The sequence below is a fragment of the Massilia sp. DJPM01 genome, assembly GCF_030348125.1.
In the GTDB taxonomy this organism is placed as follows: Bacteria; Pseudomonadota; Gammaproteobacteria; order Burkholderiales; family Burkholderiaceae_D; genus Telluria_A; species Telluria_A frigida.
The window spans coordinates 1-57,671 of the sequence record NZ_JAQOZV010000023.1; the positions used below are offsets into that span (position 1 = coordinate 1).

Annotated in this window: 49 protein-coding genes and 1 pseudogene (1 of these 50 running past the window's edge); 11 read left to right on the plus strand and 39 right to left on the minus strand. The window is 64.9% G+C overall.

Annotated elements, in window-relative coordinates; all coding sequences use genetic code 11:
* From PO883_RS16170 to PO883_RS16265, 20 genes and pseudogenes are all read right to left on the minus strand, one after another.
* Positions 1-1,482, minus strand: a pseudogene (locus tag PO883_RS16170) (type IV secretion protein Rhs); the annotation flags it as partial.
* Positions 1,483-1,498: 16 nt separating this feature from the next.
* A complete protein-coding gene (locus PO883_RS16175; RefSeq protein ID WP_289310684.1) occupies positions 1,499-3,916 on the minus strand; it encodes a DUF6531 domain-containing protein in 2,418 nt (805 codons plus the stop codon).
* Positions 3,917-4,544: 628 nt separating this feature from the next.
* Positions 4,545-4,802, minus strand: coding sequence for a hypothetical protein (locus PO883_RS16180; RefSeq protein WP_289310685.1), 258 nt, complete (start codon positions 4,800-4,802; stop codon positions 4,545-4,547).
* Between the two features lie 205 nt (positions 4,803-5,007).
* Complete coding sequence (locus PO883_RS16185) at positions 5,008-5,943, minus strand: CHAD domain-containing protein (RefSeq protein ID WP_289310686.1); 936 nt, start codon at positions 5,941-5,943, stop codon at positions 5,008-5,010.
* A gap of 78 nt (positions 5,944-6,021) precedes the next feature.
* Positions 6,022-7,173 carry a mechanosensitive ion channel family protein gene (locus tag PO883_RS16190; RefSeq protein ID WP_289310687.1) on the minus strand — a complete coding sequence of 384 codons (1,152 nt, stop codon included), beginning with the start codon at positions 7,171-7,173 and terminating at the stop codon, positions 6,022-6,024.
* A gap of 326 nt (positions 7,174-7,499) precedes the next feature.
* On the minus strand, positions 7,500-7,841 hold the full coding sequence (locus PO883_RS16195) for a hypothetical protein (RefSeq protein ID WP_289310688.1): 342 nt from the start codon (positions 7,839-7,841) through the stop codon (positions 7,500-7,502).
* 306 nt (positions 7,842-8,147) lie between these two features.
* Positions 8,148-8,633: a hypothetical protein gene (locus PO883_RS16200; RefSeq protein ID WP_289310689.1), complete on the minus strand. Its 486-nt coding sequence runs from the start codon at positions 8,631-8,633 to the stop codon at positions 8,148-8,150.
* 219 nt (positions 8,634-8,852) lie between these two features.
* Entirely contained in the window at positions 8,853-9,245 is a 393-nt protein-coding gene (locus PO883_RS16205) for a RidA family protein (protein ID WP_167085409.1), read from the minus strand.
* Between the two features lies 1 nt (position 9,246).
* Complete coding sequence (locus PO883_RS16210; protein ID WP_289310690.1) at positions 9,247-10,404, minus strand: acyl-CoA dehydrogenase family protein; 1,158 nt, start codon at positions 10,402-10,404, stop codon at positions 9,247-9,249.
* A 1-nt stretch (position 10,405) separates the two neighbouring features.
* On the minus strand, positions 10,406-11,260 hold the full coding sequence (locus PO883_RS16215) for an enoyl-CoA hydratase family protein (protein WP_289310691.1): 855 nt from the start codon (positions 11,258-11,260) through the stop codon (positions 10,406-10,408).
* Positions 11,261-11,268: 8 nt separating this feature from the next.
* Positions 11,269-11,760 (minus strand): MarR family winged helix-turn-helix transcriptional regulator, encoded by a 492-nt coding sequence (locus PO883_RS16220; protein WP_289310692.1) that lies wholly within the window; start codon positions 11,758-11,760, stop codon positions 11,269-11,271.
* Positions 11,760-14,132, minus strand: a complete 2,373-nt coding sequence (locus tag PO883_RS16225) for a bifunctional salicylyl-CoA 5-hydroxylase/oxidoreductase (protein WP_289310693.1) — start codon at positions 14,130-14,132, stop codon at positions 11,760-11,762. Before PO883_RS16225 ends, PO883_RS16220 begins: the two co-directional genes overlap by 1 nt.
* A 16-nt stretch (positions 14,133-14,148) precedes the next feature.
* Positions 14,149-15,777 (minus strand): AMP-binding protein, encoded by a 1,629-nt coding sequence (locus tag PO883_RS16230; protein WP_289310694.1) that lies wholly within the window; start codon positions 15,775-15,777, stop codon positions 14,149-14,151.
* A gap of 99 nt (positions 15,778-15,876) precedes the next feature.
* Entirely contained in the window at positions 15,877-16,596 is a 720-nt protein-coding gene (locus PO883_RS16235) for a response regulator (protein WP_289310695.1), read from the minus strand.
* A 120-nt stretch (positions 16,597-16,716) separates the two neighbouring features.
* Complete coding sequence (locus PO883_RS16240) at positions 16,717-21,627, minus strand: two-component regulator propeller domain-containing protein (protein ID WP_289310696.1); 4,911 nt, start codon at positions 21,625-21,627, stop codon at positions 16,717-16,719.
* Positions 21,628-21,641: 14 nt separating this feature from the next.
* Entirely contained in the window at positions 21,642-22,367 is a 726-nt protein-coding gene (locus PO883_RS16245) for a PleD family two-component system response regulator (RefSeq protein WP_289310697.1), read from the minus strand.
* Between the two features lie 33 nt (positions 22,368-22,400).
* Positions 22,401-23,570 (minus strand): patatin-like phospholipase family protein, encoded by a 1,170-nt coding sequence (locus tag PO883_RS16250; protein ID WP_167085395.1) that lies wholly within the window; start codon positions 23,568-23,570, stop codon positions 22,401-22,403.
* An 83-nt stretch (positions 23,571-23,653) separates the two neighbouring features.
* The gene (gene ggt, locus PO883_RS16255; RefSeq protein ID WP_289310698.1) at positions 23,654-25,429 is read right to left on the minus strand and encodes a gamma-glutamyltransferase; all 1,776 of its coding nucleotides are present in this window, start codon (positions 25,427-25,429) and stop codon (positions 23,654-23,656) included.
* Between the two features lie 67 nt (positions 25,430-25,496).
* Positions 25,497-26,255 carry a 3-hydroxyacyl-CoA dehydrogenase gene (locus PO883_RS16260; protein ID WP_167085391.1) on the minus strand — a complete coding sequence of 253 codons (759 nt, stop codon included), beginning with the start codon at positions 26,253-26,255 and terminating at the stop codon, positions 25,497-25,499.
* Positions 26,256-26,353: 98 nt separating this feature from the next.
* Complete coding sequence (locus tag PO883_RS16265) at positions 26,354-26,749, minus strand: hypothetical protein (RefSeq protein ID WP_289310699.1); 396 nt, start codon at positions 26,747-26,749, stop codon at positions 26,354-26,356.
* Positions 26,750-26,938: 189 nt separating this feature from the next.
* Between PO883_RS16265 and PO883_RS16270 the strand changes: the two genes are divergently transcribed.
* The 5 genes from PO883_RS16270 (at position 26,939) to PO883_RS16290 (ending at position 33,346) form a co-directional block, all read left to right on the plus strand.
* The gene (locus PO883_RS16270; protein ID WP_289310700.1) at positions 26,939-29,197 is read left to right on the plus strand and encodes a hypothetical protein; all 2,259 of its coding nucleotides are present in this window, start codon (positions 26,939-26,941) and stop codon (positions 29,195-29,197) included.
* Positions 29,149-30,294 carry a hypothetical protein gene (locus PO883_RS16275; RefSeq protein WP_289310701.1) on the plus strand — a complete coding sequence of 382 codons (1,146 nt, stop codon included), beginning with the start codon at positions 29,149-29,151 and terminating at the stop codon, positions 30,292-30,294. The genes PO883_RS16270 and PO883_RS16275 overlap by 49 nt, the downstream gene beginning before the upstream one ends.
* Entirely contained in the window at positions 30,291-30,980 is a 690-nt protein-coding gene (locus tag PO883_RS16280) for a DUF1266 domain-containing protein (protein WP_289310702.1), read from the plus strand. The genes PO883_RS16275 and PO883_RS16280 overlap by 4 nt, the downstream gene beginning before the upstream one ends.
* Positions 30,977-31,966, plus strand: a complete 990-nt coding sequence (locus PO883_RS16285; protein ID WP_289310703.1) for a hypothetical protein — start codon at positions 30,977-30,979, stop codon at positions 31,964-31,966. Before PO883_RS16280 ends, PO883_RS16285 begins: the two co-directional genes overlap by 4 nt.
* Positions 31,967-32,047: 81 nt before the next feature.
* On the plus strand, positions 32,048-33,346 hold the full coding sequence (locus tag PO883_RS16290) for an acetyl-CoA hydrolase/transferase family protein (RefSeq protein WP_289310704.1): 1,299 nt from the start codon (positions 32,048-32,050) through the stop codon (positions 33,344-33,346).
* Between the two features lie 6 nt (positions 33,347-33,352).
* Here the strand turns inward: PO883_RS16290 and PO883_RS16295 are convergent, their stop codons facing one another.
* The 10 genes from PO883_RS16295 to PO883_RS16340 all read right to left on the minus strand — a co-directional run bounded on the left by PO883_RS16295 (position 33,353) and on the right by PO883_RS16340 (position 42,959).
* Positions 33,353-33,979 (minus strand): PEP-CTERM sorting domain-containing protein, encoded by a 627-nt coding sequence (locus tag PO883_RS16295; RefSeq protein ID WP_289310705.1) that lies wholly within the window; start codon positions 33,977-33,979, stop codon positions 33,353-33,355.
* A gap of 146 nt (positions 33,980-34,125) precedes the next feature.
* A complete protein-coding gene (locus PO883_RS16300) occupies positions 34,126-34,863 on the minus strand; it encodes a PEP-CTERM sorting domain-containing protein (protein WP_289310706.1) in 738 nt (245 codons plus the stop codon).
* A gap of 247 nt (positions 34,864-35,110) precedes the next feature.
* Positions 35,111-36,493: a hypothetical protein gene (locus tag PO883_RS16305; protein ID WP_289310707.1), complete on the minus strand. Its 1,383-nt coding sequence runs from the start codon at positions 36,491-36,493 to the stop codon at positions 35,111-35,113.
* 115 nt (positions 36,494-36,608) lie between these two features.
* Positions 36,609-38,762: a sodium-translocating pyrophosphatase gene (locus PO883_RS16310; protein ID WP_289310708.1), complete on the minus strand. Its 2,154-nt coding sequence runs from the start codon at positions 38,760-38,762 to the stop codon at positions 36,609-36,611.
* Positions 38,763-38,992: 230 nt separating this feature from the next.
* On the minus strand, positions 38,993-39,649 hold the full coding sequence (adk, locus tag PO883_RS16315; RefSeq protein WP_167085375.1) for an adenylate kinase: 657 nt from the start codon (positions 39,647-39,649) through the stop codon (positions 38,993-38,995).
* Between the two features lie 187 nt (positions 39,650-39,836).
* Entirely contained in the window at positions 39,837-40,589 is a 753-nt protein-coding gene (gene kdsB, locus PO883_RS16320) for a 3-deoxy-manno-octulosonate cytidylyltransferase (protein ID WP_289310709.1), read from the minus strand.
* 3 nt (positions 40,590-40,592) lie between these two features.
* Positions 40,593-40,763 (minus strand): Trm112 family protein, encoded by a 171-nt coding sequence (locus tag PO883_RS16325; protein WP_099881687.1) that lies wholly within the window; start codon positions 40,761-40,763, stop codon positions 40,593-40,595.
* The gene (lpxK, locus tag PO883_RS16330; protein WP_289310710.1) at positions 40,744-41,868 is read right to left on the minus strand and encodes a tetraacyldisaccharide 4'-kinase; all 1,125 of its coding nucleotides are present in this window, start codon (positions 41,866-41,868) and stop codon (positions 40,744-40,746) included. The genes PO883_RS16325 and lpxK overlap by 20 nt, the downstream gene beginning before the upstream one ends.
* 33 nt (positions 41,869-41,901) lie before the next feature.
* Positions 41,902-42,354: a biopolymer transporter ExbD gene (locus tag PO883_RS16335; RefSeq protein WP_167085675.1), complete on the minus strand. Its 453-nt coding sequence runs from the start codon at positions 42,352-42,354 to the stop codon at positions 41,902-41,904.
* A complete protein-coding gene (locus tag PO883_RS16340; RefSeq protein WP_167085369.1) occupies positions 42,354-42,959 on the minus strand; it encodes a MotA/TolQ/ExbB proton channel family protein in 606 nt (201 codons plus the stop codon). The genes PO883_RS16335 and PO883_RS16340 overlap by 1 nt, the downstream gene beginning before the upstream one ends.
* Positions 42,960-43,965: 1,006 nt before the next feature.
* Between PO883_RS16340 and xseA the strand changes: the two genes are divergently transcribed.
* Positions 43,966-45,327, plus strand: coding sequence for an exodeoxyribonuclease VII large subunit (gene xseA / locus PO883_RS16345; protein WP_289310711.1), 1,362 nt, complete (start codon positions 43,966-43,968; stop codon positions 45,325-45,327).
* 126 nt (positions 45,328-45,453) lie between these two features.
* Positions 45,454-46,032: a superoxide dismutase [Fe] gene (sodB, locus tag PO883_RS16350; RefSeq protein ID WP_289310712.1), complete on the plus strand. Its 579-nt coding sequence runs from the start codon at positions 45,454-45,456 to the stop codon at positions 46,030-46,032.
* Positions 46,033-46,123: 91 nt separating this feature from the next.
* On the opposite strand, the gene PO883_RS16355 is transcribed toward sodB, so the two are convergent.
* Positions 46,124-46,396: a hypothetical protein gene (locus PO883_RS16355; RefSeq protein ID WP_289310713.1), complete on the minus strand. Its 273-nt coding sequence runs from the start codon at positions 46,394-46,396 to the stop codon at positions 46,124-46,126.
* A 375-nt stretch (positions 46,397-46,771) separates the two neighbouring features.
* On the opposite strand from PO883_RS16355, the gene PO883_RS16360 reads away from it, so the two are divergent.
* Positions 46,772-47,287, plus strand: coding sequence for a hypothetical protein (locus tag PO883_RS16360; RefSeq protein ID WP_289310714.1), 516 nt, complete (start codon positions 46,772-46,774; stop codon positions 47,285-47,287).
* 103 nt (positions 47,288-47,390) lie between these two features.
* Complete coding sequence (locus tag PO883_RS16365) at positions 47,391-48,077, plus strand: response regulator (protein ID WP_289310715.1); 687 nt, start codon at positions 47,391-47,393, stop codon at positions 48,075-48,077.
* Between the two features lie 39 nt (positions 48,078-48,116).
* On the opposite strand, the gene PO883_RS16370 is transcribed toward PO883_RS16365, so the two are convergent.
* Positions 48,117-49,583, minus strand: a complete 1,467-nt coding sequence (locus PO883_RS16370; protein ID WP_289310716.1) for a hypothetical protein — start codon at positions 49,581-49,583, stop codon at positions 48,117-48,119.
* Positions 49,584-49,841: 258 nt separating this feature from the next.
* On the opposite strand from PO883_RS16370, the gene PO883_RS16375 reads away from it, so the two are divergent.
* Positions 49,842-50,573 (plus strand): ABC transporter substrate-binding protein, encoded by a 732-nt coding sequence (locus PO883_RS16375; RefSeq protein ID WP_289310717.1) that lies wholly within the window; start codon positions 49,842-49,844, stop codon positions 50,571-50,573.
* Between the two features lie 48 nt (positions 50,574-50,621).
* Here the strand turns inward: PO883_RS16375 and PO883_RS16380 are convergent, their stop codons facing one another.
* The 5 genes from PO883_RS16380 to PO883_RS16400 form a co-directional block, all read right to left on the minus strand.
* The gene (locus PO883_RS16380; protein ID WP_289310718.1) at positions 50,622-51,323 is read right to left on the minus strand and encodes a hypothetical protein; all 702 of its coding nucleotides are present in this window, start codon (positions 51,321-51,323) and stop codon (positions 50,622-50,624) included.
* Positions 51,324-51,325: 2 nt separating this feature from the next.
* A complete protein-coding gene (locus PO883_RS16385) occupies positions 51,326-52,228 on the minus strand; it encodes a MipA/OmpV family protein (RefSeq protein ID WP_289310719.1) in 903 nt (300 codons plus the stop codon).
* Between the two features lie 327 nt (positions 52,229-52,555).
* Positions 52,556-53,263: a hypothetical protein gene (locus PO883_RS16390; RefSeq protein WP_289310720.1), complete on the minus strand. Its 708-nt coding sequence runs from the start codon at positions 53,261-53,263 to the stop codon at positions 52,556-52,558.
* Positions 53,263-54,162 carry a MipA/OmpV family protein gene (locus PO883_RS16395; RefSeq protein ID WP_289310721.1) on the minus strand — a complete coding sequence of 300 codons (900 nt, stop codon included), beginning with the start codon at positions 54,160-54,162 and terminating at the stop codon, positions 53,263-53,265. The genes PO883_RS16390 and PO883_RS16395 overlap by 1 nt, the downstream gene beginning before the upstream one ends.
* 57 nt (positions 54,163-54,219) lie before the next feature.
* Positions 54,220-55,527, minus strand: a complete 1,308-nt coding sequence (locus PO883_RS16400; RefSeq protein WP_289310722.1) for a hypothetical protein — start codon at positions 55,525-55,527, stop codon at positions 54,220-54,222.
* A 235-nt stretch (positions 55,528-55,762) separates the two neighbouring features.
* On the opposite strand from PO883_RS16400, the gene PO883_RS16405 reads away from it, so the two are divergent.
* Entirely contained in the window at positions 55,763-57,061 is a 1,299-nt protein-coding gene (locus PO883_RS16405) for an ATP-binding protein (protein WP_289310723.1), read from the plus strand.
* 47 nt (positions 57,062-57,108) lie between these two features.
* On the opposite strand, the gene PO883_RS16410 is transcribed toward PO883_RS16405, so the two are convergent.
* Positions 57,109-57,423: a hypothetical protein gene (locus tag PO883_RS16410; protein ID WP_289310724.1), complete on the minus strand. Its 315-nt coding sequence runs from the start codon at positions 57,421-57,423 to the stop codon at positions 57,109-57,111.
* Positions 57,420-57,671: the end of a thiol:disulfide interchange protein DsbA/DsbL gene (locus tag PO883_RS16415; RefSeq protein ID WP_289310725.1), read on the minus strand. 477 nt of this gene lie beyond the right edge of the window; the window shows 252 of its 729 coding nt (coding positions 478-729); the start codon falls outside the window, past its right edge — the gene reads right to left on this strand; its stop codon occupies positions 57,420-57,422. Before PO883_RS16415 ends, PO883_RS16410 begins: the two co-directional genes overlap by 4 nt.

A 57,671-nucleotide genomic window follows, 5' to 3' on the forward strand; every position in this document is an offset into this window, starting at 1 on the left:
ATTATAGGAAAAACTTCCCAGGCGGATAGGGTTTTCATCCGGTTGATCCTCACCAAACGGATTTGCCCCATCCCAGCGCCACACCATCTTGTTGTCGCCGGCGCGCGTAATGACCCTTGGTGTCTCCAGGTGGTCCGCATAGACGTAGTATGCATTTTCTTCCGCACTACTTGCGCGCGGCTTGACCACGGCAACCGGAATCCCCTCGAGGTAAACGGTTTCCTGTATCGGCGTGCCGGCGCTGTTGTACTCACCTACCATTTGCCCGGACTCGTCGTAGACAAAGTAAGTCGATACGCCGGCCGAATCAGACTTGATGGCCCGCTGGCCGAGCCCGTTGTAGCGGTGTTGGACAGCCGCGCCACCGGGGCCCGTGGTGCTGCCCAGGCGCCCATTGTTGCCGTAGACGTAGCGTATCGTTCCGTCACTTATGAGGTTACCCGTGGCGTCATACGTATTGCGTTTGGCGGGCACGGGTCCGGACGTGGAAGTAAGCCGATTGCTGCCGGGCTCGATAGTGTTGAGGTAGCTGTTGGGGCCGACTTTCAATCTGGTGCGGTTAGCATTGGCATCGTACTCGAAACTCTGGCCCCCGACGGCACTATCAAAACCGACCAGGCGATCACGTCCATCGTAGTAATAGCGCTGGTCCAGCTTGCCCGGCGTGCCACCCTTGTGTGTGCTGGAAACGATGCGCCCGGCGGCGTCGTAACTAAGCGTGCGTAGCGCACCGCCGGCCGCCGGGTGTCCCAGCGGATAGCTGACCAGCCGGTTCTCAAGGTCGAACCGGCGCTCGTATTTGTTGGGACTGCCCGCGCTGTGATTACCCCACAACCAGGAGCGCGCAGCGCCGAAAGGCTGGTACATGATGTCGCTCAGAATCGTCGTGCGCGCAGCATTTGGGCGCGTCAGGCTCAGGGCGGACGGCTTCCCGTTGCTGTCATAGGTGACGTCGACGCGATTGCCGCTGGGGTAGGTCATCGACGTGGCGTGTCCCACGGCACTCCCTTCGCTGCCGTAGGTGTAGGAAGTCACGAAGCGTCTGAACTCCCGGCCGCTCGTCTGTTCTTTCCTGGTAAGCCTTCCCATGCCATCGTAGGCGTACACCGTTTTCCCAGCCTCATCCGTCATTGTGGTCACGCGGCCCGCGGCCGGGCTGCCGGTAACGCCATACTCGAACGTGCTGGTGCCGATGGCGGTCACGCGCCCCGCCGCGTCGTATCGATAGGCGATCTTGCGTCCAGCCGCGTCAAGGCTCGCTATCACGTTCCCGGCTCCATCGAACTGCGTGGTCGTTGTGCCGGTGTCCGGGCTGATGAGCGCCGTTTGCTGCCCCAACCCGTTGACGACGTAGCGTGTTTGCAAGCGGCGCGGATCGAGCACGGAGGCAAGCTGATCCTGCGGCGTGTAGGCATAATCGATCACTGCCGGCTTGCCCGCAGCATCGGCGGCGGGAAGTGTCTGCTGTGTTAGACGGTTCAAGGCGTCATAAGTTCCCTTAGCGGCCCATCGGATCGGCGCTCGCCGTCGGGTTTCCGACCGCATCGTATTCAAAGCGCGCACCGGGGTCGTTGGCACTGCGCTGTTCCCGTTGCAGGCGGCTGAGCGCGTCGAAGGCACGCGTGGTCTGTGCGACCAGTTTGCCGCTCGGATCTTTCACCTCCTGGCGCACGACTTTACCCATCGCATCAAGCGTGAAGCCGATGCTGTTGCCGGAACGATCGCGCAAGCCGGTCAGGCGATGCGCGTCGTCGTAGCTGTAGCTTAGCGCCGAGCCGTCGGGTGCAGTCATACGGATCAGTTGCCCGGCAACGTCGTACTCGTAGCGCGTGGTTTCAGTGCGTCCGCTGGCATCGCGAACGGTGCTGGACACCAGGCGCTGGCGCGGGCCGTATTCAATCCCGACAATCTGGCCCGTGTGACGCTGAATTTTCGTCGGCAAGCCATCCTCGCTGTATTCGAGGTAACTGGTGACCTCGCCAACACTGTTGCGCACGCTCGCCAGGTCGCCCGGAGCGTGGCTTGCGCTGGTGTCGGCAAAATAGACCCTGCTGGACGATTCGGCTTTGTCATTGGCACCGACCGGACCACTGCTCGTCAGCATCTGTCCGTTGCGATTGTAGGTGTAGCGCCGTTCCTGGACAGGACCGGTTCGGACGGCCGCAAAGCCGAGTCCACCGTTACTGTCCGTGGTCGCCTGGACGGCCCTGCGGCATGCGACGGCGATCGGCTTCCCGTTGGGCAGCACTGCGCCGCCGGCGCATTCCACGACCTTGCCGGAGGCATCGCGCTGGCCGTTGTAGACGGTCGTTTCCACGCGCCCAGGCGAGGCAGTAGTGGTGGCCAGGGGCCAGTCCGGATGCCAGCGCGTACTCGTCTTGCGCGCGCCGGCTGGAATCGCGCTATCGATACTCGCGGGGCATACGGCATCCCTGGCCAGCCCGCTCGTGCGTGCCAGCTCGGTTCCACGGACGGGGTCGCTGATGAAGCAAGTCTTGTTTCCATTGAAGTCGGTACGGCTCGCCACGTCGCCTTTGGCGCTGTAGGTGGTCGCCTTGGCACTTGCAGCGCAGCCAGCGCCAGCGGGCTGGCTTTGCGCAGTTATCCGGCTCCTGCGATGGGAGGCGTACGCAATGTCGATGTTGCGGCTGCTGCCGAGCGGATCGGTGACGATCCGCGTGGTTCGGCTGGGATAGGCAAACGTGTAGCGTTGTGCACCGTCGGCGTGCTCCGACAGTACGGCCTGTGCGTCGCCGTTGTACGCATACGTGGCAAAGCGCTTGCCATGTTCATCGGTGATGCCGGTGAGCAGGAATCGATTGTTGGCGTCTTCGTAGTGGTACGCGCGCGATGACATCTCGGTACCGGAGCGGTCGAGGAAGTGCACGCCGATCAGGCGGTCCATACCTTCGATCACCGTGTCGCCGGCGAAAGCGGGCTGGTCATATTCGTAGCGCACGCCGCCGGTGGCACTGGAGATCGACACGACGAGCTCACCCTCCCATTCGATTTTCAGCCTGCGACCACCGGCGTCGACAATCTCCCTGAGATGGTTTTTCTCATCATAGGTATAGTGCGTCGCCATGCCAGCGCGGGTATGCACGCTGCTGAGCCTGAAATCATCGTCCGTCCGGATGTAGCGTTCGACCGTGCCGTCCGGCGTTGTCATGAGCCAAACGGCGTCATCGGGGCCTTGCACATCCAGCGTCATGCTCTTGTCGTAGTCTGACTCGTTTTTGCCGTCAGCCCGCCGCGAGAACTGAAAAGCGCTGCCATCTCTCAAGGTTCCCGTCACGCTTGGTCGGATCGTGCTATTGCGTGTTCGCGGCGCGGAAAAGACGCGCTCGAAAGAAAACGACCAGGCCATGCCAGCTGACTGACCGAATGCGTTTTCACGCGCGCTGCGGTAAGTGCGCTGAACCCGCAGCGCAGCGTTAGCACCGCCGGCCAGGTCGGTTTCGTGCTGGACTTTAGCGCCGCTGACGAACTGCACCGGGTTTCCTGCTGCCTCCCCGCATTTCAAGGGTCCGGGAATCTCCTGTCCCTCTTTGCGGCAAACGCCCTGGCCGTAGGTCGTGTATCCCGGTGCGCAGTCCAGATGGGTGTTCCCAAGCCAAGAAACACTGCCGCCTGCAAAAAGCCTGTAATTGCATTCAAAAAAGTCGCGGCGGCCGTGGTAGGGCTTCATCGAGACAAGCGGCTGTCCCGTGTGATTGATTGCCGTCCTTCCACATGCAGTAACCGGGTCCGCCACATACATATCCGGTTTGAAGACCCCCGCTGTGTAAGACCACCAACCGAGCGTTCCCTCTGGAAAGCCGTTCTCTGCGTGCGCACTGCCGAGCACCAGAAACAGCAATATTGGGGCGGAACGTATGAGACGAATATATGACGGAAACTGGCAGGTGTTGGGCATGGTTTTTCTGTCCTCTACGAAAGGATGCTGGCGTAATTGCCAGCGTGAAAACCACAATACTTAATTTAACAACTACGACACTGCCTCTTCACAAACCATTATTTGCGCCGGTTTATCGTAGATCATCCGTCCCAGAAAGACGTCTAGAACAGCCCCACCGGGTATTTGCTCATGCGCTCAAGGCAAAGCCGGACCCGCTCGACACCGAGGAAATCGGAACCGTGCTTGAGCACATTCGGACCAACTACGACGAGCAGTGGCACAACTATTTTGAGTTTGTATTTTTCCCCGGCGTGCGCCCCTCGGAACAGATCGCCCTCAAGCGGGCCAAGACACCGGCTCGCCTGTGCAGATCGTCTGGCGGCCGACGCTCAAGAAGCTGGGCATTCGCGACCGCGACGTTCGGCAGACCAGGCACTCGTTCGCGACCATGTGCCTTCACGCCGGCATGAACCCATGCGTATGTGTCGGCGCAAATGGGGCACGTCAACCCGAGAATGTTTTTCGAGGTCTACGCCAAGTGGATGAATGGCGCCGCAAGTGCGCGGGAAAAAGCTAACCAGCCTGTTCGGGGCGACGAGCAGTGCCCGCACCAGCGGCGCGCCCAGCCTGCCTGCGCGCCGGACCGCTACAGCATGCGCAGTACGCTTGCGGCCAGCGAGACGATGGTGCCCGCCAGCGCAGCGCTGGCAAACCAGACCAGCCCCCTCTTCGTGACGCCCCAGTACGCCTCGCATTCTTGCGGGTCGAGAAACCAGGTGCGGCTGAATGCGCCGGTATCCCGGCCGATCACGAGGAAAAGCATCGGCACAAAGAAGAACACGGCGAAGGCAAGCAGCGTTGCCAGGTTGCCGCTGAGGAGAGAATCCGGGCTCGCGTCTTGCATTGCCTCGATGCCGCCAATGCCCACAGATGACCATACCCCCCGCAAATGCAGCTGTGCGGTAAGTCGGTGTCATCGCCATATCGTCCCCTTCGAGGAATGCCAACGAATGGCATTCATGCAAAAGTTTATCCGATTGAGTGCCCAAGTGTCGAGCTTGGCGGCGCCGGCAGGCAGATGTTGGCCGCCCCCTACCCGCCCCAACATCCTACCCAGGCGCGCGCAAGGGCATAAAGCGCTTCCACAGCTTGCGCAATTTGCCGCCGCCCTGGCGCTGATGCGACGCCAGGTAGCCGCGCAGGAAGCCGGTGCCATCCTTCAATTCGTCGTTCCCATCGTTCAACTCCCGGAGCAGGCGGTCCGCCACGCTGGCGTCATTCATCAGGCCGAGTTCATCCTGCAAGCCGGCCAGCGCGTTGACGTAGGGCCGCACGGTTTTTTGCGGATACAGCGCGGCGAAAAATTCGGCGGCATAGCGCGTTTTCTTGGCGGCGATGCGCAGCCGGTGGCGCGCCTCGGGGCCGGCGCCTTTCAGCTTGCGGCCGCGCTTGAGAAGACGCTGCTGGTCCTTTTCCAGAATGCCGCTGGCGAAGTCGCCGATGCGCATCTTGAGCCGAACCTTGTCGATAGACAACTGCATCGCTCGCCAGCCGCGCTCGTCAAGCCAGCGCTCCAGGCGCCCGATCAGGTTCTGGTAGCGCTCCGACGCGACAGCCGCGCCGGCCACCGCATGCAGGGCCACGGCCTGGTCGGCGGCGGCGTGCTGCACGCGCACCAGCGCGGCGTCCGCATCGAGGCCGGTGGTGATGCGCGGCAAGGTCGAGCCGGCCAGCACATCCCAGTCGCGCGCCGGTCCCAGCTGGGAAACCAGCCAGTCCAGCTCCTGGCGCAGCGCCATGGGCAGGCTGAGCACCTCATCGAACATGCCGAGGGCCGAGCGCAGGCGGCGCAGGCCGACCCGCATCTGGTGCAGGCTCTCGACGTCATGGTACTTGATCACCCCGTTTTCGTTGGCCTCGATCTGGTCGAGGCAATTGCGCATGATCGCCTGGAAGGCTTTCTCGACGTTCATGCGGGCCGACAGCTTGAGTGCACGCGCCCTGATGGCCTTGGGCGTGGTGGGAAATCTGACCGCGGTATCCATAGTGCGCTTTCCTCCTCGGTGATATTGTGCGCGGAAACGCCGGCACAGGCCATTTCGTTACCGCTGCAACACGCCGATTCAGGCCGGTTGCTTGCGCGTCGACACAATATGATGCAGCGCCGCGGCCGGCTTGACGGGCGCCGCCGGCGTGGCGCTGGCGGCCCGCGCCACCCGCTCGATCAGCACATGGCGCGCGGCGCCCACCGTCGACACGCCCAGTTGCTCGAACGCTTCCATCGCGGCCAGCAGGATGGTTTGCTGGATATCCATATAGCGCCCGTAGGAAGGATCGAGCACATGGAACACGACATCGAATTCGAGCGCTTCCTGGGTCACGCTTTTCAGGTGCACGCGGTCGTAGCGCACGCCCTCCTGCGCTTCGATGATGGCGCGCAGCGCGGCCGGCACCTGGGCCGCCTGCGCGGTGCTGGTCGACGGATTGGCGCGCAGCGAGAACTGCACACGCCGGGTCGACATGCGCTTGAAGTTGCGCAGCGTGTTTTTCAGCAGTTCGGCGTTGGCGATGACGATCTGCTCGCCGCTGTCGGAGCGGATCCGGGTCGTCTTCAGGCCCACGTGTTCGACATTGCCCGAAAAGCCGGCGACGCTGATCGCGTCGCCCACTTCAAACGGCTTGTCGACAGCGATCGAGAGCGAGGCGAACAGGTCGCCGAGAATGTTTTGCACCGCCAGCGCGACGGCAATCCCGCCGATGCCCAGGCTGGCCACCAGAGTCGACACATCGATCCCGAGATTGGATAGCACGGCCAGCAAAAACACCACCCACAGCACGGTTTTCAGTACCCAGAGCATGAGGGTGTTGGCGACGGTGGCGGGCGCGTCCGGTGCACCGGCGCGGCTGCGGAAGTAGCGCTGCGCGCCGACGCTGAGCGCGCGGTCCAGATACAGCGCCAGCTGGGCGCCAAGGGCGATGAACCAGAGATGGCGCACCCGCTCGTCCCACGGCGCGCCGAGGTCGAGCACGGTCAGCCCGAACAGCAGCGCGGTGACCATCAGCGCCAGCTTGCTGGTGCGCGCCAGGGTGGCCTTGAGCAATTCGGCGGCCGGGCGGTCGGCCCGTCCCTGCTCGCTCAGCGTGGCGAGGTGGCGGCGGAACAGCACGACGGCGCCGTGCAGGATGACATAGCTGCCGACCGCCACGGCGGACGCGAGCAGCCAGTTGGAGGGGGCGATCCCGGCCAGTGGGGAGGTGATGTCATGGATAGTCAAATGTGGTCTCCTTCAAGTGCGGTGGACGGCTGGCGACGCTCCGTCCGAAAGCCGCAGCCTACAAGCTCGGCCTGAATGCTGTCGCACATTTCCCTCAAGAAAGGCACGCGCCCATGCTATTTCCGTGTCCCGCCGCTCAAGCGTGACAGCCCTCCCCCGTCCTGATTCCCCCCTTGAAAAGCCAGGACAGCGGCACTGTGTAAGCCAGTATCAGCGGCAGCAGGATGGCCGCTCCGATCAGGTAAGCGAGCGCTGCGAACCGGGACGGGACGCAGCCTGTTCCCGGCTAACGCCGGCGCCGCGCGTGGCAATGCAATCGGCGTTGTTTAACGGGTATCCGGTGCGGACCCCGGCTGGGGCGGCGCGTGAGGTACGGTTCGCGCGGGTGATGCCGCCGGCCGGTCCGGCCCTGGTGGCACAGGCGATACCGGAGGCAGGCGCGCAGCGAGCTTATTGATCTGGGTTCCCAGATACAGGCCTTGGCCGGCCATGCCGACGAACAGCGTGATGGCAATACCAGCGCACCATGTCACCGTGCTCATCAACGCAGTGTCGAAATCCGAACGCAACTTGTCCATTTTTTCGTTCAGGTCCAGACGCAAGCCGCTCATTTCTCCGCGCAATTCGGAACGCAGCTTGTCTACTTTTTCGTTGATATCGAGGCGCAAGTCGGCCAGGTCCGCCTAGGTAGCCAGGGTCGGCAAGATAGTATCAAAACGCGTTTCGAGCACGGTGAGGCGGCGGTCCATGCCGCCATCATACGGCGGTCCCCCGCCGCCGGCAACGGGCGCACCTATGTTGTCAGGTTCCGGCGGCCCGCTCGGCACGGCATTCATACTCATCGACATCCCCGGTTGGCACGGCACGCGCCGTGCCATCCAGTGTAGGCTTGTACGATTGCCGTCATCGGGTGTTCCACGCGCGCCTTGACGTGAGTCAGACAACGCAAGGACGAGGGGAACAAATTGAAAAGCTCAGCGCTGGGCGGGCGGCAAAGCACCAGGTACTTGCCTATCCGGAGGGGTTGCCGACGGCGCGCGGGGAACCTGCAGACGTGTGGCAAGATTGCTGATCTGGTTAGTGATCTGAGCCGTGACCTGATTGCTCAAGTAGATGCCCATGCCGGCGATGCTGAAGATCACGGTCATCGCAAGCGCGCCGAACCACATCATTGCCTTCATCAAGGTGCCATGTACCTCATTGCGCAGCTCGGATCGCATCTTTTCCATCTCAAGCCGCAATTCATTATTTGAACGCATGCACAAATCGACAAGCCCAACACGCAACTCGGCCAAGTCCGCCTTGGTCGCCAAGGTCGGCAAGATGGTGTCAAAGCGCGTTTCAAGCACGGTGAGGCGGCGGTCCATGCCGCCATCATACGGCGGTCCCCCGCCACCGGCAACGGGCGCACGTTTGTTGTCAGGTTCCGGCGGCCCGCTCGGTACGGCATTCATACTCATCGTCATCCCCTGCCTGGCACGGCACGCACCGCGCCATCCAGTGTAGGCGTGTACGGCTGCCGTCATCGGGTGTCCCACACGCGCCTTGACGTGAGTCAGACCACGTAAGGACAAGGGGAACAAATTGAAGAAATTGAGAAGCTCAGCGCTTTGCTGCCGGCGAAGCACGAAGCATTCTTCGATCCGGCGGCCCTCCCGCCCGCCCCCGCCCCAGGCAAGCTACGCCGGCACGATTGCCGTCACTTCGATTTCCACGCGCGCCTTATCCTCGATCAGGCCAGCCACCTGCACCGCCGTCATGGCCGGAAAGTGCCTGCCGATGACGTCGCGATATGCCGCGCCGACTTCCTTGTGCGCCCGCAGATACTCGTGCTTGTCGAGCACGTACCACGTCATGCGCACGATGTGCTCGGGCCGCGCACCACCCTCGGCCAGCACGTCGACCACATTTTGCAGCGCCTGGCGCACCTGCCCGGCGAAGTCATCCGTGTGAAACACGCCCTGGCCATCCCAGCCGATCATGCCGCTCACGCACACCGTGCGTCCGCTGGCCGCCACGCCATTTGAATAGCCGCGTGCCCGTACCCAGCCCGGCGGTTGTAGAAATTCCATGCTATGCCTTCCCTTCCAGCGCCGGCGCGGTTTCGCGCAGCAACTCGCGCGCGATGATCAATTGCTGTACCTCGGTAGCGCCTTCGTAAATGCGCAGCGCGCGGATCTCGCGGTACAGCCGCTCCACCGGATGCTCGCTGACCACGCCCATCGCGCCGAACATCTGCAGCGCCGCGTCGATGACCTTCTGCGCCGTTTCGGTCGCCGTCATCTTGGCCATGGCCGCTTCCTTGGTGACCTTGCGGCCCTGGTCGCGCTGCCACGCCGCCCGGTACGTCAGCAGCACCGCCGCATCGATCCCGGTCGCCATCTCGGCCAGCTTCGCTTGCGTGAGCTGGAAGTCGGCCAGGGTCTGGCCGAACATCTTGCGCGTGCTCGCATGCGCGATCGCCTCGTCGAAGGCGCGCCGCGCAAAGCCCAGCGCCGCCGCCGCAACCGAGGTGCGGAACACGTCCAGCGTCGCCATCGCCACCTTGAAGCCCTGCCCTGCCTCGCCCAGGCGCTGCGAGCTTGGGACGCGGCAGCCATCGAAACGCAGGCGCGCCAGCGGATGCGGTGCGATCACCTCGATCCGTTCGGCCACCGACAACCCGGGCGTATCGGCATCGACGATGAACGCGCTGATGCCGCGCGCGCCAGGCGCCTCGCCGGTACGCGCGAACAGCACGTAAAAGTCGGCGATACCGCCGTTGGAAATCCAGGTCTTCTCGCCATCAAGCACATAATCGTCGCCGTCGCGTACAGCCGCGCACTGCATCGCCGCCACGTCCGACCCGGCCTGCGGCTCGGACAGCGCGAACGCCGCAATCGCCTCGCCGCGCGCCACCCGCGGCAGGTAGCGCTCCTTGTTGGCGGCGCTGCCGAACAGCGAAATCGCGCCCGATCCCAGGCCCTGCATGGCGAATGCGAAATCGGCCAGGCCATCGTGGCGCGCCAGCGTTTCGCGGATCAGGCAAATGGCGCGCGTGTCGATCACGCCAACAGCATGCTCAAGCCAGCCGCCCGTGCCAAGCTGGCGCACCAGCGCGCGGCAGGCGCCATCGACATCGCGTCCGTGCGTGGGCGACAGCCTGGCGCTCGCCCACGTGTCCAGTGCCTGTTCCAGCGCAGCGTGTTTGGCGTCGAAAAACGGCCAGTCCAGATACGTTTTGTCAGCCATCTCAATCCCCCTCGAATACCGGCCGCTGCTTGGCCACGAAGGCGTGATAAGCGCGATGAAAGTCATTGGTCGCCATGCAGATCGCCTGCGCCTGCGCTTCGGCCTCGATGGCTTCGTCCACGCCCATATTCCATTCCTGCTGCAGCATTTTCTTGGTCATGCCATGCGCAAACGTCGGCCCCGAAGCGAGCGAAGCGGCCAGCGCCTGCGCATCGGCCAGCAGCGTTTCCGACTCGCTGATACTGTTGAAAAAGCCCCAGCGTTCGGCTTCGAGGCCCGACATCGAACGGCCCGTGTACAGCAATTCGGCGGCGCGTCCCTGCCCGATCACGCGCGGCAGCAGCGCGCACGCGCCCATGTCGCAGCCGGCCAGGCCGACCCGAGTGAACAGAAACGCCGTCTTGCTGCGCGCAGTCCCGATCCGCATGTCCGACGACAGCGCCAGGATCGCACCGGCGCCGGCGCAGATGCCATCGACCGCGCTGATCACCGGCTGCGGACAGGCACGCATCGCCTTGACCAGATCACCCGTCATGCGCGTAAACGCCAGCAGGCCGGGCATGTCGAGTTGCGTCAAGGGACCGATGATGTCGTGCACATCACCACCCGAGCAAAAATTCTCGCCCGCGCCGGTAATGACAAGCACCTTCACATCGTCCGCATACGCCAGCGCGCGAAACAGGTCGCGCAGCTCGGCGTAGGACTCGAAGGTGAGCGGATTCTTGCGCTCCGGCCGGTTCAGGGTCAGGGTCGCGACCGCGCCCTCGACCTCGAAACGAAAGTGGCTGGCCCGGTACGACGCCAGCGCGCTGCGGTTGCCGGGCAATTGCTGCGCCTGGCCTGGTAGGTAACGCATGGTATTCCTTATTGAAGATGCTGTTTCATTTGCGAGAGCAGCGCGATGAGCTGCCCCTTGTCGTCGGGCGACATATCCTTGAGCAGGTCGGCGATCCACTCCTCGTGCACCACCGCCATTTTGGCGAACGCGATGTGGCCCTCGCACGTCAGCTTGACGCTGTAGGCGCGCCGGTCCTTCGGGTCGGGCACGCGCACCACCAGCGCTTCCTGTTCCAGCTGGTCGGTGATGCCGGTGATGTTCCCGCCGGTGACCATCATGCGCTTGGACAGCTCGCCCATGCGCAGCCCGTCCGGATGGCGCTCCAGCTGCGCCATCAGGTCGAAGCGCGGCAAGGTGATGTCGAAGGTGGTACGCAGGCGGCTGCGAATCTCGTTCTCGATGCGCACCGTGCACGAAAGCATGCGCAGCCACAGCTTGAGCGACTGGTGATGATCCTGCGTCAGGCGGCTGGCCAGGTCCAGCGCCGTGCCATCGTCCCGCGGTGAGAGCTCGTCCATCAGCCCTCCAGCAATCTGGCCGCAACCTGCTGCGGACTCAAACCGGCACCGGCGGCGGCCAGCTGGCGTTCGCGTTCCAGGTTGCGCTCCAGCTGCAGCTTGGCCGGCCGGTACTGCTTCGGCCAGTCGATCGCCGAAAAGCCGATGCGCGCCACTTCTGTCAATGTCCACGCCGGGTTGGCCAGATGCGGCCGCCCCACCGCGCACAGATCGGCGCGGCCGGCCGCGATGATGCTGTTGGCGTGATCGGCCTCGAAAATCGAGCCGACCGCAATGGTCGGAATCTTCGCCTCATTGCGCACGCGGTCGGCGAACGGGGTCTGGAACATGCGTCCGTACACCGGTTTTTCGCGCTTGCTGACCTGCCCCGACGAGCAGTCGATCATGTCGGCGCCGGCATCCTTGAACAGGCGCGCGATCAGCACCGCGTCGTCGGGCGTGATGCCGCCGTCGACCCAGTCGTGCGCCGAAATGCGCACGCTGATCGGCCGGTCGACCGGCCAGGCGGCGCGCATCGCGCGAAACACCCGCAGCGGATAGCGGCAGCGGTTTTCCAGGCTGCCGCCGAATTCGTCGCCGCGCCGGTTGGTCAGCGGCGAAATGAACGACGACAGCAGATAGCCGTGCGCGCAGTGCAGCTCCAGCCAGTCGAAGCCCGCCTCAAACGCCGCGCGCGTGGCGCGCACGAAATCGGCTTCGATGCGGTCCATGTCGTCGACCGTGGCGGCGCGCGCGGTCTGCGAAACGCCCTCCAGATACTGTTCGCTCGACGCGGCCAGCAGCGGCCAGTTGCCGCTCTCGAGCGGCTGGTCGATCCCGTCCCACATCGCGCGGGTCGATCCTTTCGGCCCCGCGTGGCCCAGTTGCAGCGCGATCCTGGCGTCCGAAGCGGCATGCACGAAATCGACGATGCGCTTCCACGCCGCCGTGTGTTCGGGCGCGTACATGCCGGGGCAGCCTGGGGTGATGCGCGCATCGGCCGACACGCACGTCATCTCGGCAAACACCAGTCCCGCGCCACCCAGGGCGCGCGCGCCAAGGTGCACCAGATGATAGTCGCCCGCCACGCCGTCAAGCGCTGAATACTGTGCCATGGGCGAGACCACGATGCGGTTTTTCAGCGTCACGCCGCGCAGCTTGAAGGGAGTGAGCATCGGCGGCATGCGCGCGCCGGCCGGCAATGCCAATTCCGCCTGCTCGCAGGCGCGCCGCGCAATCCAGGCCTCGAAGCCGGCGACGTAAGCGGGGTCGCGCAGGCGCAGGTTTTCGTGCGACAGGCGCTGGCTGCGCGTGAGCATCGAGTACGCGAACTGCGGCGCCTCCATGGCGGTGTAGCGTTCCACGTTTTCGAACCACTCCATCGAATTGCGCGCCGCGCTTTGCAGCTTGAGCACTTCAACCGCGCGCACTTCCTGGTAGGCCGCCAGCGCCTGCGCCGCATCCGCGTGCGCCCCGAAACAGCGCGCCAGCTCGATCGCGTCTTCCAGCGCCAGCTTGGTGCCCGAACCGATCGAGTAATGCGCCGAATGGGCCGCGTCGCCCATCAGCACCACCGGCACCGCCCCGTTCCAGTGCACCCACTGCGCGCACACCACGCGCGGAAAAGTAATCCACATGGCCGAACCGCGCAAATGCGGCGCATTGGACATCAGCGCATGCCCGTCCAGCTGGTCGGCGAACAGGCGCTCGCAGTACGCGATACTCTCTTCCTGCGTCATCTGGTCCAGTCCCGCGCGGCGCCACACCTGCTCCGGCGTTTCGACGATGAAGGTCGAGGTATCGCCATCGTACTGATATATATGGGCCTGGAACCAGCCGTGCTCCGTCTCCGCGAAGGCGAACGTGAACGCATCGAACTTCTTGCGCGTGCCAAGCCACACGAAACGGCAACGGCGCGCCTCGATCTCGGGCTGATAGGTGCCGGCGTAGCGCTTGCGGGTGCGGCTGTTCAAGCCGTCCGAAGCAATCACCAGCTCGGCCCCGTACTTGCCCGCCAGCGCCTGGTCGTCCTCGACCTCGTTTTCGAACACCAGCTGCACGCCCAGTTCCTCGCAGCGCTGCTGCAGGATGTTGAGCAGGCGCTTGCGGCCGATGCCGCAAAAGCCATGCCCGCCCGACGTCACTTTCTCGCCCTTGAAGAAGATGTCGATGTCGTCCCAGTGATTGAACGATTGCAGAATCTCGCGCGCGCTCGGCTCGTCGGCGTTCACCAGGTTGCCCAGCGTCTGGTCCGAAAACACCACGCCCCAGCCGAAGGTATCGTAAGGCCGGTTGCGTTCGACGACGGTGATCTGGTGGGACGGGTCCTGCTTTTTCATCAGCAGGCTGAAATACAGTCCGGCGGGGCCGCCGCCGATGCACACAATATTCATGAGGTTCGTCTTCGGTTTAGTTTGCGCGCAGCTTGAAGCGCTGCAGCTTGCCGGTTTCGGTACGCGGCAGTTTGTCGATGAACCTGAGCGAGCGGGGATATTTATAGGGAGCGATCTGCAGCTTGACGAACTCCTGCAGCTGGGCGGCCAGCGCCGCGGTCGGCTCGAAGCCAGGTTGAAGCACCACGTGCGCCTCCACCACCTGGCCACGCTCCTCGCAAGGACGCCCGATCACGCCGCATTCGGCCACCGCGTCGTGGCGCAGCAGCACCTCTTCGACTTCGGCGCCGGCGATGTTGTAGCCGGCCGAGATGATCATGTCGTCGGTGCGCGAACGGTAATGGAAATAGCCGTCGGCATCCATCTCGTAGGCGTCGCCGGTGAGGTTCCAGCCGTCGACCACGTAATCCTTCTGGCGCTCGTCGGCCAGGTAGCGGCAGCCGGTCGGCCCCTTCACCGCCAGCCGGCCGATCACGCCCGGTCCCACCTGCTGGCCGTTCGCATCGAGAATGCAGGCCTGGTAACCCGGCACCGGTTTGCCGGTCGCGCCAGGCCTGATCGCGTCGCCCGCCGCCGAGATGAAGATGTGCAGCAGTTCGGTCGCGCCGATACCGTCGATCATGCGCAGCCCGGTGGCCGCCTGCCAGGCTTGGCGCGTGGCCAGCGGCAGCGCTTCGCCGGCCGACACGGTGCGCGTCAGGCTCGACAGGTCGTAATTCGCCGCCAGCGGCACCATCTGGCGGTAAAAGGTCGGCGCGGTGAAGCACACCGTGGCGCGGTATTTTTCGATGGCTGCCAGCAGCGTGTCGGGCGTGAGTTTTTCGAGCAGCACCCCGGCCGCGCCAACGCGCATCGGGAACAGCAGCAGCCCGCCCAGCCCGAAAGTGAAGGCCAGCGGCGGCGTGCCGATGAAGATATCGTCCGCGCGCGCGGCCAGCGTATGGCGCGGAAAACAATCACAGATGGCCAGCACGTCGCGGTGAAAATGCATGGTCCCCTTGGGGATGCCGGTGGTGCCCGAGGTAAAACTGATCAGGCACACGTCGTCGGCGGCACTGGCGTGCGCGGCGAACGGCACCGGATGGCGCGCCATCATGGCTTCGAGCGAGGCCGGATTGTCAGGGTCGTTGAACGTCACCACATGGCGCGGCAAGGCGGCGATGGCGTCGATCTCGCCGCGCAGGCTGGCCGCGCACAGCACCGCGTCCACGCTGGCCTTGTCGACGATGGCGGTCAGCTCGCGCGCGCGCAGCAGCGGCATGGTGGGCACCGCGATCAGGCCGGCCTTGAGCACCGCCAGCAGGCAAGCGGCCATCATTGGATTGTTCGCGCCGCGCAGCAGCACGCGGTTGCCGGTGACCAGTCCCAGGTCGGCGCGCAGCACGTGGGCGACGCGGTCGACCCGCCGTTGCAGCTCCGCGTAAGTCCAGCTTTCGTGCTCGCCGGCGATGGCGGTGCGCTCTCCCCAGCCGCGCTCCACGGCGGCGTCGAGCAGTTCGGCGGCGCAGTTCAGCTGCGGCGGATAGTCCAGCTCCGGCAGGTCGAACAAAAAGTCGGGCCACTGGCCCGGCGGCGGCAGGTGTTCGCGCGCAAAGCCGTCCTGGTAGGCCGAAGCGCTCAGTTGCGATGCGGTCAATCGTGTCATGGTCGCCCCGAAAAAAGTATCAGTGGTCGGGTCCTCGTTCACCCGACGGATACTTTAGACTTAAACTATCACAACATCAAGCGCTTTCGTGCGTCGTCGTCAGGAAGCGATTCCCTGGCGTTTGAGCGCCTCGCTCTGGTGCATCGCCGAGCGCACCACCTCGGCCAGCGCCAGCTTGACCTGGGCCGCATCGAGCGCGCCGGGCGGCAGCGCCTTGAGCGTGTCGGCCGCGCCGTTCAGGCCCAGCGTGACGCAGCCGGCGTGCAGGCGGTCGATGCGCACGTGCGCCGCGCCGTTCTCGCCGCGTTCGAGCAGGCCGGCGACGTCGGTGCCGGCCGCCGCCACCTGCGACTGCAGGCCGCCCAGGTAGACCATCAGGCGCTCGGCGCCGATTCCGAGGCGCAGCAGCGTGGCCTGTACCTTTTCGGCGCGCAACGGTACCGCGATCGGGGCGTGCCTGGCCAGGCCGGCCATGTGCTCGCGCACCTGCTCGCCCTGGAACGGTTTGACGATGTAGCCCGACGCGCCCAGGCCGCTGGCCTGGTCGACCGTGTCGCGGTCGGTGGCCGATGACACCAGCACGAAGGGCATCGCGCCCAGGGCGCCGTCGGCGCGCACGCGCTGCAGCAAGTCCATGCCGGACAGGCGCGGCATGCGCAGGTCGCAAAAACAGATTGCCGGGCGCAAGCCCTGTTCGAGCTGGTTCCAGGCGTCTACCCCGTCCTCTGCTTCGAGGATTTCGAATTGGCCGCAGGAGTCGATCAGGTGCATCAGCACCATGCGCGATACGATGTCGTCATCCACCACCAGAACCTTCATTCGGCCACCTCCCGTACGCAACAACGCCAAAAAACCCGCAACAACCGATTCCGGAAGTTTATACCAATAGTTTATAGGCCAATATTACAGCATATGCATAGCGGGTCGGCGCTTGAGGAGCTACGCGTTGTCGTAAGCGGACAGCAGTTCGCGCAGGCGCGGCATGGCCACGGCGATCAGGTCCCAGCGGCGCGCGTCGGCCGCTTCTTCCATCTCGCCCGACAGCTGGTGCAGTTCGGTCGCCTCCAGGTAGGAAGAGCTGCCCTTGAAGCCGTGCAGCAGGCGCCCGGCCGTCTCGGAATCATGGGTGACGATGGCTTCTTCCAGGTCGGCGCGGCGGCTCGGCAGGTCGCTGGCGAAGGCGGCCCGCATGCGCGCTTTCAGGTCGCTGGCGCGGCGCCCGGCGTTGTGGGCCGCCGGCCCCGCCAGCGGCGCAGGGCCGGTATCGACGCCGAACATGGCGTCCAGTTCGGCCGTGGTGGGCGGGCGTTCCACGCGCGGCTGCGGCATCGGCGCCAGGCTGATGCCGCGCTGGAGCTGGCGCTCGATGGCGCGGCTCAGGTGATGATGCAGGGCCGCTTCGTCGATCGGCTTGGTCAGGAAGTCGTCCATGCCGCAGGCCAGGTAGCGGCTGCGGTCTTCCTCGCTGGCGTTGGCGGTCAGCGCCACGATCATCAGTTCCTGGTCGCGCACTGGCGCTTCCGGCGGGCCGCCGGCGCGGATCAGGCGCGTGGCGCTGGCGCCATCCATCTCGGGCATGCGCCCATCCATCAGGATCAGGTCATAGCGCGTGCGCGCGCACGCCGCCACCGCCAGCACGCCACTGTCGGCAATGTCGACCTTGTGCCCCAGGTCTTCCAGCATCATGCGGATGATGATCTGGTTGGTCGGGAAGTCTTCCGCGCACAGCACCTTCAGGCGGTGGCTGTGCGGCTCGCGCGGCACGTGCGGCACCATCGGCGGGGCCACGCCGTCGGCCAGCGGCAGCAGCACGCTGAAGGTGCTGCCCACGCCCTCGGTGCTGTCGACGCTGATGGAGCCGCCCATCAGCTCGACCAGCTGGCGGCAGATCGCCAGTCCCAGTCCGGTGCCGCCGTAGCGGCGCGTGGTGGTGCTGTCGGCCTGCTCGAACTTCTGGAACAGGCGTTCCACCGCATCCGGGGCGATGCCGATGCCGGTGTCGCTCACCGCGAAGCGGATCATGTTCACGCCCGGCGCGCTGCCCGGCACCGGCGCCACCCGCTCGACCGCCAGGCGCACCGCGCCGTTGTTGGTAAACTTGAAGGCATTGCCGACCAGGTTGACCAGCACCTGGCGCAGGCGGGTCGGGTCGCCTACCACGAAGCGCGGCAAGTCATCGGCCAGCGACACATTGAAGAGCACGCTTTGCGCGGCGGCCTGCTCCTCGAACAGGCTGACCACGTTTTCGACGGCGCCGGTGAGCCCGAAATCGATATTCTCGATGGTCAGCTTACCCGCCTCGATCTTGGAAAAATCGAGCAGGTCGTTAATGATGGTCAGCAGCGACTGCGCATTGGCCTGGCCGCGCAGGATCTGTTCGCGCGTGTTTTCCTGCAGCTGGCCGTCGCGCAGCGCAAACCCGAGCATGCCGATCACGCCCGCCAGCGGGGTGCGCATTTCGTGGCTCATATTGGCCAGGAATTCGGACTTCTGGCGCGTGGCGTCTTCCGCCTTCTGCTTGGCCAGGCGCAATCGCTCGTCGTTTTCCTGGAGCGCGCGGTTGGCCAGCGCCAGTTCGTCGGTGTTCAGGCGTACCTGGCGCTCCTGCTCCACCAGGCGCGCCTGGGTTTCTTCCAGCTCGCGGTAGGCGCGCGCATTGTCGAGCGCCACCGCCGCGTGCGCGGCCAGCGTCTTGAGCATGTCCAGATGCACGCGGTGGTAGGCATTGATCTCCACGCTCTGCACGCACAGCACGCCCATCATGCGTTCCTTGACGGTCAAAGGCACATACATCATCGCCACCGGCAGCGAGCGCGCTCTGCCGTCCAGGCGCAGCGGCGGGACCGGCACCGCGCTCTGTTCGGCGTCCAGGTAGCGGTGATATTCGGCATCCAGGTCGTTGATGAACACTTCGCGCCGGTGCTTCAGGCACCACACCGCGAATTGATGCGGATCGTCCAGCGAGCGCGTATAGAACTGGCTGCGCACGCCCTGGTCCATCGCGAACGGGAACTCGATCACGCCCAGGTCTTCGCGATAAAAGCCGATGCCGAAGATACGCGCATCCATCAGGTGGTGCACGTGGCGGTACACGGTGCTCATGATGGTTTCCATGTCGAGCGTGGCGGTCAGCTCGCGCCCGATCTCGGACAGCACCGAGATATTCCGGTGCGCCAGTTCCACATTTTCTTTCTGGCGCTCGACTTCTTCCTTCTGGCGTTCGGCGTCGAAGCGGCGCTGCTCGGCCTCGGCGCGCTGGTTGTCGGCGTCGAGGCGCTGCGCTTCGAGCTCGCCCTTCTGGCGCTCCAGCAGGCGGTTCTGCTGCTCGATTTCCTCGGTGCGCGCCGCCACCTGGGTTTCCAGCATGTCTTTCTGGCGCCGCAGGCCGGACAGGCGCGCGCGGTAGGCCCACCAGGCGCTGCCCAGCACCAGCAGCACCGACAGGGTGCGGAACCACCAGGTTTTCCAGACCGGCGGCAGGATCGTGATGGCCAGCGTGGCGCCCTCCTCGCTCCACACGCCATCCTTGTTGGCGGCGCGCAGGCGGAAGGTGTAGGTGCCGGGATCGAGGTTGGTGTAGGTGGCGAAGCGGCGGCTGGCATCGGTGCTGACCCAGTTCTGGTCGAAGCCGTCGAGCCGGTACGAAAACAGGTTGCGCTGCGGCGCGGCGTAATGCAGGGCCGAGAATTCGAGCGAAAACACCGAATCGGCCGCCCCCAGCGTGACCGCGCGGGTCGACTCGATCGGCCCCTTGAACAGGCCCGGTCGCGCCAGCGCGGCCGGCCGGTTGAAGATCTGGAAGCCGGTAATGACCGCGCGCGGGGCGATCCGGTTGTCGCTGATGGCCTTGGGGTTGAAGGCGGTCACCCCATTGAAGCCGCCGAAATACATGGTGCCGTCCGGCGTGCGCAGGGCCGAGCCGTCGAAGTAGGCGCCTTCGATGGTGCCGTCGCCGGCGCTGTAGTTGCGAAATAGGCCGGTCAGGGGATCGAAGCGCGAAATGCCGGTATTCGTGCTGAGCCAGAGTTTGCCCTCTTCATCCTCCAGGATGGCGGCGATGGCGTCGTCGGCCACGCCGTCGGCCACCGTGTAGCGGCGAAAGCTCACCGCGCCGCCGGCGCCGATGCTCATCTTGTTCAAGCCGGCCGCGGTGCCGACCCACAAGACACCCTTCTTGTCTTCGTGCAGATAGTGCACCTCGTCGTGACTGATGCTGGCCGGGTTGGCCGGATCGTGGCGGAAGTGGCGGAACTTGCCGCTGGCGCGGTCGAGCATGTCGAGGCCGTCGAAGGTGCCGATCCACAGCTGGCCGCGGCGGTCTTCCAGCAGCGGGCGCACCACGTTGTCGGCCAGGCTGGAACTGTCGGCGGCATCGTGGCGGTAGGTGACGACGGCGCGCGTGGCCGGATCGAGCCGGTGCAGGCCGCCGCGCGAAGCGATCCACATCACGCCGGCGCGGTCGGACAGCATGCCGCGGATATGGTTGCCGTCCGGGTCGCCCTCGGCGAAGGACTGGCGCGTGAAATTGCCGCTGGCCGGATCGAAGCGCGCCACGCCCGAATGGCTGCCGATCCATAGCATGCCGTCGCGGTCGTGCGCCAGCGCGCTGGCCGGAATGCCGGCCAGGCTGTTGGGATTATCCGGGTCGTGCCGGTACAGGCGCGCCTGGCCGGTTTCCGGATCGAGCCGGTTCAAGCCGCTGTTGGCGCCGATCCACAGGTCGCCCCCGGGCGCGGCGGCAATCGCGCGCACCTTGTTGTCGGACAGGGTATCGGGAATCTCGGCGTGGCGCGCGATGCGCGCGAAGCCGCCGCTGTTCAAGTCGACCCGGCTCACGCCGGCATACCAGGTGCCGACCCAGAAGGTGCCGACGCGGTCGCGGTACATGGCCGAAATCTGGTTGTCGGCCACGCTATGCTTGTCGCCCGGCAGATGGCGGTAGTTGGCGAAGCGGCGCGTGGCCGGCTGCCAGCGATACAGGCCGTCGGTATGGCTGCCGACCCACACGTTGCGGTCCTGGTCCTGGTACAGGGTGGTGATGTAGCCTGAACGCAGGCCGTCCGCCACGCCCAGCTGGCGGCGCTGCGAGGCAGCGCTGCCGATCTTCCAGCTTTCCAGGCCACCCAGGCTGCCGATCCACAGGGTCTGGTCGGTGTCGACCAGCAGCGCCTGCACCATCTTGTTCTTGTGGTCGACCCCGAGCGCGGGATAGTGCTCGAAGGCGCGCGCGCCGACCGCCAGGCTGTCCACGCCGGACGAGGTGCCGACCCACACGCGCCCGCCGGCGTCGACCGCCAGCGCATTGACCTGGTCGTCGGCCAGGCTGCCCGGGTCGCCCGGCACGTGGTGCCAGACCTTGAATTTGCCGCTGACCATGTCGAAGTGCTGCAAGCCGTCGCTGGTGCCCAGCCACAGTCCCTGGCGGCCGTCGCCGGCGATGGCGCGCACGTGCAGGTTGCCGTTGCCGCGCTTGACCGGTTCGTCCGGCGCGTAATGGGTGAAGGTCTGGGTGGCCGGATCGAAGCGGTCAAGGCCGCCGTCGGTGCCGATCCACAGGCGGCCGCCCTGGTCCACGTGCAGCACGCGCACCCAGTTGTTGACCAGGCTGCGCGGGTTGCCGACCACGTTGCGGTAAGTGGTGACGCGGTAGCCGTCGAAGCGCGACAGGCCGGCCTGGCTGCCGAACCACATGAAGCCCTCGGCATCCTGGGCCACCGCCAGCACCGATTCCTGGGCCAGACCCTGTTCCACGCTCAGGTGCTCGAAGCGCAAGGTACGTGCGGGCGCGGCCTGGCTGCCCGCGAACGGCAGGCAGCACAGCAGGAGGAACAGCGCCGCCAGGGCGGCCAAGCGTCGGATCGGGTTCAGGCAAGCGCTCCTTCGTTGTCGGCCGCGCCGGCGCGCAGGCGGCTCAGCTGGCGCCGCACCGATTCGCTCACCTCGTCCAGCACCGCCGCCACGGCGCGCGCGTCGGGCAGGCTGCGGCGCGCCGTATCGAGCTGGGAGGCGACATGCCACAGGCCGAGCGTCATGCAGCCGGTGTGCACCGAATCGATGCGCAGGCGGGCGTCGGCGCCCTCCCCGGCTTCGAGCAGCGCGACGATGGCGGCGCGCCCGGCCAGCAGCTGTTCGGCGAAAGCGTTCAGGTAGGCGCCCAGCCGGTCCGACCCGATGTTCAGGCGTTTCATGGTGGTGGCCGGGTCTTCGGCCAGCTTGTCGAGCGTAATGCGGAAGATTTTTTCCAGATGGGCGCGCGCTTCGGCCGCGTGCAGTGGTTTCAGGATGTAGCCGACCGCGCCCAGGGTCACCGCCTGCAGCACGGTGTCGCGGTCGGAGGCCGACGAGACCAGCACGAACGGCACCTGGGCCAGCGCCGGATCGCCCTTCATGCGCTCGAGCAGGGCGATGCCGGACATGCGCGGCATGCGCACGTCGCAAAAACAGATCACCGGATGCAAGCCTTGCTGGAGCATGGCCCAGGCCGCGGCGCCATCTTCCGCTTCGACCAGGTCGAAAATGCCGTACACCGACAGCAGGTCGATGAGCGCGATGCGCGAGACCACGTCATCGTCAACAATCAGTGCTTTCATGAAGTTCTCCATGGCGGTTCCGGCGCGCGCGGCTCAGGAGCCGAAAAAAGTCAGGACATCGGCGCGCCGCGCATGGGTGTCGCGCTGGCCGAGCTGGATCAGTTCACAGGTGTAGCTCGATTCGAACAGCAGGTACGAGGCCAGCGCCGAACCGCGCGCCTCGGTCGCGCCTATCCCGGAGAGCATGGTGCGGATCGGCGCCGGCAGGCTGGCCGTGTGGCGGCTGGCGATCACGTCGAGCCGTTCGGACGGGGCGATCACCAGCAGCTCCACCGGTTTCAGGGGCATCTTCTGGCGGTATTCCTCCGGCAGCAGCGACAAGGTCAGGTTGATGCGGTTCAGGCGCTCGATGTCGACCGCCAGGCTGTCGAGAAAAATCGAGGACATGGCGTGGCCGGCGATCTGCGCCAGGCTCGGATAGCGCGCCTGGCCGGGCGTGTCGCGGTTCGGTTCGGACAGGCGCCCGGCGCCCACCACCAGCACCTTGGACGCGCCCAGGTGGATGGCCGGCGAAATGGGCGCGAGCTGGCGCATCGAGCCGTCGCCGCAAAATTCGCGGTGGCTGCCCAGGTACAGCGGCACGGCCGGGAAAATGAAGGGAATCGCCGACGACGCCAGCAGGTGCTCGACCCCGATCTGGTCTTGCAGCGCGATGCGCTGCATGCGCACCCAGGGCGCGATGTCGGCGGCGGTCTGGTAAAAGGTGATGTGGTTGCCGGCCGTGTAGGACGAGGCGGTGACCGCCAGCGCATGCAGCAAGCCGTCCGACATGGCCGCGTCCAGGCGCGGCAAGTCGAGCATGCGGTGCAGCAGGCCCACCAGCGGGGTGTTGTCCAGCAGCGAGGCCGGCGGCGCGGCGCGCCATTTGCGCAGCAGCCAGCCGAACGAGAGCAGCGACAGCCAGCGCGCGCCGGAGCGCAGCACGCCCAGCGAATCGGCGCGGTAGACTTGTTCGACGGTGAAGTTTTCCCACACGTCGAGCAGCTTTTGCACGCCCTCGCCAAAGTTATCGGCGCGGCAGGCCAGGGCCACGGCGTTGATGGCGCCGGCCGAGGTGCCGCAGATGATGTCGAAGGGGTTGCGCGCGGGCCGCCAGCCGGCCTCCCACAAGATTTGCGAGATCGCCTGCAGCACCCCCACCTGATAGGCGGCGCGCGCGCCACCGCCGGTGAGGATCAAGCCCGTTTTTTGTTCCGTTTCCATTCGCCAAGCGTATCAGGGTCTGCCCGCCTTGCGGGAGAAACTTAGGACTTGTACACTTTTTGCAATAGGCAGTCAGTCACAATCTAGTCGCCCCTGGCCACGCCTTCGCGGCGCGGATCGGCCCCGCCGAACCACCATGGCTGGCCGTGGATCAGGATGCGCTGCACGCCATGCAGGCCGGAAGTCATTTCGTAGCTGCGCAGGGAGTGGCCGCGCGCCTTCAGTTCATCCTGCACGGCCGGACTGAAACGTCCCTGTTCCAGCTCGGTCGGCCCGTTGCGGCTGCCGAAGTTGGGCAGGCTGATGGCCTGCTGCACATTCAGGCCCCAGTCGAGCGTGCCGACCAGGGTCTTGGCCACGTAGTTGATGATGGCCGGGCCGCCCGGCGAACCGACCGCCAGCACCAGCTTGCCGGTCGCGCGGTCGAACACCACCGTCGGCGACATGGCGCTGCGCGGGCGCTTGCCGGCCTGGACCCGGTTGGCCACGGGGCCGCTGGCGTCGGCCGAATCGAAGGAGAAATCGGTGAGCTGGTTGTTCAGGATGAAGCCATCGACCATCTGGCGCGACCCAAAAGCGTCTTCCACCGTGGTCGTCATCGACAGGCCGGCGCCTTTGCCGTCGACCACCACGAAGTGCGAGGTGGACGCGGTTTCGATGGCGTTATCGAGACCCCACGCCACTTCCATGCCGGGCGGCGTGCCGGCTGCGGCGGTGCCCATCGACTTGTCGCCGATCAGGGCGGCGCGCTGGCGCAGATAGGTTTTGTCGATCAGGCTCGGAATGCCGCGTCCCGGCAGCGGCACGAAATCGGTGTCGGCCGCATAGCGGTTGCGGTCGGCGTAGGCCAGGCGCCCGGCTTCGGTAAACAGGTGCACCGCGTCGGCGCCCAGCACGCCATCGACCGGCGCGTAGGCGCGCATATCCTTCGTTTCCAGCATGCCCAGCATCTGCGCCACGGCGATCCCGCCCGACGACGGCGGCGGCATGCCGCACACGGTGTAGGCGCGGTAGTCGCTGCACACCGGCACCCGCACCTTGGGCTGGTAGCCGGCGATGTCCGCCGCGCTCAAGAGGCCCGGGTTGCTCGGATGGGCCGCCACCTTGGCCGCGATGTCTTTGGCGATGTGGCCCTTGTAGAAAGCGTCGGCGCCGCCGGCGGCGATCTCGCGCAGGGTCGAGGCCAGCGCGGGATTGCGCAGCAGGTGGCCGATCGGCCAGGGCTTGCCATCCTTGTCGTAGAAATAAGCGGCGGCCACCGGGTCCTTGCGCAGGTGCTGGTCGAACATCAGCATGCCGTTGAGGCGCTGGCTGACCGGGAAGCCCTTGTCGGCCATGGCGATGGCCGGCGCGAACAGCGCCTTCCACGGCAGCTTGCCGTGCTGGCGGTGCGCCAGTTCCAGCATGCGCAGCACGCCCGGCGCGCCCACCGAGCGCCCGCCCACCACGCCGGCGCTGCGCGAGAGCGGCGTGCCATCCTGGTTCTGGAACAGGTGTTCGTCGGCCGCCGCGGGCGCCGTTTCGCGGCCATCGAAGGCTTGCACATTCTTGCCGTCGTAATGCATCAGGAAGGCGCCGCCGCCGATGCCGGACGATTGCGGTTCCACCAGCGTGAGCATCAGCTGGGTGGCGATGGCGGCGTCGATGGCGCTGCCGCCACGGCGCAGGATCTGATAGCCGGCATCGACCGCCAGCGGGTTGGCGGCGGCGACCATGAATTTCTTGGCGGCCCAGCCGGCCTTGTCGGCATAGGCGGTGTGGATTTCGGGCGAGTCGGCCGGACGCACGGCGCCATCCTGGGCCAACACGGGGGCGCTGAACACGAGCAGCGCGAAAGGAAGGTACTTCAACCTGAGCATGGATTCTCCAATGAGAAACGCGCGACCACAGCCGCGCGTCCGATCCCGCTATCGTACAGTAAATGAATTACTTCGGTTGCATGCGGATCGCGCCGTCAAGACGGATGGTTTCGCCGTTGAGCATGACGTTTTCGATGATGGCGCGGGCCAGGTGGGCATATTCGGCAGGACGGCCGAGGCGCTGCGGGAACGGTACCATGTTGCCCAGCGCGCCGCGCACTTCTTCCGGCATGCCCATCAGCATGGGGGTCTCGAAAATACCGGGAGCGATGGTCATCACGCGCACGCCGCTGCGGGCCAGGTCGCGCGCCATCGGCAGGGTCATGCCGGCCACCGCGGCCTTGGACGAGCCGTAGGCCGCCTGGCCGATCTGGCCGTCGAAGGCCGCCACCGACGCGGTATTGATGATGATGCCGCGCTCGCCGGAATCCATCGCTTCGGTCTTGCCCATGGCGTCAGCCGCCAGGCGCGCCATGTTGAAGGTGCCGACCAGGTTGATGTTCACGGTGCGCTGGAATACTTCCAGCGGATGCGGGCCATCCTTGCCCACGGTTTTCACCGCCGGCGCCACGCCGGCGCAGTTGACCAGGCCGCGCAGGGTGCCCAGCGCGACAGCGGCGGCAACCACGGCCTGGCCATCGGCCTCGGAGGTCACGTCGCATTTGACGAACTTGCCCTTCAGTTCAGCGGCCAGCGCTTCGCCCGCCTCGACCTGCACGTCGGCCAGCACCACCTTGCCGCCCGCTTCGGTGATCATGCGCGCTGTCGCCGCGCCCAGGCCCGATGCGCCGCCCGTGATGATGAATACATTGTCTTGAATTTGCATGGTGTCCTCTTCTCTTATCAGTTCTTTTTGACGTTTACGTAAACGTCAACTAACCGGATTGTAGCGAACTTTTCACGGAAAACACCAATCGTGGTGCATTAAAAACACTGGATCGTGCCGCCATTGGCGGTGCAGGGGCGGCCCTGCGGGCCGATCACGGTGTTGCCGGCCGCGCCGTTGTAGCGCGTGCCGTTGACGTCGGTGCAACCTCCAGCGTCGCAGCGGTTGATGACGGCGGGCGGCGGGGCGATGGACGATGGCGACGTCGATGGCGCCGGCAAGGCGCTCACCGGCACCGCTGGCGGCGCGTGCAGGCGCGGCCCGTAGGCGGGCATGCCATCGACGATCTGGCGGACGGCGCGGCGCTTGACGGGCTGCTTGTTGGGCGGCGCCGGTTTGGCCTGCGCGGGCGTGGGCGGGCGTTCCTCGCGCGCCAGGACGCTGCCCGCAGCCAGGGAAACCATCAGCGCCAGGGCGATGTTCGGGACCAGCATCGTGCACCCCGCAAGAAGATGAGTAAGCCAGCCAGCCTACCATGTTTGCCCGGGACGAGGCGCGGGCAGCCCGTGCGGATACTGGCCAAAGCGGAACCGGGTATGTACATCGGAATAATGTTTATTGTTGACCAAAAGTATTGATAAGACGATAATTTCGGCACACTAAAAAAGAGCACACCAACATCCATGCACTCCATCCTTGCCCCCATCAGCGCCAGCCAGCTCGACGCCTACCTCGACCAGACCGAAGCCGCCCTCGAACAGCAGGACGACGCCGACCTCGACCCCGAACTGATCCAGGCGGGCCTGAAGGCATCGATGGACGGCCAGCGCTTCCGCGCCGACACCCTGGCCAGCGCGGGCCGTTTGTTCAGGCTGTGGCTGCGGGCCGGCGACCCGGCCGCGGCGCTGCGCGTGATCGAGGGCGACGGCCGCGAGGCCCTGGCCGCCCTGCCCGCCGCCGAACGTCCCGACTGGGACTTGACGCTGGCCTTCTGGCGCCTGGAACCGCTGTTCGCGCTGGACGACGCCGCCGCCCTGCGCGCCACCCTGGACGCCGCGTTCACGTTGCTGACATCACTGCCGGGCGCCCTGCAGTACGACAAGGCCTGGGGACATCTGGACGAGCAAGCCACGCGGGCCGGCGCGCACGCCCTGTCGCGCCGCTGCGCCGCCGCACGCAACGCGCTGCAGCACGCGGACCCGGAACGCGCCTCCTACCGCGCCTGGGACGAAGCGCTGATGGCGGTGCGCCAGGCCCAGAGCTTTGCGCTGGAAGGGCAGGAAACGCAGGCCGCGGAAGCCGCCGCGCGCGCCACCGCCAGCCTTGCCACGGCCGGCCCGGAGCAGGATATCGACGTGGACGACTGGCTGCGCATCGGCCATGCCCTGTTCCAGATCGCGCCCGAGGCGATCGACGGCGTGGTGCGCCAGGTGCGCGCGCTCACCCCCGCCAGCACCGTGTTCTTTGCGCGGCGCGACATCGACGTGCGCGTCGCCCGGCTCGAAGCGCTGACCCTGCACCGCCAGGGCGCGCGCGACCAGGCACTGGCGCGGCTGGTCCTGGGGCGCACCGTCATCCGGGGCGACGACGACGACCGCTATGCTGCCATCATGCTCGACTGGCTGCTGGAAGCGGGACGGCACGACGATGCCGCCCGCCTGGCCTTCGAATCGGTGTTCCACGAACGCCAGGTCTCGGCCGAACATGGAACGCGCGCCGCCCTGCGCGCCGTCAGCGAGGGCCTGGCCGGCCAGCCCTACTGGCAGCTGGCATTGGCGTACGCCGGCATGGCCGACGACACCATGGAGGTGCGTGGCGACGAGAGCGAGGACGCTTACGTGCGCCGCCACCTGGCGCTGGCGCGCGCGCAGGCGCATGCCCATCCGGCCATCGATGCGGTCGAAGCCCTGTTCCTGATCAAATCGGCGGGCGACTACCAGCAGGCCCTGCCCCTGCTCGAAACGGCCGCGCGCGAGCTGTCGCTGGCCCAGTCGGACGTGCTTTTCAAGCTGTGGGTGGCGCGCATCCGGGTGCACGGTGCGCAGGCCGCGCTGGCCATGCCGTTCGTGCCGGCGTCGAACGCCGGCTCGTGCTACAACCTTGGCGTGAACCTCGGCTACAACCTCAAGGAACAGTTGCCGGAAGGGCTGACGGTACCGAAAGACGAAATCAAAGCGCTCGCCGCGCGCTACTACGAAATGGGCCTGGCGCGCTTCGAAGCCTTCGTCATGAGCGGCGAAGGCAATGCGCGCGACGGCCACGCGCACACCTACTCGATGCTGTGCAATAACCTGGCCATCTACTACCGCCACGACAAGTCCGATGCCACCGCCGCGCTGCCGCTGCATCACAAGGGCATCGCCGCCAGCCCGTTCTCGGAACACTACCAGGGCGTGCTGAACTGTCACCGCAATAGCGGCGACGATGCCGCCATGATCGACGCCGCCGAGCAGCTGTGGCACTACTCGGCCGACCATGGCTACAGCCGGCACGATCCGGCCGACTACATCGACGACGTGGCCGCCGCCCTGCACCGCCTGGGGCGCGGCACCGACATCGCCATCTGGCTGCAGCGGCTCGACGAATGGTGGGCCAGCCTGGATCAGGACGAGCGTGCCGAAGACGAGAAGCCGTATGTGCGGGCGGTGACGTCGGTGCTGTACTACCTGGCGCATTCCCAGCCGGACGACGCCATGCTGCGCCTGGACGCCATGCTGCCGCGGGTGCGCACCGCCGCCACGCCCTACACCAGCCGCATGGCGGCGCACGCGCTGCGCACGGCCGGCCTGTTCGAACGCGCCCAGGCGATGTACGCGGAAGCGCTGCGCCAGGTCCAGCCGGACGATGCCTGGCACGAAACGCAGCGCAAGGCGATCGTCGAGGGCGTGGCCGAATGCAAGCGCCTGGAGCGCGCGGCCAAGCCCTGGTGGAAGGTCTGGTAATGGCGGTGGCAAGGACGGGCCGGGCCAGCGCCTACGGCGCGCGCGACGTGGTCAACGCGCCGGCGCTCAAGCAGGCCATCGCCCGGCGCAGCGCGCAGCGCGGCGATGCGCCCGAGGTGGCCGAGTGGCTGGCCAACCACTTCTTCCGCTACGCGGTCGGCAACCTTGACGCGCCCGAGCCGGCGCTGGCGCGCATCGCCTCCAGCGCGCAGGCGTGCTCCCTGTTCGCTCCCGCCGCGGTGCCCGAGTGGGTATCCGCACGCCTGCACCAGGCCGACGGCGACGCCATGTGGTGGGTGGTGCCCGATGGCGCCGAACTGCTGGCGCTGGAAGCGAAACTGGTCGAATTCCTGGGAGCGCGCCACGGTACCGCGCTCGAAGGCAAGCTACAGCGCATCAACTGCCGCCAGGCGCTGGCGCTGTGGAACGCGGAGCACGCCGCCTTCGAGGCGAAAAGCGCGGCCGGCTGGCGCGAGCATCAGCCCGAGGCGGTGGCGACGCGCTGGGAGGGCGAGGCCGGCAGCGTGGTCGAGCTGCTGGGGTCCAACCCGCTGCTGCGCGCCGAGATGGCGTTCGAGAGCCAGGTGATGCGCCATTGCCTGGGCCAGTTCAGCGACCGGCGCCAGCTCAGCGGCGGCTACGGTGAGCACTATGCGGCGGCCTGCGAGCAGGGCAAGATGCGCCTGTTCAGCTACCGTGGCCGCAACGGCCATGCGCACATCACCATCAGCGCCAACGTCGTGGCCGACGGCCGCCTGCGCCTCGAACAGATCAAGGGCAAGCACAATCGCCCGCCGGTGGAGCGCTACCGGGGCGAGCTGCTGGCATTCTTGCGCAGCGTCGATAGCGACCTGCACACGCCGCCGGACGCCCTGAGCATGGGCATGGTGCGCCTGCCCTCGGGCTGGGCGATGGTGGAAGATGCGCGCGACGAGGCCGACCAGCTGTTCGTCGCGCACCACTTCCCCGCCCTGTTCCGGCAATTGCCGGCGCCCTCGGTGCTGGCCCAGTGGATCGCCGCCGCGCGCGCGCCGGGGCAGTTGCAGGGCATGGCGCTGCACCCGGTGGTGGCGCACGCGGTCAGGGGCGCGGCATGAACTGGCTGATTCTTTTACTGTTCCTGTGGGTGATGCGGCGCCTGTATGTGCTGATCCGCAACCGCATCCGGTCCTGGACGGGAAGCGCCACGCGCGTGCGCTACAAATTCGACGCGCGCCAGAACCGCGCGCTGGCCCTGGCGCACCCGATTGCCAGCGCGCGCGCGCTGGTCGCCTACGCCAACCCAAAAGCGCCGGCGCCGACGGCGGAGCAGGCGCAGGCACTGCGCGCCAGCCTGCTGCATATCATCGGCCTGCGCGCCAGCATGCAGGACGACGCCGTCAAAGCCGCCCTGCCGGAGCTGCTGCGGCGCCACTGGTTCCGCATCGACCTGGACCGCCTGCGGCCGGAAGACGATCCGCGCGCGGCGATGGCGTTCGCTTCGGCGCGGGTGGCCTTCGCGGTGCGCACGGCGAGCTTGCTCGGCTGGCTCGATCCGGCGCTGCAATGGGAGGTGCTGTTCCAGAACGCCCAGCGCGCCAACGACTGCTTCGGCAGCTGGGAGGAGTTCGGCGCGGCGCTGGCGCGCGGGCGCCAGCAATGGATCGCCGGCGCGCGCGCCGACAGCCTTGGTGCCGCCTTCGACGAGGCGACGTTGGCGCAGTGGCTGGCCAGCCGCAGCCACCCGTGGCGCAGCATGCCCTGGCGCGGCCAGGTGCTGTTCGAGCCGCCGGCCACGGCATGAACATTCTCTACCATCCGCTCAAATGCAGCGGCTGCGCGCAGGAGTTTGCGTTTCCTTCGATAGGACGCGCCTACACCGATTTACCGCAAGCGGCGGGACGCTGCGGCGTCCATTTCAGCGAGATGCTCCTGCAGCCGGTCTGGTGCCACCAATGCGAGGGCGCTTCCTGGGTCGAACGCATCCCCAGCGCGCGCGAATTTGCGCTGGCCGCCGGCTTGCGGCGCATGCCCAAGCGCGCGCGGCACGAAGGCATCGACGATGATTTGCTCGATCTCGATGACGCCGATTTCGCCTGGCTGTTCCAGCACCTCGCCGGGCGCAACGCGCCGCCCTTCTGCCTTGAGTGTGGCGGCAAGCGCATTGCGCCGATCGACACCACGCAGCGCGACACGGGCTTGCTGCACGAGGCGTGCTGGGACAGCCCGATTCTGTTTCATGGCTTCCCGATCGGGAGCGCCCGCCTTGGCACCGGCAGAGAGCCGTACGCGCGCCAGTTTCATGACGTCATGGGCCAGATCGCCTGGACCAGGATGCTGGTCCAGGAATTTTTTCGGTACTGGCTCAGTACCGTCCTCGAGGTGCGCCGTGACGATCCCTTTCATGCCGTCCTGGCGTCAACCATCCGGCTGATCGCCAACGGGTCCGCTGAACGCGCCCTCGGCGCGCTTGCGCCGCTGGTGGACGCACAGGTTCCGGCCGCACTCGGACTGCTTGGCGCGCTGCACGTACTGGGAGAAGGCGTTCCCCATAGCGGATCGACGGCGGCACCGTTGCTGGAAAACGCCAAGGCCCTGGGCGACGCCTGCGCCGCGCACAACCTGGCGTCGCTGTACGCCACAGGCGCGCCTGGCGTGGCCCAGGACGTGCCGCGCGCGCGCCAGCTATTTGGCGATGCGCTGTCGATGGGCGGGCAGTACGAGGGCGATGACTTCTATGCGCAGGACGATTACGCGTCCATGACGGGTCACTTTTACCGCCCGGCCTGATATCCGCTCCATTGCGGCGCTTGCAGTAAGCGCTCGGTCAGTTTCCCGGGGTACTATTTACCCATAATAAAGGAGACAGCCATGCAAACCCCGCACCAGCTTTATCAGCAAAAACTGACCACGCCCGCCGAGGCCCTGCGCCTCGTGCGCGACGGCGACATGATCGTGGTGCCGACCGGCGTGGGCGAGCCGCCCGCGCTGCTCACCGCCTTGTCAAGCCAGCGCCAGCAGTTCCACGACGTGAAAGTGGCGCAGATCCTGGCCATGCGCAAATTTGGCTACTTCGACCAGGATACCGCGCATCACGTACGCCACGCTTCGCTGTTTTTCGGCGGCGCCTCGCGCGCGTCCGGCCAGGGCGGCTGGTGCGATTTCATCCCGAACTATTTTTCCGAGCTGCCCGGCCTGATCGAGCAGGGCCTGATGCCGGCCGACGTGGTCTTCGCCATGGCCTCGCCCATGAACGAGCAGGGGTTTTTCTCACTGAGCCTGGCGGTCGACTACACCATGGCGGCCATCGCCAAGGCACGCGCGGTCGTCCTCGAAGTCAATCCGCACGTGCCGTTCGCGCACGGCCAATGCCATGTGCATGTGTCGCAGGTAAGCGCGCTGGTCGAGAGCAGCGAAGCGATCCTGGAAGTGGGATTGCCGAAAATCGGCGCGGTGCAGGAAGCCATCGGCAAGTACGTGGCCGACATGATCGACGACGGCTCGACCCTGCAGATCGGCTACGGCGGCATTCCGGACGCGGTGGTGATGCAGCTGACCTCCAAGCACGACCTGGGCATCCACACCGAAATGATCGGCGACGGCATCCTGACCCTGATCGAATCGGGCGCGGTCACCAACCGCAAGAAGACCTTCTTGCCGGGCAAGATGGTGGCGACCTTTGCGCTAGGTTCGCAAAAGCTGTACAAGTTCTTGCATCACAATCCGATGATCGAGATGCATCCGTCGAACTTTACCAACGACCCCTACCTGGCGGCGCAAAACGACAAGCTGATGACGATCAACGCGACCTTGCAGATCGACCTGCTGGGCCAGTGCGGCTCGGAGAGTATCGCGCACCTGCCCTATTCCGGCACCGGCGGCCAGGTCGATTTTGTCAGGGCGGGCAACCGTTCGCGCGGCGGCAAGTCGTTCATCGTGCTGCCGTCGACGGCCAAGGACAACACCATTTCGCGCATCGTGCCCATGCTTACGCCCGGCACGCACGCAACGACCAGCAAGAATGACATCAATTATGTGGTGACCGAGTATGGCGTGGCGCAGTTGCGCGGCAAGTCGGCCAAGCAGCGCGCGCAGGCGCTGATTACGATCGCCCATCCGGACTTCCGCGCGTCGCTGCGCGCGGAAGCGAACCGGATGTGCGTGCTGTAATCCGGTTCAGGCAAGCCGGCGGCGACGGCGCACCAGGCCGATGACAGCGACGCCGGCCAGCAGCATGCCGTAGGTTTCCGGCTCCGGCACGGCCGAGGTGTAGATGGTCAGGGTCGGGTTCAGGATTTGCATCGAGGCCAGGGTGTACACTTCCTGGCCCATGTTGCCGTCAGGAACTCCCGGCGGGGAGTAAGGCCTCGACGGCACGTACACCGGACTCCACATCCCCACGTAGACCAGGCCCGTCAGCGACAAGGGGCCGCTGTTCATCACGAAGGGAATCGCACCGTCAACCATGCTGTGCTGCATGGTCTGCTTCATGGACCAGGCGCTGTCGCGCGCTGACGCGGACAGATCGATTTTCGTGGAGTTGGTGGTAAAGCCGTCGCCCGGTTTGCCGCCCGGCGTCGTGACCGGTCCCAGTTCGCCCAGCACCGTACCCGATAGGGAAAAGCCCGTCATCCGATACCCGGGGCGCAGCGTGATGCTGAACCAGCCATTGTAAGCGTCGCCATTGTCGTAGTGGGTGGTGGCGGTCTTGAGGGTGCTTGCGGCGTCGATCAAGGCGATTTTGGTGACGCCGTTGGCGTCCGACGTGATCACGTCGGACGTGGAGGTCCAATCATTTTCCATCGAGAAGGTGGTGGTGGCGTCGATGGTGATCGGGCCATTGGCGAACGCAGGGGTGGCGGCGCGAATGCGAACAGCGCCGCGCGCGGCAGTAGTGAAGTCATCAGATTTTTTCTTTTATGGCTACATTGCATGGTTTGCATGCAGAGTCATTCTGTCAATTTTGCAAAATGGCCTATATTTTTTTGGCGACGCCGCAGCACGCCCACCAGGGCCAGCCCGGCCAACAGCATGGCGTAGTGATCGGGCTCGGGCACAGCCATGGTGTAGATCGTAAAGACCGGGTTGACGACCCGCAAACTGGCAAAGGCATCGATCCCGGACGGATTCTCCGGCGTGACCGTCGGGTAGGCCGATACCAGGATCAGGCCTTGCATCGAGAGGTTGAAATCGGTGGTCAGCGACAGCTGTCCGATCGACATGTCGAACGGCATGGCGCCGTCGAGCATGTCGACGCGCATGGAATGTTCTCCATAAAGGATGCCGTACGGACGCGAACCGGCGCTGAACTCGACGTTGCCGGAGTTGTAGGCAAGGCCGTTGCCGGGTGTGCCGTCCGGATTGGGCGGGACGTGGAGCAGCCCTTCAAAGCTGCCGGAAAAGGAAAACCCGGTGACCCGGTAGCCGTCGTGCACGGAGAATTCGAACAGGCCGCCGTAAAAGTTCCCGTCCAGGTAAGCCGAGGTGGCGGCGTTCAGGCTGGCGGCGGCGGAGTTCAGGCTGATGCGGGTGACGCCGTTGGCGTCCGACAGCAGCGCGTCGGTCGCATCGCCCCACTGGTTCACCATGGAAAAGGCGGCGGTCTCGATCCGTTCGGGGGTTTGCGCATTGGCGGGTACAGCGAGCACCAGCGCTGCCATCGCGGACAGCCGAGTCATCAAGTTCATCGTTCATCCTTCCGGTCACAGTGGGGAGCGGCCGGGTTTCCGGCCGGGACAGCTCGTCTTGCCGGAAACTGAAATGATGAGCGTCAAGAACGACGAAGAAATAGTACGTTGATCTTGCAAACGGAAAATCATCGCGATGATGATTTTTTGCAATCGTAGCGATAAAACATCAGCTTCGCGCGGTAACAAAGCAATGGCCGTCCAGTCGAGCGACCGGACGGCGTAAAAAGGCGCGAGGCGCCCCGGATTATGGCAAGACCAGCTTGAGCACGCGGCCGTTGGCGCTGAGGTACAGCGCGCCGGCGGCGTCGGTCGCCAGACCGACCGGCTTGCCGGTCGCCAGGCCGCTTGGCTTTTCGAGCCCGGCGGCGCCAGTGAAGCGGGCATCGCTGCCGTTCGGATCGGCCGCCACCGACAGCGTGCCATCCGCTGCAATCTTGCCGATGGCGCCAGCGGGCCAGTTGCTGTCGCGGCCGCTGAACGGCTCGGTCGCGAAGAACAGGTTGCCGCCGGCATCGACTGCGATGGCGTTGATGAACGCCAAGGGCTTGTCCATCAGCGTGACAGGGACCCCGGCGGCATCGAGCGTGCGGATACCCCTGTCGTCGAGCACGTACAGCTTGCCATTCTTGTCGACAGCCAGGTCGGTGATGGTGGCGCTGGCGGAGTGCGGGCCCAGGTTTTCGAACACGGTCGTCACCGTGCCATTCGGAGCCACTTTACGCACGATGGCGCGTTTAAAGCACGAACTGCACGCTGGCTCGCCGGGACGCGTGACTTCGCTCGCGACGTACAGATTGCCGGCAGCGTCGCTCGCAATCGCGGTAAACGCCGGCGGCGCGATGCCGGTCCCGACCGGGTCGCCTTGCGTGGTGCCCAGCTCGATGGTGCTGGCCGCGCCGTCGGCGCCGATCTTGCGCACCAAGGTCGACGCCGAACCGTCGGCGCTGTCGATCACATACGTGACGCCGTTCGCGCCGGCGGCGACATCGCGCGGGGAACGCAGTGCCGATGCGGTCGTGCCGCCAATGATGGCGGTGCTCACCACGCCGGCGGGCGTTATCTTGCGCACCGACTTGAGGCCGGTATCGACCAGCAGCAGGTTGCCGGCGCCATCGCTCGCAAGCGCTCCGGCGTTCAGAAAACGCGCCAGCTTGCCGGCGCCGTCGACCTGGGCGCGGGTCGGTTCGACCGCGCCGCCAGCCAGCACGCGCGCGCCGATGCCTTCCACCTGCAGGGCGACAGCGTCGCTGGTGCTGGTGCCGCCATCGTTACGCACGACAACGCTCAGCACGTCGCCGCTGTCGGCCAAGGTGGTCGCCAGCGTGGTGTAGATGGCGCTGGTGGCGCCAGGGATCGCCACACCGTTGCGCCACCATTGGTAACCGAGCGTGCCGGTGCCGGCGGCCACCACCGAAAACGTGGCAGGCTGGCCGGCCTGCACTGCTTGCGTCTTGGGCTCGATTGTGATGCTGGCCACCGTGGCCGGTTGCGACGTGAGGATCGGGTCGGGCTGTTTCACGGGCGTCGTGCTGTCGTCGTCGCCGCCGCAGGCGGTCATGCCAGCGAGACAAATCAAGCCACCGGCGAGGGCGCCGCCCCGCATGAAGCGGGATTTCAAGTTACTCATACTGGCATTCCTTCCAAAAAGAAACATTAACAAAGAAGGAACATTACTCCAATAATAAGTTTGATGCCAGATATATCTGGCCCGGCTGGACACCGGGCCAAGGAGGCAACAGCGCTCAGGGCGCGGGCGCGGCGGCCAGGGTGGCTGGCACGGGCGCCGGCGCGCTATGGGCGACCGGGCCCGGCACCACGGTATTGAGGGGCGCATGCACCGGCACCGTCACCGCGATCCAGCCGGTAACCGGCAGCAGCGGCACCAGCAGCAAGGCCACGATATTGATGATCTTGATCAGCGGATTGACGGCCGGGCCGGCGGTGTCCTTGTACGGGTCGCCCACGGTGTCGCCGGTCACGGCGGCCTTGTGCGCTTCCGACCCCTTGCCGCCGAAGTGGCCATCCTCGATGTATTTCTTGGCGTTATCCCAGGCGCCGCCGCCAGTGGTCATGGAAATGGCCACGAACAGGCCGGTGACGATGGTACCCATCAGCAGCCCGCCCAGCGCGGCCGGCCCGAGCAGCATGCCGACCACCACCGGCACCACCACCGGCAGCAAGGATGGCAAGATCATTTCGCGGATGGCCGAGGCGGTCAGCATGTCGACCGCCTTGTCGTATTCCGGCTTGCCGGTGCCATCCATGATGCCCTTGATGTCGCGGAACTGGCGCCGCACTTCGACCACCACGGCGCCGGCGGCGCGCCCCACCGCTTCCATCGCCATGGCCCCGAACAGGTAGGGAATCAGGCCGCCGATGAACAGGCCCACGATCACCATCGGGTTCGACAGGTCGAACGAGACGTGCTTGCCGACCGATTCGAGCGCGTGGGTATAGTCGGCGAACAGGACCAGCGCGGCCAGCCCGGCCGAACCGATGGCGTAACCCTTGGTGACGGCCTTGGTGGTGTTGCCCACGGCGTCGAGCGGGTCGGTAATGGCGCGCACCGATTCGGGCATGCCCGACATTTCGGCGATGCCGCCGGCGTTGTCGGTGATCGGCCCGTAAGCGTCGAGCGCGACCACGATGCCGGCCATCGACAGCATCGAGGTGGCGGCAATCGCAATGCCGTACAGCTGCGCCATCTGGTAGGACGCCAGGATGGCGGCGCACACGGCCAGCACCGGGTAGGCGGTCGACTTCATCGACACGCCCAGGCCGGCGATGATGTTGGTGCCGTGGCCGGTGGTGGAGGCTTCGGCGATATGCTTGACCGGTTTGAAGTCGGTGCCGGTGTAATACTCGGTGATGTAGACCATCAGTCCGGTGAGGACGATGCCGACCAGGGCGCAGCCCATCATCTTCATGCGCATGGCCTCGTCGCCCCAGACCAGCCAGGTGACGCCGGCAAAGCCGATCAGCGACAGGCCGGCGGCCCACCACAGGCCGGTGTACAGGGCCGACATGATTTTCTTGCCCGGCTTGGCCTTGACCAGCGAGCAGCCGACGATCGAACCGATGATCGACACCGCACCCAGCAGCAGCGGATAGATGACCGCTTCGCCGCCCGGGGTGGCCATCATCAGCGCGCCCAGCAGCATGGTGGCGATCAGGGTCACCACATAGGTCTCGAACAGGTCGGCGGCCATGCCGGCGCAGTCGCCGACGTTGTCGCCCACGTTATCGGCGATCACGGCCGGGTTGCGCGGATCGTCCTCGGGAATGCCGGCTTCGACCTTCCCGACCAGGTCGGCGCCGACGTCGGCGCCCTTGGTGAAGATGCCGCCGCCGAGGCGGGCGAAAATGGAAATGAGCGAAGCGCCGAAGGCCAGGCCGATCAGGGGCTTGATGACGTCATGCTGGCTGGCGCTGCTGCCGGCCGCCTGGGCCGTCAACATCCAGTAGAACAGGGTCACGCCGAGCAGGCCCAGGCCGACCACCAGCATGCCGGTGATGGCCCCGCCCTTGAAGGCGACGTCGAGCGCTTCGTTCATGCCGCGCGTGGCGGCCTGGGCGGTGCGCACATTGGCGCGCACCGACACGTTCATGCCGATGAAGCCGCAGGCGCCGGAAAGCACCGCGCCGATCAGGAAGCCGATCGCGGTATTGAGGTCGAGCAGGACGCCGATGGCGATCAGCAGCACCACGCCGACCATGCCGATGGTGCGGTACTGGCGCCCGAGGTAGGCGGCGGCGCCTTCCTGGATGGCCTGGGCGATGGCCTGCATGCGGGCATTGCCCGGGTCCTGGCGCAGGATCCAGCTGCGCGTGACCAATCCATAAATCACGGCAATGACGCCGCACACAACTGCAAAGACAAGAAATCTTGCTGCCATATCGTCCCCTCGCTTTTTTATCAAGTAACACAACAACACATTTGAAAGACCGCTCCAACCACATGTGAAAGAGATGGGCCAACCTCACTGCGTACTGCAAAACGTTGAATCCAAAAAAACCGGGAACGCCGGCCGCGCGGGGCGGCATGGCAAGACAAGACATTCAGTGAACCACATGGCCGCAGGGCGCGGCCATCAAAAAAGCGGACCGAAGTCCGCTCTTGTACCGTTTATTCCGACAGCGCCGCGAAAGCCGCCTCGCGGATGTGCTCCACAGGGCCGATGCCGGAGATGCGGCGGTATTTCGGCGCGCCGGGCAAGCCCGATTGCGCCCACTGGTTGTAGTAGCCCAGCAGCACTTCGGTCTGGTTGTGGTAGACCGACAGGCGCTGCTTGACGATGTCTTCCTTGTCGTCGTCGCGCTGGATCAGCGCTTCGCCGGTGATATCGTCCACGTTATCCACTTTTGGCGGATTGTTCGTGATGTGGTACACGCGGCCGGAACCCGGATGGGAACGGCGGCCGCTCATGCGCTCGACGATGAATTCGTCGGGCACGTTAATTTCGAGCACGTAATCGACGTCGATGCCGGCTTCTTTCATGGCATCGGCCTGCGCGATGGTGCGCGGGAAGCCGTCGAACAGGTAACCGTTCTGGCAATCCGATTCCTTGAGGCGATTCTTGACCAGGCCGATCATGATGTCATCCGACACCAATCCGCCCGCATCCATCACTTTTTTAGCCGCAAGGCCCAGCTCGGTGCCGGCCTTGATCGCCGCCCGCAGCATGTCGCCGGTGGAAATTTGCGGAATATTATATTTTTCCTTGATGAAGTTAGCTTGGGTGCCTTTGCCGGCTCCAGGAGCTCCTAACAGAATCAGACGCATGAACATTCCTAAAACAGATTTTAAAATTGGGGGCGATGCATACTTGACTACCTTGGTACGAAACTTACCACAAAAGTCGCGGAAAACGCCAATCGGAGGGCGTATTCGCCTTTTTTTTGCTTGATCTGGCGCAAGCTATGCGTCGGTTACTGATGAGAACCGCCACAAGTGCTGCGCCGTAGCAAAGCTATTCCGGGTAATGCCGGCGTACCCGTTCGAGATCTTCGGGGGTGTCGACGCCGGCCGCCGGGGCGCTGCCGGTCACGTGCACGGCGATCGGATAGCCATGCCACAGCACGCGCAACTGCTCCAGCGCTTCGAGCGCTTCGAGCGGCGCCGGTTCCAGGGTCGGATAGGTTTGCAGGAAGGCGTTGGTGTACGCGTACAGGCCGATATGGCGCAGCGCGGCATACGACGCCGGCAAGCTTTCTTTCGACTGCGCGAAGCCGTCGCGGTGCCAGGGAATGGTGGCGCGCGAAAAATACAGGGCGCGCCCGGCCTTGTCGAGCACCACCTTGACCACGTTCGGATTGAAGGCGTCGGCGGCCTCGTGCAGCGGATGGGCGCAGGTGGCCATCGGCACGTCCACGCCCACGCGGGCGGCGGTGGCGGCCAGCAGCGCCGGATCGATCAGCGGCTCGTCGCCCTGCAGGTTGACCACCACGGCGTCGGGCGCCAGGTTCAGCGCGCGCGCCACTTCGGCGATGCGGTCGGTGCCGGACGGATGGTCGGCACGCGTCATGCATACTTCCACCCCGTGTTCACGGCAGGCGGCGGCGATGGTCTCGTGGTCGGTGGCGACGATGATGCGCGCCGCACCGGACGCGGCCGCGCGTTCGGCCACGCGCACCACCATCGGTTTGCCGCCCAGGTCGGCCAGCGGTTTGTTGGGCAGCCGGGTCGAGGCCAGGCGCGCCGGAATGATGACGATGAAACCCATCGCTTACAGCGCTTCGATCTTGCGCGCCTGGTCGGCCCACATGATGGGAATGCCGTCGCGGATCGGAAACGCCAGGCGGTCGCCGCGGCAAATCAGTTCCTGGGCCTTTTTGTCCAGTTCGAGCGGACCCTTGCATACAGGGCAGACCAGGATATCAAGCAGTCGAGCATCCACGACATTTCTCCACAATGTGTTCGGCCAGCGCGCTATCAAGCTGCGCCGTCACCGGTACGACCCACAGTCTCGGGTCGTTTTTGAGATTTTCAATTTGCGCACATTTTACTGCATCCTTCTCGGTGATCAGGATGCAGTCCGCTTCAATGGCGGCAAATGGCTGGTCGCGGAAATCGTGATGGTCCGGCAGCGGCAGCTCAAGCACCTCCAGGCCGGCGCCGCGCAGCAGGGTGAAGAAGCGCTGCGGATTGCCGATGCCGCAGGCGGCCACCAGGCGGCGGCCAGCCAGGCTGGCCAGCGGCACGCGCTGGCCGGGGCGCGCCAACGGCTCGGCGAACTCGCCCGCCAGCTGCATGCGGAATGGCTGGCCGCCGACCGCCTGGCGCAAGGCCGGCGTCAGTTCGGGCGCGTTGACGATGGTGAAGTCGCGCCGGCGCGACGGCGCTTCGCGCAAGGGCCCGGCCGGCAGCAGCCAGCCATTGCCCACGCCGCGTCCGTCGAACAGCATGATTTCGATATCGCGCCGCAGGGCGTAGTGCTGCAAGCCATCGTCGGTGAGGATCACGTCGACGTCGGGATGGGCGGCCAGCAAGGCGCGTCCGGCGGCGCCGCGGTCGCGCCCCACCACCACCGGACAGCCGGTGCGGCGCGCAATCAGGAGCGGCTCGTCGCCGACATCGCGCGCGCTGGAGTCGGCCGTGACCGCGCGCGGGGCGCTACGCGACGCGCTATGCGGCGCGCTATGCGACGCGCTATGCGGCGCGCTATGCGACGCGCTATGCGGCGCGCTATGCGGCGCGCTGTCAGCGCCGCCGTGGCCGCGCGAAATGATGCCGGGCGTGAAGCCGGCACCGCGCAAGGCCTCGGCCAGCCAGATCGTCAGCGGGGTCTTGCCGGTGCCGCCGATAAAAATATTGCCGACCACGATGACCGGGACCGGCAGCCGGGTCGAGCCCAGCACACCGCAGCGAAACAGCAGCGCGCGCAGGCCGCTCACGCAGCGGAACAGCAAGGACAGGGGCCACAGCGCGCAAGCGAGCGCGCCACGGCGCTGCCAGGCACGCTGAAGCGTCGTTGCGAGGGAAGAGGAGGAGGAAGAAGCCATGAGGCGGCAGGCGAATCGCTTCGCCTGCGCTGCTTACTTCTTCTCGCCGGTCTGGGCGGCGAAGGTCAGCTTGTCGTAGCCTGCCATGCGCGCCGCTTCCAGCACGTTGATGACCATCTGGTGCATCGCGAACTGGTCGGCGTTGACGACCACGACCGGGCCTTTTTCGCCGCTCGGCGCCGGCTGGCCGTTGTTGCCGGTACGGGCCGCCGCCTTCAGATCTTCCGCCAGGCCAGCCACGTTGTTGAACGAGACTGGCTGGTTGTTGATCGTGTAGTTACCCTTGGCGTCGACCGTGACGTTCAGTTCGAACGGCTTTTCCAGCGCTTTTTCGGCGTCGGCGGTCGGCAGGGTAATTTTCAACTCGGTAAACTTGCTGTAGGTGGTCGTGACCATCAGGAAAATCAGCACCACCAGCAGCACGTCGATGAAGGGGATCAGGTTGATCTCTGGATCTTCACGTTTCTGGCCGCGGCGAAAGTTCATCATTTGCGGGCACCGTGCACGATGTCGACGAACTTAACTGCCTGCATTTCCATGTCGATGATGAAGCTGTCGACCAGGGCGCGGAAGTGGCGATAGGCAATCAGGGCCGGCATGGCGATGGCGATACCGAAGGCGGTGTTGTACAGCGCGACCGAAATACCATGAGCCAGCTGGGCCGGATTGGCGCCCGTGGAATTGGTGGAGCCGAAAATCTCGATCATGCCGATCACCGTGCCGAACAAACCCATCAGAGGGGCCAGCGAAGCGATGGTGCCGAGCGTGGTCAGGAAGCGTTCCAGCACGTGGGCCACGCCGCGCCCTGCTTCTTCGATCGATTCCTTCATCACTTCGCGCGGGGCGTCAACGTTGCGCAGGGCAGCGGCGAGCACGGCGCCGAGCGGCGAGTTCTTTTCCAGCGACTCGACCACGTCCTTGGTGATTTTGCCGTTGTGATACACGCGCACCACTTCGTCAAGCAACTGCGGTGGGAGGATCTTGGCGCGGCGCAGATAAATAATGCGCTCGACGATCAAGGCCAAGGCCACCAGAGAGGCGATCAGCAATGGAATGACAGGCAAACCTGCAGCTTGAAGAATGGGCAGCAAAACAAACTCCTGAGTGAATGGTAATTCTTGATAAGAACGAACCCCGGCAATGTAACGTGTTGCCCGTCACTCGGCAAGTCCACTTCTGCACACCTTCTGTGGATAAGATTGTGTGCAAGCGCCCCCAAGAGGCAGGATGTTCTTGATTTTAAAGGGAAAGTTTTCCATGCGTAAAAACAAGGCATGTGGAAAATTAAAAATTCAGCCAGTGTTCTGAACAAAAACTGTGGATAAGATTGTTAGCAATACCGGGGGTGGACGGTCAAGTCTCTGATTAAAAAGGGAAAAAGGTCCGAGCGCAAAAATAAGGCAGGCTGGCGCGCAAATCTTCTGCACATCTTTTGTGGATAAGATTGTGCGCAAGGGCGCGCAAGTCCGTCGAAGTCCTTGATTCCATTGAATAATGCGGTCGTGCACAAATATGCGGCAAACAGGGATAACTCGCTGTTTGGGCGCCCAAAATGCCCTCATGGGCGCCCATTTTCCGGGTTGTGGACGGCGCTGGACAAGTCGGCGCGTTCTGCACACCTTTTGTGGACAAGATTGTGAGCAAGCCAGCCGACACTGCATCAAGCCACTGATTTCAAAGGGAAAAACCATTGTGCTCAAAAGAATGGCAGGGCCGGCGCGGCGACTTGGCAGTGGATAAGCCAGGCAGTTCTGCACAGCTTCTGTGGACAAGATTGTGTGCAAGGCCTTTCAAAACCATGTAAGTGCCTGATTACAAACAGATAGCAAGGCGGTGCGCACGCGGCAGGCAGGTGCCCGCGTGTACGTACAGCAAAACTTCTACACAATTTCTGTGGATAACTTTGTGAGCAACTCCCGCCCGGACCGCCAAAGTGCTTGATTTAGAAGGGATTTCAGGCATTGCGTTGAAAACCAGCACCTTCGCTTTTTCTTTTAAAATCATCGACTTAGAAAAAAATCTTGTTGTTTTACGCGATATGTGACATAAGCATGACCGCTTCAATTTTTTGTGGACAGTTATTCCGGAACTCATTCCATGCAAACCGATTTCGACCAAGATCCCCCGCTCGCTCCAGCGCCGGTGCTGACCGTTACCGCGCTCAATGCGCAAGTGGCGCGCCTGCTGGAGCGCTCCTTTCCGCTGACCTGGATCAGCGGTGAAATATCGAACTTCACACGCGCCAGTTCCGGCCACTGGTATTTCACGCTCAAGGATGACGCGGCCCAGGTGCGCGCCGTGATGTTCCGTGGCCGCGCCCAGTACGCCGGCTTCATTCCGCGCGAAGGCGACAAGGTCGAGGTGCGCGCCCTGGTGACCCTGTACGGCGCGCGCGGCGATTACCAGATCAACGTCGAGGCGATCCGGCGCGCCGGCGTGGGGGCGCTGTACGAAGCCTTCCTGCGCCTCAAGGAGAAGCTGGGCGCGCAAGGCCTGTTCGACCAGGAGCGCAAGCGTCCCCTGCCGATGTTCACGCGCAGCGTCGGCATTGTCACCAGCCCGCAGGCGGCGGCGCTGCGCGACATCCTCGCCGCGCTCAAGCGGCGCGCGCCGCACCTGCGCATCGTGCTCTACCCTGCCCCGGTGCAGGGCCAGGGTGCGGCCGAGCGGATTGCCGGCGCCATTCAAACGGCCTCGCGCCGGGCGGAAGTGGACGTGCTGCTGGTATGCCGTGGCGGTGGTTCGATCGAAGACTTGTGGAGCTTTAACGAAGAAGTGGTGGCGCACGCGATCGCCAACTGCGGCATGCCCGTCATTTCCGGGGTCGGCCACGAGACCGACTTCACCATCGCCGATTTTGCCGCCGACCTGCGCGCGGCCACCCCGACCGCCGCCGCCGAACTGGCCGCCACCCCGCGCGCGGACTGGCTCGCCTCGCTGTCGGCCGATGCCGGCGACCTGCGGCGCGCGATGCGCCACACCCTCAACGAAGCGCACCAGGGCCTGGACAACTGGCAGCGCCGGCTGCTGAGCCCATCGGCACGCATCGGCCACCAGCGCCTGGAGCTGGTGGCCTTGTCGACCGCGATGACGCACGCGCTGCGCGCGCCGCTGCAGCGCCAGGCCTATGTGCTGGCGCAATTGCGCGCGCGCTGGGCCAGCCACCGGCCGGACGTGCGCGCCCTGCGCGCCGACATCGCCGCGCAGCAGCGCCGCACCAGCAGCAGCCTGGCCAGCCAGATGCAACAAAAGCGCGATGCGCTCGGCGCGCTGGCGTCTCAACTCGCACTGCTCAATCCCCAGCGCACGCTCGAACGCGGTTACGCCATCGTGCACGACGCCAAGGGCAAGGTGGTGCGCTCGCCCTTGCAGATCAAGCCGAACCAGATGCTCACGGTACGCCTGGCCGAGGGCAGCGCCGAGGTGGGCGTGTCGAGCGTCCAGACCCAGCTGGAGTAAGCGCTGACTGGCTGCTGGGCAAGCGCGCTTTCCGGCGCGAAGCAAATAAGCAACGAACGCCCATCCGAATTACAATAAGCACCGGTTCAGAATCATTGACGCTTTTCCAAACAAAAAGGACACAACATGGAACACACACTGCCGCCTCTGCCGTATGAAATGGACGCCCTGGCTCCCCACATTTCAAAAGAAACGCTGGAATACCACTACGGCAAGCATCACCAGACCTATGTGACCAACCTGAACAACATGATCAAGGGCACCGAGTTCGAGAACCTGTCGCTCGAAGAGATCATCAAGAAATCCTCCGGCGGCGTGTTCAACAACGCAGCCCAGGTATGGAACCACACCTTCTACTGGAACGGCATGAAGCCGAACGGTGGCGGCGCGCCAAGCGGCAAGGTCGCCGACGCGATCAACGCCAAGTGGGGTTCGTTCGACAAATTCAAGGAAGAATTCACCAAGTCCTGCCTCGGCAACTTCGGTTCCGGCTGGACCTGGCTGGTGCAAAAAGCCGACGGCGGCGTTGACATCGTCAACACCTCGAACGCCGGCTGCCCGCTGTGCACCGGCGACAAGCCACTGCTGACCTGCGACGTCTGGGAGCACGCTTACTACATCGACTACCGCAACGCCCGCGCCAAGTATGTCGAAACCTTCTGGGGCCTGGTCAACTGGGACTTCGTCGCGCAAAACGCAGCCTGATTGCAGGCGAGCGGGCCGCTCAGGCACGCTTGCCGACGATCCAGAAAAGAAGCCTCCGCGCTTAGCGCAGGCTTCTTTTTTTATTGCCGCTTCAAATCTTGACGAAGTTGCTCATGGCCAGCGCGCCGAAGGGCAATTCCATCAAGCGACCGCCGGCGTCGAGCGCGCCGAGGTCGAGCCGGAAGAAGCCGCCGGCGCACTGGCGCCTTGGCATCGGCCCCGCATGGAACCGGGTGTGCCTTCCGCCGGCGACGTCCGGCTGCGCCGCACCTGCCGCGTTTTGGTGCGTATCGCGCGCTGAGGTATGCCGGAATGCACCGAAATCGACCCCGAATTCACCAGCTTGGTAATGGGTCACGATCAAGTTCGCCTGGAAGCAACAGTTCGATTAAATTCCATGCGTACGGAATCCTACAGAGTCATTGCATTTATGACACAATACTGCAATGTTATTCGATTAAAACTCAATTAATACGTTATATATAAATCAATTTATCTAAAACGTCGTATTTTCCACTGTTTTGCAGTGTTGCTTTTCGTGCATACAAATGTCCACAGATCAGTCATAATATGAGCCAATACGGCTGATTTAACCCTTCCGGATGACTTGGCGTACCCACGCTGTTGATAGGAAAGTGACTTGAGAAGAATGGACGGTGACATGAATTCCCCACACAAAGCCTGCTTGTTGCGGACGCGTCGTTTAACCCCGGGTATTTCTGCACAGTCAGGACGTCACATGGCCACGCTCTTGTTTCCGCTGGCCTTGCTGCTGGGCGGCGCGGCGCAAGCGCAAACGGTCAACCCGGCCACCGCCGCCGTCTTCTCCAAACCTGCCCTGCTGGGCGTGCAACTGTCGATGAAGGCTGGGGCTAAACAGGGCAAGGTCACGGCCGAGCAATTGAAATGCGTGCAAGGACTCGATCCCGCCAGTTTCGACGAGGTCTACAAGCAATTGCTGCTCGCCAATCTCGACAGCAATGAATTGATGCGCACCCAATCCTTCCTGACCAAGTCGGTCGGCAAGAAGTTCGCCAAGCACGGTTACCTGGGCGTCTTCGCGGCGGCCGGCGAGCCGCTGCCGGAAGCGCTGCCGCGCTTTACCGAGGATGAGATGGTCGATTTCGAGCAATTCCGCACCAGCTCGGCCGGCGAAAAACTGGTGACCAACCGTGTCCTCGAAGCGCCCGCCGCCCGCACCATCCTCAACGAGCGCATCGAAAAAGTGCTGGAAGTCTGTATTCCCCAGCAGTAAGGTAGCCAGAGTGTCATGAAAGTGTAGCAAATTGTCCGCGCCGGCCTGCAACTGACTTTTTTTCGTAGTAGCTCTTATACAATGGGCGGCTAGGAGAAAATTCATGTTTCGTGTAATGCTGGTGGAGGACGATGCGCGCCTGGCGCAATTGGTCACGGAGTACCTGAGCGGGTACGAGTTCACGGTCGACCTGGTCCAGCGCGGCGACGCCGCGCTGGACCGCTTCAAGGCGCTCGCCCCGGATGTGGTCATTCTCGACCTGATGCTGCCCGGCCTGGACGGCATGGTGGTGTGCCGCCAGATCCGCGAACTGAGCGAAACACCCATCCTGATCCTGACCGCGCGCGAAGATTCCTACGACGAAGTGTCGGTGCTGGAACAGGGCGCTGACGATTTCGTCAACAAGCCGGTGCAGCCGCGCGTGCTGCTGGCGCGCCTGCGCGCCCTGCTGCGGCGTGCCCAGGGCAAGCCGGGCGGCGACCCGGCGGCGCTCGAATTCGGCGCCCTGTCGATCATCGCCAGCGACCGCATCGTCACCTGGCGCGGCGAGCAATGCCTGCTCAGCAATACCGAATACAAGCTGCTGCTGGTGCTGGCCGAATCGGCCGGACGGGTGCTCTCGCGCGATGCATTGCTGAAAAAAATGCGCGGCATCGAGTTCGACGGGCTGGACCGCAGCATCGATAACTGCATTTCCAAGCTGCGGCGCAAGTTCGACGACGTCGATTCCGAAAAAATCAAGACTGTGTGGGGCGAAGGCTATCTGTTCTCGCCCTCGGCCTGGGCTTGATGCGCAACGGGGCGCCGCCACGGCGCCCCGCCGTTCCGGCTAGCGGTAGTAGGACAGCTGTTCCACGAACTCGACCGGGTCGTCCGAGCGCTCCACCACCGCCCCTGCCCAGGCATTGGTGATCGCCGCCGGTACCGCGCCCATGCTGTAACGTCCCCTCGTTTTTTCGACCGTCGTCACGCGCAGCTTGCCGCCGATGCGCTCGACATCGCTGACCGCCGCCTTGTACGCTTCCACCGGCCGGTCGCCGATGGTGGCGAACAACACCATGTGCTTGCTGAAGTCCACCGCCGGCGGCCGCTGTTCGCCGCTATGCCGTAGCCATAATGCGGCCCAGGCCTGCGCATCCCTGATCACCAGCTGCGTGCGCACGTGCATCTGCGATTTGCGGTAGCCATCGATCGGCGTGAACGCCACCCGCAGCGGCGCGACTTTTTCAAACGTCACGCTGGCGTAGCTGCGGTCGACCACGACCATCTGCATCGGCGTGCTGACGCTCTGCACGCAGGCGGTACCGGGCGCGGCCTGGCGCTGTTCGTACTCGGCGACCAGCTTGTCGCCGCTGACCCGCACCGCGCGGATGCCGACTTCGCCGCAGGCGCTGCTGCTGCCGCCGAACACGGCGATGGCCATCTCGTTTTCGAAGTGCACCACTGGCCGCGCGGCCGGACTGGCACTGCCGCTGGTGTGCTCGGCCCATACCGCGGCCAGGGTGGCGGCGTCGCGGATCACAAGGTGGCGCGGCGACTTGATGGCGGACGCATTGTCCTGCGCCAGCGGGGTCAATGCCAGCCTGCTGCCGTCCTTGGGCAGGAAGAAGATTTCTTCTATTTTGATCCCCGCAGGAAATAACATCGGAGTCGTCTGCATCCCCCACAGTTTATCGAAGAGGCCGGTGTACATGGGATTGGCACAACTTTCCTTGCCGCCAAGCCGTCCATAGTGGCTGGTGCACAGCCAGACATCGGGCGTGGCGCCGAACAATACCTCGCGCTCGGTATTGTCATCGCAACTGCCGTTCTGGTTGGCAAAAACGTATTTCTGGTCGACCACGAACAGGCGATTGAAGTACTGGCCGCAGGTGCTTTGGCGGGCACGCTGCACGAATGGCGTGATGAAGATGCCCGAAGCAGTGGGGTCCGGCTCGGCGATGCCAGGGACTGTGACGGACGTTGGCGCCGGCTCTGGCTCTGGCGTTGGCGTTGGCTCTGGCGTCGGCGTTGGCGTCGGCGTTGGCGTTGGCGTCGGCGTTGGCGTCGGCGTCGGCGTTGGCGTCGGCGTCGGCGTCGGTGTTGGCGTCGGCGTCGGTGTTGGCGTCGGCGTCGGCGTTGGCGTCGGCGTCGGCGTCGGTGTTGGCGTCGGCGTCGGTGTTGGCGTCGGTGTTGGCGTCGTCACGACCGGTTCTGCCGGTTTGAGCGGCACGGGATCGCTGCCGCCCCCGCAGGCGGCCAGCAGCAGCGCGCCTGCCAGGGGAACAGCAAGGTACAGACGGGTTGGTTGGGTCATGGGAGTCTCTCGGCGATGCCGGGCGCACTGATACGCTTTGCGGCGAAAATATTGATTTAATTTAAATATTTCTTAAATACATACTAGTCGTTCTGCGGACTGGCGTCCATCCCCGGCGGATGGGGACGGTCATCGCAGCGCCAACACGGCGCCGGACTTTGAACGACAAGGGCACAATAGTTGATGCGGAATATAGGCGCGCCCGCGATGCCTTCGCGCGGCGTTCGACCCGACTCCGCATGACGACTTAGGGCAGACATGAAAATCCTTGTTTGCGCGGCATGCCTGGCGTGCGCCGCCTGGTTGACGAATGCGCGCTCCGAGACGTTCAAGGTCGGCTTCTACAATTACCCGCCCATGATGATCGAGAGCGGGCGGACGGGCATTTACCAGGAGCTCCTCGACGAACTGGGCCAGATTACAGGGCATCGCTTCCAGGCCGAGTACCTTCCCTACGCGCGTCTTGCCAAACGCTTCGATCTGGGACAAATCGATCTCGAACTCGGCGTGTTCCCCGGCTGGGTAAAGCAGGAAAGAATCCCCGGCGTGTTTTCAATACCGTTTGGCAAAGTGATCGACGTACTCGTGTTTGCCCCTGGAAAACATTTCAAAGTGAGCACGCCAAGGGATTTGAGTGGCAGGACAGTGGGATTGGTCAGGGGTTATAGCTATCCGGAATTGCGCGAGCTGTTTGCCAGTGGCGTCGTGCATCGCGCCGACGCCGTGAACGAGAAGCAGCTCATGGCCATGCTCGCTGCCGGGCGGATGGACCAGATCCTGATCAACAAGGCGGTTGCGCAATACAGCGTGCTCCAAGTGCCCAGTTACAGTGAGTTGGTCATCGGTGACGTGCTCGGTTCGTATGATGTCTCGATACGCGTCCAGCCCAGCAAGAAAGCCTTGTTGCCGAAACTGGACGAAGCGATCCTCATCATGAAACGCTCGGGGACGATCGCCCGGATCTACGGCAAATACGGCGTGAGTCCCTGAGCCGCGGGGCCTTGTCGCCACATGCAAGACCCATCTGGCGGGCCCGAGCTATTCCAGCAGCGGCGCGATCGCCAGCGGCGCGCTCCGGGTCACCAGCTGGCCCTTGTCGGCATGGTCGCCGAACCGGTAATTGACGACCCGGAAGCCCTCGTTGTTGTCGTCCCCGAAGGTGGTGCCCTCGGCCACCGACAGCAGGGCCACGTCGCCGCTACCGTTGCGCAGCTTGACCACCGGGTCCGGTCCCTTGCGCAGGTAGCTCAGGCGCACTCCGCCGCAACGGCGCGTGCGCGCCGACGCATCCACATGGCGCAGATAGGTGAGCGCTTGCTCGCAGGCCGCGCGCAGGTCGCTGGTTTCGTACACGCCGTCGGAACGCACCACGATCGATACGCGCGCCCGGAACACATACTGGGCGGCATTGCGGGTGAGTATCAGCGTGGCATTGTCGTCATACGCGGCCTTGAGCAGCGGGAAGACGGTGCGGCCGGTCGGATCGAGCGGCAGGTTCAGGCTGCTGGCCTTGCTTAGCAGGCTCAACTGCAAACCGTCGGTCAGCACGCCCTTCTCTTTCAACATGACCTGGAAATGGTTCTGCAAGAAATGCTTGGGCCTGCCGTATTTCTCAAACACCACCATCGCGCGGTAAGCGTCGCGATAGCTGAGCCATTCGCCGCCAACCTCATTGGCCGTCGTGCCGCCTGCCGTAAACAGCAAGGCAAGGATGGCGGAAACGTGGCGTACAAATGGCATGATCAGAATCGGTAAGCAAGTCCGGTGGACACGGTGACATGATTGGGGCGCTCGACCAGCGGGCTGCGCCGCGCATCGCCCTGCAGGCGTGCGGCGCGCACCGTGCTGCCGAGCATCCAGGAAGGCGACAGCGCCCAGTTCCAGCGCGCAGCCAGCGCTACCTCCTTGAGGCCGCCCGACGGCGTATGCACGTCATTGCCGCTGCGCAAGCTCTCGACCTCGGTCACGCCGAAGTAGCTGCGGTTGTAGCTGCCGTTCACCAGCGTCAGGTCGGCCGACAGCGATACCGTGTGGTGCGGCGAGATGGCCCGCGCCATGTGCTGCAGGCCCACGGTCCAGGTGGCGCCATGGCGCTCCCGTCCCGAGCCTGCCAGCAAGTTATTGGTGATGCGCAAGGATGGCGTCAGATAATAATGGGAAAAAAAACCGCCTTGCAGGCGCGCACCGATGGCGTCGGTGCCGCTGAGCCGGTTGCCGCTGCGCTTTTCCGCCGCCGGTGGCGTTGGGCGGTCCGGCTGGCCGGTCTTCGGATCGGTCGCGCCGAAGGTCGGCACCGACTCGCCCGCAAACCCGGCCACGGGCGCCCCCAGCCACTCGCCGTCGTTGCCGGAATGGTTGCGGCGTGGCAGCAGCGCAAGCAGGGGGCCGTATTCGAGCAGCGGATTGGTCGACAAGTGCATCCCCGCGCTCATGCCCGAGACAAACACGCCAGTGCTCCACTCGACCTGCAGCAGCGGCAAGGCTGTCATGCGGCGCGCGTGCGCCCCCTGGTAGCGCGGCGCCGAGACGGCGCCCAGCCCGACATACATGTCGCGGCTGCCGTCCGGCATCGGATTGGTGACAGGGGTCTGGGCCCAGGCGGCAGGCAAGACGCCGGCCAGGACGAGGGCAAAAAGGGTTCTCATGAAGTTCGCCGAAAAGATGATCAGCCGCCATTTTACGGCCTGCCGCCGACATCGCCGAAATCGCTGAGTTTTCGTCAAGACCGCACGCGCCTCGCCTGCGCGCCACGGCGTCCCACGATGCGCGGCTGGCGGGCGCCTTCATGCGTCCCGCTGCATCGCCATCATGCTGTTATTGCGAAGAAAAAAAGCCCACGACACCGGAGAGCATCGAGGGCGAACGGAAAACCCGATGCGCATAGCTTAGGCGCATCGCGCTTCCCTTTCCGCCTCGAAATGTCTGGCAATTGTCGTAAATATGTATTCGACATCACCGAACTGCTGAGTACGCTATTCGATGAGGGGCGTGATCGCCAGCGGCGTACTGCTGGTGATGAGCTGGCGCGCTTCGGCGCCATGACTGAAACGATAATGAACGATGCGAAAGCCATGTTGTCCATCGCCGGGAAACGCGCCGCCCTCGGTCACCGGCAGCGCCACCGCGTCGGCCGCGCCGCTGCGCAAGCGCACCGGGGCCGGGGCGCCTATCTCGTGCGGAAAGACGAAGCGTACGCCCACGCAGGCGCGCGTGCTGGCACTGGCATCGGCATAGCGCAGGTAGTCGAGCGCCTGGCCACAGGCGGCGCGCAGCTCGGCGCTGTCGTACAGGCCGTTGGCACGCGGCATGATCGACACGCGCGCGCGAAACCCGACCGGCCCGGCGCCGCCGCTGACCAGCAAGGGCGCGTTCTCGTTGTAGGCCGCCGTGCTGAGAGGAAATACCGCGCGCCCGGTGGGGTCGAGCGCAAGGAACTGGTCGCCGTCCCGGGTCTGCAAGATCAGCTGTACATTCGGCGCCACCGCGCCCTGCCGCGCCGGCACCAGCTGCAACTGGTTTTGCAGATAGTATTTCGGACCGCCGTATTTCTGGAACACCACCATGGCGCGGTAAGCGTCGCGATAGCTGAGCCATTCCGGCGCGGGCGCATGCGCCGTGCTGGCGCCAGCCGACAACAGCAGCGCGATCAGGAGGGCGACGTGGCGTGGGGCATTCATCATCAAAACCGGTAAGCGAGCGCGGTGGACAAGACAAAGCCGTTGGGACGCTCCACCAAGGGACTCTTGTGCGCAGCGCCCAGTACCCGGGTCGCTTGCACGTTATTAATCAGCAGCCACGATGGCGACAAGGCCCAGTGCCATCTCAGGCCCGCGCTGGCGCCGTTCAGGCCGCCGCCGGGCGCGTACGCCGGGTTGCCGCTGCGCAGGGATTCAGCCGCGCTGACGCCGAAAAAGCTGGTGTTGTAGTGACGGTTGACCACGCTCACGCCAGCCGACAGCGACACGCTGTGGTGCGGCGAAAACTGCTGCACCACATGCTGGATGCCGAGGTTCCACAGCAAGCCGTTGGCATCCCGGCCGGCGCCGTACAGCACGCTGTTGGTCAGGCGCAGGCTGGGGCTGAGATAGACGTTGACGAAGCCGCCCGCTTGCAGGCGCGCGCCAACCACGTCCATGCCGGACAGGCGGTTGGGGCCGCTGCTGCGCGCGCCCAAACCGGGGGAGGCAGTTGGCTCGGCCGGCGTGCTGTCGATCGGCGCCAGCGGCGCACCGCCGTCAGTCATGGAGGTGAGCGAGGTGCCGCCCAGCGCGGTCCCGTTGCCCGATTCGCTGCGCCGCGCCTGGACCGACAGCAGCGGGCCGAATTCGAGCGATGGCTGGTCCGACAGGTGCACGCCGGCGTTCATACCGGAAATAAACACGCCATTGCTCCACTCGCCCTGCAGCACCGGCACCGCCATGCGGCGCGGCCGGCGCGCGCCTTCATAGGCGGGCGCCGCCACGAAGCCCAGCCCGACATACATGTCGCGGCTGCCGTCCGGCATCGGATTGACGGCCGGGGTACGGGCGGTGGCGCTGGCGCACGCCGCGCCGAGCACAAAGGTCAACAGGATTTTCATACATCGGGGTCCGGGCCCGGCGGCGCTTGCGCGCCACCAGGGAAACGGAAAACTGCCTTAACGTTGCCGCGATTGGGTCGAAAACTCGACCGTGTCATCCGAGCGCGCCAGCTTCACCAGGTGCCCGGGGTTCGAGATCGCCGCCGGACACATGGCGATGTTGTCGGGCTTGAGCGACCAGTTCACGCTGGACACCTGGATCTTGCCGCCCTCGCGGTAGATGCTCTCGATTTCGGTGGTATGGCAACCGTTCGAGCCGCCACGGCCGAAGACCGCGACCACCATGTCCTTGCTGAAATCGACAGCCGGCAGGTCGGCGTTGGTATGCGACTGGCGCCACACGGTGGCGAAGGTGGCGGCATCCTTGATCACGATATTGCGCGGCGTATCGATGCGCGAAAACGGGCTGCGCCACAGATCGGTGAAGGCGATATTCTGCGTCGTCACCTTCACGAAGTCGACCACTGCATCGATGCGCGGAACCGTGATCATGTGCATCGGATTGGCCACCACGGCGATGCAGATGGTGCCGGGATCGGGGGCCTTGTCCTCGTAACGGATCACCAGATGCCCGTCGCCGGCGTTGGCGCGGCGCACGCCGAAGCTGCCGCAGGCCGAGCCGCCGCCGCCGAACAAGGCGATGACCATCTCTTTCTTGAAGTCGACCTTGGGCGCCGGCGGCGGCGGGATGCGGATCGCGCTGTGCTCGGCCCATAGGGCATCGAGCGCCGCCTGGTCGCGCACCACGACGTTGCGGGCCGTGCCCACGCCCGAAAAGGTATCGCTGGCGATGGTATTGAAATCCACACTTAATCCGTTTGCAGGGAGGAACTTGATCTCTTCGACCACGTGGCCGGCGCCAAGGCCGAAATCTTCTTCGTTGCTCTTCTCGATGATCGTGTTGAAGATGGGCAGCATGACGGCGTCGCTGCATTCCCGCTTGGGGCCGGCGATGGAGTCACTCAGGCTGCATACTTTCGCCTCCGGCGTCAGGGCGAACAGTTCGGTGCTGTAGCGTTTGTCGGCGCAGTCGCCCGACTGGTTCCACAGCACATATTTGTGGTCGATCACGAACAGGCGGTTGGTCACGCTGGCGCACGAGGCTTGCTGGGCGCGCGCGATGAAGGGGGTGATCACGGTGACCGGGACCGGCGTCGGCGTCGGCGTCGGTGTTGGCGTTGGCGTTGGCGTTGGCGTCGGTGTCGGTGTTGGTGTTGGCGTCGGCGTCGGCGTCGGCACGACGATGTCCGGTTGCGTTTTCGGAGGGACGGGCGTGCCGCCGCCGTTGTCGCCGCCGCCGCAACCGGCAAGCGCGACAGCGCCAGCCAGCGGGAGGCAGGAAAGTGCACGAATCAAAACAGACATGGCAAATCCTTTCATAAGGGAAGCGATACCTGCCAGCGCGCAAGCGCGGCGGGCAGACCTGGAATTCGAGTAAGGCCATGATATCGACAATCGCGGCGCACTTCCGCCATGAACTGTCCCCTATTTGTCACTTATTTGTAATACCCCGATGCGCCCCGCTCTTATACAATGCTGCGCAAGGAGAAGCGATGGCTATGGCAACAGTTATTGAACAACGTTGTGGCGGGAAACACGCGTGAACCGGATCTTCTTCCGCTTCTTCGTGCTGGTCATGCTGTCGATTACGGTTGCGACCTTCGCCATCTATTTCGCCACCAGCCGCCTGTTCGGCGATCCGCTGGACGATATCGCGCGGCGCCAGGCGGCCGCCCAGATTTTCCTGCTTGAACAATACATCGACAAAGCCCCGGCCGACGAATGGCTGGTGCGGCTCAACAAGGTGCGCGAAGTGTCGGACGTCAAGCTCGACCTGGTGCCGCTGACCAGCGTGCGCGCCTCGCTGCCGGTCCAGCAGCACGCCGCGCTCAACCGCGGCGAACTGGTGCTCGATACCGCCAACAAAGCCTTTTACCGCCGTGTCGACCTGCATGGCGAAAGCTATATCGGCAGCGCCGAGGAAGTCATCCATGCGCAAGAGCTGCCGATCGACATCGGCCTGGCGCTGGAGATGGAAGCGGTGCGCTACGTGATCGTGGCGCTGTTCCTGCTGGTGCCGATCGCCCTGTGGTCGCGCTCGCATTGGCTGGGGCTGCAGGAACTCTCGCGCGTGGCCGACGAGGTCGGCGCCGGCAAGCTGTCGGCGCGCGCCAGCTTCAAGACCGGCGCCATCATTTATCCGCTGGCCGAGCGGCTCAACCACATGGCCGGGCGCATCGAAGGCTTGCTCGACGCGCAGAAAAACCTGCTCCATTCCGTTTCGCACGAACTGCGCACCCCGATCGCGCGCCTGGAATTCGCCCTGGAACTACTCAGGTCGGCAGCGGACGATCCGGCACTGGAACAGCGCATCGTGGCGATGGAAGGCGATGTCGCCGAGCTGAACGGGCTGGTGAATGAACTGCTGGGCATGATCCGGCTCGACAGCCGCCAGGCCCTGCAGCAAGCCAGCTTCGAGCTGGCGCCGGCGCTGCTGGGCTGCGTGGACGCGCTCGACCCGCTGGCGGCCCAGCCCCAGGTCCGGCTCGACAGTGCGCTGGGCAGCATGACCGGCGACCGGCGCCTGCTGCTGCGGGCGGTGGGCAACCTGCTGCGCAATGCCCAGAAATACGGCAACGGGCGGATTGCGCTGTCGGCGCGGCGCGTGGACGGCGTGGAAATCGTGGTGGAGGATGACGGGCCCGGCATTCCGGAGGCGGAACGGGGCAAGGTGTTCGAACCGTTTTACCGGCTCGACCGCAGCCGCGACCGCAGTACCGGCGGTTTCGGGCTGGGATTATCGATTGCGCAGAAGGCGGTAGCGCTGCATGGCGGCACGATTGCGGTGGAACAGTCGGCGCTGGGCGGGGCGCGCTTCGTGATTGCCTTGCCGGCCTGAGAACTGCCGTTTCTGCGAAGGCAGAAACGGCAGTGCAATGACTGCTGTTACTTTTCCGCCGGCTTCAGATGCGTGATGCCGTACCAGAGGTGTTCCCACCAGTGCGGACGCGAACTGACCACCTGCATGCAGCGCGTGTCGACCTCGCCCTTGAACACCGGATCGGCACATTGCTTGGTGATCAGCGCATGGCGCTGGTTCTCGGCATTGACGATCGCTATCGAAAACCACACCACGACGCTGCACAGCACCACCACCAGGCTCCATGCCAGCTGGTTAATCCAGTTGCGCTCGAACAAATCTTCCTCTACGGGGCGCGAGGCGTCGTAGATTTTGATGATTTTCTCTTCAGAATCGCTCATTTTCCGACGGATTTGGCAGGTGTGGCACTCGCTTTGGCAGGCGCCTTGGCCGGTGCCGCGGCAGCGCCCTTCTCTTTCTGGACCTTGCTCACCAGCGCGTCGAGCGCCTGCTTGAACACCAGGTACTCGGTGGCCTTGGTCACGCCCGGATTGGCTTCGGCAACGACCGATGGCGAGGTCACGAAACGGCCATCGACCACCACCGTCGGCGCACTGTCGACCTTGTAGTTCTGGGTCAGCTGCGATGC

Bases quoted from the DNA above. Each gene is read 5' to 3' on its own strand.
- PO883_RS16175 (WP_289310684.1), bottom strand. From the start codon at position 3,916: ATGCCCAACACCTGCCAGTTTCCGTCATATATTCGTCTCATACGTTCC.
- PO883_RS16180 (WP_289310685.1), bottom strand. From the start codon at position 4,802: ATGCAAGACGCGAGCCCGGATTCTCTCCTCAGCGGCAACCTGGCAACG.
- PO883_RS16185 (WP_289310686.1), bottom strand. From the start codon at position 5,943: ATGGATACCGCGGTCAGATTTCCCACCACGCCCAAGGCCATCAGGGCG.
- PO883_RS16200 (WP_289310689.1), bottom strand. From the start codon at position 8,633: ATGAGTATGAATGCCGTACCGAGCGGGCCGCCGGAACCTGACAACAAA.
- PO883_RS16205 (WP_167085409.1), bottom strand. From the start codon at position 9,245: ATGGAATTTCTACAACCGCCGGGCTGGGTACGGGCACGCGGCTATTCA.
- PO883_RS16210 (WP_289310690.1), bottom strand. From the start codon at position 10,404: ATGGCTGACAAAACGTATCTGGACTGGCCGTTTTTCGACGCCAAACAC.
- PO883_RS16215 (WP_289310691.1), bottom strand. From the start codon at position 11,260: ATGCGTTACCTACCAGGCCAGGCGCAGCAATTGCCCGGCAACCGCAGC.
- PO883_RS16220 (WP_289310692.1), bottom strand. From the start codon at position 11,760: ATGGACGAGCTCTCACCGCGGGACGATGGCACGGCGCTGGACCTGGCC.
- PO883_RS16225 (WP_289310693.1), bottom strand. From the start codon at position 14,132: ATGAATATTGTGTGCATCGGCGGCGGCCCCGCCGGACTGTATTTCAGC.
- PO883_RS16230 (WP_289310694.1), bottom strand. From the start codon at position 15,777: ATGACACGATTGACCGCATCGCAACTGAGCGCTTCGGCCTACCAGGAC.
- PO883_RS16235 (WP_289310695.1), bottom strand. From the start codon at position 16,596: ATGAAGGTTCTGGTGGTGGATGACGACATCGTATCGCGCATGGTGCTG.
- PO883_RS16245 (WP_289310697.1), bottom strand. From the start codon at position 22,367: ATGAAAGCACTGATTGTTGACGATGACGTGGTCTCGCGCATCGCGCTC.
- PO883_RS16250 (WP_167085395.1), bottom strand. From the start codon at position 23,570: ATGGAAACGGAACAAAAAACGGGCTTGATCCTCACCGGCGGTGGCGCG.
- ggt (WP_289310698.1), bottom strand. From the start codon at position 25,429: ATGCTCAGGTTGAAGTACCTTCCTTTCGCGCTGCTCGTGTTCAGCGCC.
- PO883_RS16260 (WP_167085391.1), bottom strand. From the start codon at position 26,255: ATGCAAATTCAAGACAATGTATTCATCATCACGGGCGGCGCATCGGGC.
- PO883_RS16265 (WP_289310699.1), bottom strand. From the start codon at position 26,749: ATGCTGGTCCCGAACATCGCCCTGGCGCTGATGGTTTCCCTGGCTGCG.
- PO883_RS16270 (WP_289310700.1), top strand. From the start codon at position 26,939: ATGCACTCCATCCTTGCCCCCATCAGCGCCAGCCAGCTCGACGCCTAC.
- PO883_RS16275 (WP_289310701.1), top strand. From the start codon at position 29,149: ATGCAAGCGCCTGGAGCGCGCGGCCAAGCCCTGGTGGAAGGTCTGGTA.
- PO883_RS16280 (WP_289310702.1), top strand. From the start codon at position 30,291: ATGAACTGGCTGATTCTTTTACTGTTCCTGTGGGTGATGCGGCGCCTG.
- PO883_RS16285 (WP_289310703.1), top strand. From the start codon at position 30,977: ATGAACATTCTCTACCATCCGCTCAAATGCAGCGGCTGCGCGCAGGAG.
- PO883_RS16290 (WP_289310704.1), top strand. From the start codon at position 32,048: ATGCAAACCCCGCACCAGCTTTATCAGCAAAAACTGACCACGCCCGCC.
- PO883_RS16295 (WP_289310705.1), bottom strand. From the start codon at position 33,979: ATGGAAAATGATTGGACCTCCACGTCCGACGTGATCACGTCGGACGCC.
- PO883_RS16300 (WP_289310706.1), bottom strand. From the start codon at position 34,863: ATGAACTTGATGACTCGGCTGTCCGCGATGGCAGCGCTGGTGCTCGCT.
- PO883_RS16305 (WP_289310707.1), bottom strand. From the start codon at position 36,493: ATGAGTAACTTGAAATCCCGCTTCATGCGGGGCGGCGCCCTCGCCGGT.
- PO883_RS16310 (WP_289310708.1), bottom strand. From the start codon at position 38,762: ATGGCAGCAAGATTTCTTGTCTTTGCAGTTGTGTGCGGCGTCATTGCC.
- adk (WP_167085375.1), bottom strand. From the start codon at position 39,649: ATGCGTCTGATTCTGTTAGGAGCTCCTGGAGCCGGCAAAGGCACCCAA.
- kdsB (WP_289310709.1), bottom strand. From the start codon at position 40,589: ATGGGTTTCATCGTCATCATTCCGGCGCGCCTGGCCTCGACCCGGCTG.
- lpxK (WP_289310710.1), bottom strand. From the start codon at position 41,868: ATGGCTTCTTCCTCCTCCTCTTCCCTCGCAACGACGCTTCAGCGTGCC.
- PO883_RS16335 (WP_167085675.1), bottom strand. From the start codon at position 42,354: ATGAACTTTCGCCGCGGCCAGAAACGTGAAGATCCAGAGATCAACCTG.
- xseA (WP_289310711.1), top strand. From the start codon at position 43,966: ATGCAAACCGATTTCGACCAAGATCCCCCGCTCGCTCCAGCGCCGGTG.
- sodB (WP_289310712.1), top strand. From the start codon at position 45,454: ATGGAACACACACTGCCGCCTCTGCCGTATGAAATGGACGCCCTGGCT.
- PO883_RS16360 (WP_289310714.1), top strand. From the start codon at position 46,772: ATGGCCACGCTCTTGTTTCCGCTGGCCTTGCTGCTGGGCGGCGCGGCG.
- PO883_RS16365 (WP_289310715.1), top strand. From the start codon at position 47,391: ATGTTTCGTGTAATGCTGGTGGAGGACGATGCGCGCCTGGCGCAATTG.
- PO883_RS16370 (WP_289310716.1), bottom strand. From the start codon at position 49,583: ATGACCCAACCAACCCGTCTGTACCTTGCTGTTCCCCTGGCAGGCGCG.
- PO883_RS16375 (WP_289310717.1), top strand. From the start codon at position 49,842: ATGAAAATCCTTGTTTGCGCGGCATGCCTGGCGTGCGCCGCCTGGTTG.
- PO883_RS16380 (WP_289310718.1), bottom strand. From the start codon at position 51,323: ATGCCATTTGTACGCCACGTTTCCGCCATCCTTGCCTTGCTGTTTACG.
- PO883_RS16385 (WP_289310719.1), bottom strand. From the start codon at position 52,228: ATGAGAACCCTTTTTGCCCTCGTCCTGGCCGGCGTCTTGCCTGCCGCC.
- PO883_RS16390 (WP_289310720.1), bottom strand. From the start codon at position 53,263: ATGATGAATGCCCCACGCCACGTCGCCCTCCTGATCGCGCTGCTGTTG.
- PO883_RS16395 (WP_289310721.1), bottom strand. From the start codon at position 54,162: ATGAAAATCCTGTTGACCTTTGTGCTCGGCGCGGCGTGCGCCAGCGCC.
- PO883_RS16400 (WP_289310722.1), bottom strand. From the start codon at position 55,527: ATGTCTGTTTTGATTCGTGCACTTTCCTGCCTCCCGCTGGCTGGCGCT.
- PO883_RS16410 (WP_289310724.1), bottom strand. From the start codon at position 57,423: ATGAGCGATTCTGAAGAGAAAATCATCAAAATCTACGACGCCTCGCGC.